Annotated in this window: 44 protein-coding genes (2 of these 44 cut by a window edge); 20 read left to right on the top strand and 24 right to left on the bottom strand. The window is 44.7% G+C overall.

Annotated elements, in window-relative coordinates; translation table 11 throughout:
* From ACQY73_RS34630 to ACQY73_RS34580, 11 genes are all read right to left on the bottom strand, one after another.
* Nucleotides 1–356, bottom strand: partial view of a hypothetical protein gene (locus ACQY73_RS34630; RefSeq protein WP_428659615.1) — the beginning only. The gene continues 1,321 nt to the left of window position 1, outside the view; the window shows 356 of its 1,677 coding nt (coding positions 1–356); the start codon lies at nt 354–356; its stop codon lies beyond the left edge, outside the window.
* Nucleotides 357–371: 15 nt separating this feature from the next.
* A complete protein-coding gene (locus tag ACQY73_RS34625; RefSeq protein WP_428659612.1) occupies nt 372–1,364 on the bottom strand; it encodes an Imm49 family immunity protein in 993 nt (330 codons plus the stop codon).
* 2 nt (nt 1,365–1,366) lie between these two features.
* Entirely contained in the window at nt 1,367–2,356 is a 990-nt protein-coding gene (locus tag ACQY73_RS34620) for a hypothetical protein (RefSeq protein ID WP_428659609.1), read from the bottom strand.
* 60 nt (nt 2,357–2,416) lie between these two features.
* Nucleotides 2,417–3,403, bottom strand: coding sequence for an Imm49 family immunity protein (locus tag ACQY73_RS34615; protein ID WP_428659607.1), 987 nt, complete (start codon nt 3,401–3,403; stop codon nt 2,417–2,419).
* Between the two features lie 15 nt (nt 3,404–3,418).
* The gene (locus ACQY73_RS34610) at nt 3,419–10,666 is read right to left on the bottom strand and encodes a fibronectin type III domain-containing protein (protein ID WP_428659604.1); all 7,248 of its coding nucleotides are present in this window, start codon (nt 10,664–10,666) and stop codon (nt 3,419–3,421) included.
* Between the two features lie 361 nt (nt 10,667–11,027).
* Complete coding sequence (locus ACQY73_RS34605) at nt 11,028–12,242, bottom strand: C1 family peptidase (protein ID WP_428659601.1); 1,215 nt, start codon at nt 12,240–12,242, stop codon at nt 11,028–11,030.
* Nucleotides 12,243–12,245: 3 nt separating this feature from the next.
* Entirely contained in the window at nt 12,246–13,013 is a 768-nt protein-coding gene (locus tag ACQY73_RS34600; RefSeq protein WP_428659598.1) for a class I SAM-dependent methyltransferase, read from the bottom strand.
* A 111-nt stretch (nt 13,014–13,124) separates the two neighbouring features.
* Complete coding sequence (locus ACQY73_RS34595; RefSeq protein WP_428659595.1) at nt 13,125–15,731, bottom strand: hypothetical protein; 2,607 nt, start codon at nt 15,729–15,731, stop codon at nt 13,125–13,127.
* A 15-nt stretch (nt 15,732–15,746) separates the two neighbouring features.
* Entirely contained in the window at nt 15,747–16,946 is a 1,200-nt protein-coding gene (locus tag ACQY73_RS34590; RefSeq protein WP_428659592.1) for a hypothetical protein, read from the bottom strand.
* Nucleotides 16,947–16,952: 6 nt separating this feature from the next.
* Entirely contained in the window at nt 16,953–17,510 is a 558-nt protein-coding gene (locus ACQY73_RS34585) for an RNA polymerase sigma factor (protein WP_428659590.1), read from the bottom strand.
* Between the two features lie 48 nt (nt 17,511–17,558).
* Nucleotides 17,559–18,725 carry a hypothetical protein gene (locus ACQY73_RS34580; RefSeq protein WP_428659587.1) on the bottom strand — a complete coding sequence of 389 codons (1,167 nt, stop codon included), beginning with the start codon at nt 18,723–18,725 and terminating at the stop codon, nt 17,559–17,561.
* A 277-nt stretch (nt 18,726–19,002) separates the two neighbouring features.
* Between ACQY73_RS34580 and ACQY73_RS34575 the strand changes: the two genes are divergently transcribed.
* The gene (locus ACQY73_RS34575; protein WP_428659585.1) at nt 19,003–21,885 is read left to right on the top strand and encodes a T9SS type A sorting domain-containing protein; all 2,883 of its coding nucleotides are present in this window, start codon (nt 19,003–19,005) and stop codon (nt 21,883–21,885) included.
* Nucleotides 21,886–21,984: 99 nt separating this feature from the next.
* On the opposite strand, the gene ACQY73_RS34570 is transcribed toward ACQY73_RS34575, so the two are convergent.
* The 4 genes from ACQY73_RS34570 to ACQY73_RS34555 all read right to left on the bottom strand — a co-directional run bounded on the left by ACQY73_RS34570 (nt 21,985) and on the right by ACQY73_RS34555 (nt 27,136).
* A complete protein-coding gene (locus tag ACQY73_RS34570) occupies nt 21,985–22,770 on the bottom strand; it encodes an SDR family NAD(P)-dependent oxidoreductase (protein ID WP_428659582.1) in 786 nt (261 codons plus the stop codon).
* Nucleotides 22,771–22,800: 30 nt separating this feature from the next.
* Nucleotides 22,801–23,859 (bottom strand): sugar phosphate isomerase/epimerase family protein, encoded by a 1,059-nt coding sequence (locus ACQY73_RS34565; RefSeq protein ID WP_428659579.1) that lies wholly within the window; start codon nt 23,857–23,859, stop codon nt 22,801–22,803.
* Between the two features lie 76 nt (nt 23,860–23,935).
* Complete coding sequence (locus ACQY73_RS34560) at nt 23,936–26,533, bottom strand: DUF7133 domain-containing protein (RefSeq protein ID WP_428659576.1); 2,598 nt, start codon at nt 26,531–26,533, stop codon at nt 23,936–23,938.
* Nucleotides 26,534–26,755: 222 nt separating this feature from the next.
* Nucleotides 26,756–27,136, bottom strand: coding sequence for an RNA recognition motif domain-containing protein (locus ACQY73_RS34555; RefSeq protein ID WP_428659573.1), 381 nt, complete (start codon nt 27,134–27,136; stop codon nt 26,756–26,758).
* 401 nt (nt 27,137–27,537) lie between these two features.
* On the opposite strand from ACQY73_RS34555, the gene ACQY73_RS34550 reads away from it, so the two are divergent.
* Nucleotides 27,538–30,477, top strand: a complete 2,940-nt coding sequence (locus tag ACQY73_RS34550) for an insulinase family protein (protein WP_428659570.1) — start codon at nt 27,538–27,540, stop codon at nt 30,475–30,477.
* 657 nt (nt 30,478–31,134) lie between these two features.
* On the opposite strand, the gene ACQY73_RS34545 is transcribed toward ACQY73_RS34550, so the two are convergent.
* Nucleotides 31,135–31,887 carry a DeoR/GlpR family DNA-binding transcription regulator gene (locus ACQY73_RS34545; RefSeq protein ID WP_428659567.1) on the bottom strand — a complete coding sequence of 251 codons (753 nt, stop codon included), beginning with the start codon at nt 31,885–31,887 and terminating at the stop codon, nt 31,135–31,137.
* Between the two features lie 63 nt (nt 31,888–31,950).
* Between ACQY73_RS34545 and nudK the strand changes: the two genes are divergently transcribed.
* Both nudK and ACQY73_RS34535 read left to right on the top strand, forming a co-directional pair.
* On the top strand, nt 31,951–32,532 hold the full coding sequence (gene nudK, locus ACQY73_RS34540) for a GDP-mannose pyrophosphatase NudK (protein WP_428659564.1): 582 nt from the start codon (nt 31,951–31,953) through the stop codon (nt 32,530–32,532).
* Nucleotides 32,532–32,900 (top strand): DUF4406 domain-containing protein, encoded by a 369-nt coding sequence (locus tag ACQY73_RS34535; RefSeq protein ID WP_428659561.1) that lies wholly within the window; start codon nt 32,532–32,534, stop codon nt 32,898–32,900. The genes nudK and ACQY73_RS34535 overlap by 1 nt, the downstream gene beginning before the upstream one ends.
* Here the strand turns inward: ACQY73_RS34535 and ACQY73_RS34530 are convergent.
* On the bottom strand, nt 32,897–33,748 hold the full coding sequence (locus ACQY73_RS34530) for an N-acetylglucosamine kinase (RefSeq protein WP_428659558.1): 852 nt from the start codon (nt 33,746–33,748) through the stop codon (nt 32,897–32,899). The genes ACQY73_RS34535 and ACQY73_RS34530 overlap by 4 nt on opposite strands.
* 118 nt (nt 33,749–33,866) lie before the next feature.
* On the bottom strand, nt 33,867–34,037 hold the full coding sequence (locus tag ACQY73_RS34525) for a hypothetical protein (RefSeq protein WP_428659555.1): 171 nt from the start codon (nt 34,035–34,037) through the stop codon (nt 33,867–33,869).
* A 53-nt stretch (nt 34,038–34,090) separates the two neighbouring features.
* Between ACQY73_RS34525 and lipB the strand changes: the two genes are divergently transcribed.
* The 6 genes from lipB to ACQY73_RS34495 all read left to right on the top strand — a co-directional run bounded on the left by lipB (nt 34,091) and on the right by ACQY73_RS34495 (nt 41,668).
* Complete coding sequence (gene lipB / locus ACQY73_RS34520) at nt 34,091–34,825, top strand: lipoyl(octanoyl) transferase LipB (RefSeq protein WP_428659552.1); 735 nt, start codon at nt 34,091–34,093, stop codon at nt 34,823–34,825.
* A gap of 234 nt (nt 34,826–35,059) precedes the next feature.
* The gene (locus ACQY73_RS34515; protein WP_428659549.1) at nt 35,060–36,964 is read left to right on the top strand and encodes a RecQ family ATP-dependent DNA helicase; all 1,905 of its coding nucleotides are present in this window, start codon (nt 35,060–35,062) and stop codon (nt 36,962–36,964) included.
* Between the two features lie 55 nt (nt 36,965–37,019).
* Nucleotides 37,020–37,268 carry a DUF433 domain-containing protein gene (locus tag ACQY73_RS34510; RefSeq protein WP_428659546.1) on the top strand — a complete coding sequence of 83 codons (249 nt, stop codon included), beginning with the start codon at nt 37,020–37,022 and terminating at the stop codon, nt 37,266–37,268.
* 161 nt (nt 37,269–37,429) lie between these two features.
* Complete coding sequence (locus tag ACQY73_RS34505; RefSeq protein ID WP_428659543.1) at nt 37,430–38,407, top strand: DUF2027 domain-containing protein; 978 nt, start codon at nt 37,430–37,432, stop codon at nt 38,405–38,407.
* Between the two features lie 179 nt (nt 38,408–38,586).
* Complete coding sequence (gene dnaK / locus ACQY73_RS34500; RefSeq protein ID WP_428659541.1) at nt 38,587–40,500, top strand: molecular chaperone DnaK; 1,914 nt, start codon at nt 38,587–38,589, stop codon at nt 40,498–40,500.
* A 658-nt stretch (nt 40,501–41,158) separates the two neighbouring features.
* On the top strand, nt 41,159–41,668 hold the full coding sequence (locus tag ACQY73_RS34495; RefSeq protein WP_428659538.1) for a hypothetical protein: 510 nt from the start codon (nt 41,159–41,161) through the stop codon (nt 41,666–41,668).
* An 81-nt stretch (nt 41,669–41,749) separates the two neighbouring features.
* On the opposite strand, the gene ACQY73_RS34490 is transcribed toward ACQY73_RS34495, so the two are convergent.
* From ACQY73_RS34490 to ACQY73_RS34480, 3 genes are all read right to left on the bottom strand, one after another.
* A complete protein-coding gene (locus tag ACQY73_RS34490; RefSeq protein WP_428668507.1) occupies nt 41,750–42,394 on the bottom strand; it encodes an IS630 family transposase in 645 nt (214 codons plus the stop codon).
* Nucleotides 42,358–42,819 (bottom strand): helix-turn-helix domain-containing protein, encoded by a 462-nt coding sequence (locus ACQY73_RS34485; protein WP_428654236.1) that lies wholly within the window; start codon nt 42,817–42,819, stop codon nt 42,358–42,360. The genes ACQY73_RS34490 and ACQY73_RS34485 overlap by 37 nt, the downstream gene beginning before the upstream one ends.
* 241 nt (nt 42,820–43,060) lie before the next feature.
* A complete protein-coding gene (locus ACQY73_RS34480; protein ID WP_428659535.1) occupies nt 43,061–43,276 on the bottom strand; it encodes a hypothetical protein in 216 nt (71 codons plus the stop codon).
* 145 nt (nt 43,277–43,421) lie between these two features.
* Between ACQY73_RS34480 and ACQY73_RS34475 the strand changes: the two genes are divergently transcribed.
* Nucleotides 43,422–44,120, top strand: coding sequence for a hypothetical protein (locus tag ACQY73_RS34475; protein WP_428659532.1), 699 nt, complete (start codon nt 43,422–43,424; stop codon nt 44,118–44,120).
* A gap of 230 nt (nt 44,121–44,350) precedes the next feature.
* On the opposite strand, the gene ACQY73_RS34470 is transcribed toward ACQY73_RS34475, so the two are convergent.
* Nucleotides 44,351–46,366, bottom strand: a complete 2,016-nt coding sequence (locus tag ACQY73_RS34470) for an aceric acid hydrolase (protein WP_428659529.1) — start codon at nt 46,364–46,366, stop codon at nt 44,351–44,353.
* Between the two features lie 222 nt (nt 46,367–46,588).
* Here ACQY73_RS34470 and ACQY73_RS34465 point away from each other — a divergent pair, with 222 nt between their 5' ends.
* From ACQY73_RS34465 to ACQY73_RS34430, 8 genes are all read left to right on the top strand, one after another.
* Nucleotides 46,589–46,870, top strand: coding sequence for an antibiotic biosynthesis monooxygenase (locus ACQY73_RS34465; protein ID WP_428659526.1), 282 nt, complete (start codon nt 46,589–46,591; stop codon nt 46,868–46,870).
* Nucleotides 46,871–47,244: 374 nt separating this feature from the next.
* Entirely contained in the window at nt 47,245–48,378 is a 1,134-nt protein-coding gene (locus tag ACQY73_RS34460; protein WP_428659523.1) for an acyltransferase family protein, read from the top strand.
* 104 nt (nt 48,379–48,482) lie between these two features.
* Nucleotides 48,483–49,490, top strand: a complete 1,008-nt coding sequence (locus ACQY73_RS34455; protein ID WP_428668589.1) for a uroporphyrinogen decarboxylase family protein — start codon at nt 48,483–48,485, stop codon at nt 49,488–49,490.
* Entirely contained in the window at nt 49,441–51,969 is a 2,529-nt protein-coding gene (locus ACQY73_RS34450; protein WP_428659520.1) for a non-ribosomal peptide synthetase, read from the top strand. The genes ACQY73_RS34455 and ACQY73_RS34450 overlap by 50 nt, the downstream gene beginning before the upstream one ends.
* Nucleotides 51,970–51,989: 20 nt before the next feature.
* Entirely contained in the window at nt 51,990–52,577 is a 588-nt protein-coding gene (locus ACQY73_RS34445) for a Crp/Fnr family transcriptional regulator (RefSeq protein ID WP_428659517.1), read from the top strand.
* A 66-nt stretch (nt 52,578–52,643) separates the two neighbouring features.
* Nucleotides 52,644–53,219 carry a DinB family protein gene (locus ACQY73_RS34440; RefSeq protein ID WP_428659514.1) on the top strand — a complete coding sequence of 192 codons (576 nt, stop codon included), beginning with the start codon at nt 52,644–52,646 and terminating at the stop codon, nt 53,217–53,219.
* 110 nt (nt 53,220–53,329) lie between these two features.
* The gene (locus ACQY73_RS34435) at nt 53,330–53,638 is read left to right on the top strand and encodes a type II toxin-antitoxin system HigB family toxin (protein ID WP_428659511.1); all 309 of its coding nucleotides are present in this window, start codon (nt 53,330–53,332) and stop codon (nt 53,636–53,638) included.
* Between the two features lie 2 nt (nt 53,639–53,640).
* A complete protein-coding gene (locus ACQY73_RS34430) occupies nt 53,641–53,997 on the top strand; it encodes a helix-turn-helix domain-containing protein (protein WP_428659508.1) in 357 nt (118 codons plus the stop codon).
* Nucleotides 53,998–54,099: 102 nt separating this feature from the next.
* Here the strand turns inward: ACQY73_RS34430 and ACQY73_RS34425 are convergent, their stop codons facing one another.
* Nucleotides 54,100–56,202, bottom strand: coding sequence for a Tex family protein (locus tag ACQY73_RS34425; protein WP_428659505.1), 2,103 nt, complete (start codon nt 56,200–56,202; stop codon nt 54,100–54,102).
* Nucleotides 56,203–56,544: 342 nt separating this feature from the next.
* On the opposite strand from ACQY73_RS34425, the gene ACQY73_RS34420 reads away from it, so the two are divergent.
* Complete coding sequence (locus ACQY73_RS34420; RefSeq protein ID WP_428659502.1) at nt 56,545–57,528, top strand: phosphotransferase; 984 nt, start codon at nt 56,545–56,547, stop codon at nt 57,526–57,528.
* Between the two features lie 7 nt (nt 57,529–57,535).
* Here the strand turns inward: ACQY73_RS34420 and dnaG are convergent, their stop codons facing one another.
* Nucleotides 57,536–57,671: the 3' end of a DNA primase gene (gene dnaG, locus ACQY73_RS34415; protein WP_428659499.1), read on the bottom strand. It continues 1,931 nt past the right edge of the window; only the last 136 of its 2,067 coding nucleotides appear in the window; its start codon lies off the right edge, out of view; it ends in the stop codon at nt 57,536–57,538.

Below are 57,671 nucleotides of genomic sequence, written 5' to 3'. Positions count from 1 at the left end.
ACCTTCACGGCACCCGGGGGATTGATAATACCGATGATGGCCCCCTTGCCCGTGTCCTTAAATTCATATTGTCCCTCTACCACCTGATACCCGCACTGCCCGTTGACTTCCGCGTAATTCAGGTAGTATACATTTTGCAGGCCCGCTAACACCAATTTGGGGACAGGATAATAAATCGGTGCGGCCGAAGTGCTCCCCATTAAGCGATAACCACTGAAGATATGCTGATCCTCTGTTATGTCTGCGTAGTAAAGCCGCCCGTCCGGGAATTTAAAACCCTGCATTGTGCCGTTGGGGTACAGGCTGCGGTCTTTAAAAAAGACCAGTTCCGCCCCTGCGGGGAAAAGCGGAAGCAATTAAAAAAGCCCCGACTAAGCGGGGCTGTCTCCTTTCACTAAGAGTTCAAAATCTTCAAATCTACCCTCTATCATCCATTTGGGTATGTAATCGGATTCGATAGTTTCTAATTTCATGCCTCGCTCGTAGGCAAAGGCACAGGCAGCGGCGATTTCTAAGGCTAAGTAGCCCTGTGGGTAGGTACTATGATCAAATTCTCTGCCTGGCTCATCGGGGTATGTATATACGGGCTTCGTAAAATACTCCTTCCATTTGACCAACGCTTCATAAACGGCTTTTTCATAACCTGCTTGGTCTTTGTGTAAGATATAATGGTAAATCTCCAAAACCGGTAATAAACAAGATGCTGTTGTTGGTTTTCTCATGTCAAAAACAGTTTTCCAAATAGGTAAAGAGTTGTAGCCCTCTACTTTGATGTATTTTTTGTACTCTTCCCAATCTAAAAAACTATTGATATGGTAGTGGGTGACAGCGGCAGTATCTTTATCAGCTTCACCTTTGATGAGGGTTTGGTAAAAATACATCATGGTTTCGCCAATGATATCTTCTTGGTTTTGTTGCTCGGTAAGTGTTACAGGTATATTGGCATAGAAATCTAAGAAGGGTTGATTCCGTAAAATACGAGCCGCTGCAATACCCGCAATGACATGGCCTGTACCTATCTCACTATTTTTAAACTCGCCAATGGTTTCTATTTGCCTATCTGCAATCGCAAACTGTACAGGTTTACCGACATTAAAGCGAATCAAAAAATTGGCATAGTTTAATTGGGAGTAATAACAAAGTAGGTTAAAAGTATCATTGTCATTAGAATAATGATTTGAATAGCCTAAAGAAACTATAGTCTCATGTAAAAAGCCTCCCAAATTGAAATTGGAGTTAAAATTACTTCTAATATATTGAATTTCTTCAATACCCTTTTTTACTCTTCTTCGCCTTCGATCTAAAAGCTCAGTAGTTTTAGATGTTTCCCAAGTTGCGGGTTGGTGAATATTCTTAATATTCATGTTTAAAAAATTGTTGATAATCTCGCTTCTTTCAAATTGCCAGTAACATCGTCAAATGGTTGACGTAAAATAAATGATTTGGCTTTATTTTCGTTGATTGCTCGTGTTAATTTATCCAACAAATCAATCTGATTTGTGGTTAGAACATCTTCGTCTAGCCTCAAATCCTCAATAATGCTCTGAATATACTCTTTTGTACCTTGTTCGTTATTGGTATTATTAGAGCCTCTTCTTCTGCCGCCAATCTCACTGGTGCCACCTTTACACTCTACAATTGCCCACTCAGTGATGTTACCATTGGCATCTTTTTTGGCAAAGATACGGTCAAATTTACCGGATTGCCCTGCCCCCGGCAAGGCATCGGCCAATAATTCATCCACCCGCTGAAAGCCCCCTTTTATAAAATGTGCATCGGCCCCTGTTTCCGCTATTTGCTCGCTAAAACGACCTATTTCGGTAATCTTAGCTTGGCGAGCCGTTTTGTAGTTTTCGCCCGTGGTTTTCAAATCAGCAATCGATTGTCTGGCCTGCTTTCGCAGTTCTACAAAATTGGTAATGCTGCTGTTGATAATCGAGCCGATATTTGTAAAAGGCAAAGGCTTGGGCAAAGTTGTGTTATAAAAAACACCTTTTTCAAGCATTTTCTTCGCTTTGTCTATTTCTCCATTTTTCAATGCCAATTCTAAATCGGTTACAAACGTCTCTTTACTGTCTGACTTGGCAATACCTGCTTTTACATCGGCCATAGTGATACTGCCATCCGAAGGCAAGTTGGCTTTGATGTTAGTTAATGCTGTTAGATTATCGGCATTGCGGCGCAAAATTTTATTTTCGTCAAGTGCTTTAGACGCATCCAAATCAAACTCTCCCTCGTCAAAACGTTTCAAAATGCTTTCATCCACCGTCTCGAAGTCATATCTAAAACGGTCTTTATCGGCTTGGGTCCAGCCCAGATTATCCATTTTATCTCTCAGCCTGTTCCATAAAGCCAAGAAATCAGGGGGGGGGGCAGTTTGGAAGGACACAAAAAAGCCCCGACTATACGGGGCTGCCTAAGCGGGGCTGTCTCCTTTGACCAATAACTCAAAATCTTCAAACCTGCCTTCGATCATCCAATCGCAGAGATAATCACTTTGTAGGTTTTTGAGTTTTAGACCTCTGTCATAAGCAAAGGCACAAGCAGCAATGACGGGAATACACCAATATCCTTCCGGTTCGAAACTTCGATCAAATTCTTCGCCTTGTTCTACGTATTTCTTGGTGTAATACTGCTGCCAGAGTTGAAGTGCCTCATAAACAGCTTCTTCAAATTCCGGCTGCTTGTTGTCTAAAATAAAGAAATAAACTCTAAGTAGGGGTAAATATAAAAACTCGACTTTTTCCTGACGATGCCCAAACAAATACCGCCACATACTGTCGTTGAGAAAAGGGGTATACCGCACATATTTTTTGTATTCTTCCCATTGAGAATGCCCCTGTATCTGCTGAAAAGTAGTCGCAGCGGCCGATACATCTGCCGAATTTTGGGCCAACATCTTAAAGAAAATCAGCATGATCTCGGCGATGATGTCGTCGTGTTGGGCTTTTTCGGTAAACTCAAAAGGAATAGTAGGGTAGAACGTTAACGCCTCTTTATCACGTAAGATGAGGGCAAGCTCAATACCTCTGACCACATTCATAGCTCCTGTTTCGTTGTCATTGGGCGAGAATTTACCGATGGTTTCAATGGTTTTATCAGCTATTTGTAACTTGACAGGCTGACCATCGGCAAGACTGTATTGAAAAAAGGCTTTGCTCAGCTGATTGCAGTAGTATAGATAGTTGTAGGTGTAATTGTTAAATGAATAAACAGTTTCGCCTAAAGTCCTTTTTATGATATTGGTAGTATAGCTTATACTATGTTTATCAAATTGTAAGGCTAATTTACTTATCCATTCCAAATAGTGTTTTTCCACGCCTTCTTTGTAATAAGATAAAGCATTTTGAATATTAGGGTCTGTTTCCCAATCAGAACGCCTATGTCTATTAATTACTTTCATTGATTTTTATGAAGATTAAAGGTTAAATTCTGTTATTTCAGTATTTCCCAGTGTTCCATCATCTGTAAAGGGTTGTTTTAAGCGATACGAACGTACACTACTTGTATTTAGGGCAGATTGCAAGTCTCTTAGATTTGCCCTCTGTGTATCGTTTAACTTTGTTATATTCGCGTTCAAATTAGCAATCACACTCTCAATATAGGGTTTGGTACATTGCTGATGTCCTTGGCGAGATCCCAATTCTGCGGCACCTCCTTTACATTCCACTACGTGCCATGTTACTGCACCTGTTTGTGGGTCGGTGGTCTTGTAAACACGGTCAAATTGCCCCTGTTTCGCCGTTGTATTAGGCAAAGATAAATCGATCTCGTTAGCTTTTCCAAAGTGAATATCGGCCATCAATTCGGCAGATTTCTCGCTGGCATCCCGCATGGCTTTCATCTGTGCTTTATAATCTGCGTCATAAGTCGGCGATTTTACATCCAAATTCTGAGAGGCTTGCCGAGCCGTTTGCCGAGTCGTTACTTGATCTAATACCGCACTATTCGGGCTGCCCTTGAAGGGTACATCTGCTTTTTTAACCGCCACGGTCAATAATCCTCGTTTTTTTAACAAATCTCGCAGTTCATCCACATTGATGGCATCAAACTTGGCTAATTCGGCCAATATATCCTGTTTGTTAGAACTATTAATGATTAGCCCTTTGATGTCATCCATCGATAAGTCGCTTGGCAAAATAGACTTTAAACGGGTCAATGTTTGCAGATTTCCTAAGATACGCCGTAGGTTTTTATTTTCGTCCAGTGCCTTAGAAGCATTAAGGTCTAAATCACCTCCCTCGTCAAAACGTTTCAAAATGCTTTCATCCACCGTCTCGAAGTCATACCTAAAACGGTCTTTATCGGCTTGTGTCCAACTCAGATTATCCATTTTATCTCTCAGCCTATTCCATAAAGCCAAAAAATCAGGGGCTTTTTTGACTATGGCCGCAAACTTGAGCGCCGCGCCACCTGCTGCCAGTTTGACAATGGACACTCCCAAACGACCCGTACCATACAGTTTGTACTCGTTTTTTGGGTTAGTCAAATAATCATACTGTACTGTACTTTTGACCGCTTCTTTGGCAAAGTCTTTGGCTTTTTGCCAACTCATTTGCTGCGCAAACGTGCTGAGTTGGTCATAGGCCCCCTGCGGATCGGAGGCTACTTTCAAGCCCAGACCTACCAATTCGGGGAGGTCTCTTGCCTCCTCAATCGCTTGGTCCACTGCCCCTGAAATCACCCGCGTTTTATCCTGCACAAAGAAATTCTTATCCTCGGCGGGCAGATCTTCCTGTGCTTTCCAAACTGCCTCAGGCACCTTGGCCTTATCCACAAGACTGTTGTAGGTCGTGGCCAGATTTTTCAGGATGTCCATCAGTTTCATCTCTGAATAGGAAATCACTCCCGCATCCCCATACGATTGGTCTTGTTGGGTCACAATCAGCGTACTTTCGGTGATTTTTCCGTTGGTGGCACGGGCTTTCTTTAGGGCATTGTCCAACGCCCCTTGAGCCTCTTTCCCGCAGGTGGCACATTTAGAGAACGTTTTCCATCTTCCTGTGACGGTGATGTCCCCGTTTTGCTCAGTCAGGTAAAATGTACTGCCCTGAATGACCACCGTTTTGTGTTTGATGCCCTGTGCGTCGGTCGTCCACGAACCCACATAATCCGGCACTTCACAGGCGCGGTAGTAAGTTACCTTCACGACACCGGCGGGATTGATCAATTCCATGATCTTGCCTTCCTCCACGGCTTTGAATTCATACTCACTCTCCACCACCTGGTAACCGCACTGCCCGTTGGCTTCCACATAATTCAACTTGTACACTTTTTGCGGCCCCGTTAACGACAACTTCGGGACAGGATAATACTTCGGCGGCCTCGAAGCGTCTCCCATCAGGCGATAGCCACTGAAGGTGTTCCGTCCCTCCACTATGTCTGCGTAGTACAGCCGTCCGTCCGGCAATTTAAACCCCTGCAAGGTGCCGTTGGGATACGGGCTGCGATCTTTAAAAAAGACCAACTCCGCCCCTGCGGGCAGTAGCAGCGGCCCGCCGGAGGAGGTAAGGTAATAATACCCGTTCGGGGCGGCGTTTTTTTGATCGGGATCATCCACGGTCGGCGCGGCCGGCAGCAAGGCCGCGACCGCTTCCCCGGCCAGTGCATCAGCATTGCCGAGGATCTCGTTGAGGGCATCCGTGTTTTCATCGCCGGTCAGGGCGTTGGTGAGCGCCTCAATGACCTCGCTGCATTTGCCCGCCGCCAGATCGGCCGCCATTTGCGGCGTCACGGGGGCCAAGTCAAATCCCTGTGATTGCAGGGTTTGGCGTACGGCCTCCAGTTTGGCATTATCGTCGACGGGCAACAGGCTGATCTTATTGCACAACAGGCTGGACAGCAGGCGTTGCGCGGCTTCCCGTTTGGAAGACACACAGGGTGCCTGCGCGGTAGTGGACTGTGTAGTTTCACCGACGCCCTCACGTCCGTTGGCTCCGCCCCCCCCTGCCTGTCCCGTCGTGGGTTGCAGGGTCAACTGAGTTTCGCAATAACTCCCGTTGGCGAACGTACACCGCCCGTAATACGTCACGGTTTGGGTGGGTTTGGGCACCCTGACGTGCCGAACGGGAGAATCCGAGCGGCGGTCGATCCGGCCGTTGAAACCCGGGGCGGTAAACCATTCCAGGGTAGAGGCCGGATCGGCATTGCAGACCTTATCCACCAGACCCAATTCCTGCGTCGGGTATTGGGTGGTGAGGGGAACGCTGTTGACGGTCAGAAACGAGATCACGCCCAGATCGACCGTGGTGTTCCGCATGAGGGCGTCCACCGATTCACGGGTGCCGGTGTTCAGATACCCCGTCGTGCGCACCGTCCCGTTGCGGTAGTTTCCGCAGTCCCGTTGGCTCTGTGCGGCTTTAGGATCAGTGGAGTACTGCACATAATAAGCATTGGAGGAGCTCTTGTTATTGCTGACGGTGATGTAAACATACCGGTCACAATTGCCGACACCGTTGATAAAATTGGTGATCTTCACCAAAAAGGAGCCTTCCCTGACATAATCGGCTTTTTTAATGATGACCGTGGCCTTGGTTTTATCGGAGGCATCGACCGTCAGGTCATAGCCGGCGGTCAGGGGATTATTCCCCTCTTGGATAAACACCTGTACATAATCACCTTTGCCGAACAGGTCAATGCGAATCGGGTCGCTCAAGTCCGGCAGAAATGTATCAAAGGTGTGATAATTAGCCGTACGAATGGCAAAATCACAGGGATTTTTCGGCAGCGCCGGGGCCTGTTTGGTCACACTGACGATAGTGCTTTTGGGCGCATCGGGGAACAGCGAACAGGTGGCCGTATAGGTAAATTGTTTATTGACGTCGGCATTGGTGTAATTAACGGTGAGTGCACCGGTCGTATTGGCCGTCATGACCGTCCCTTTGGCATCCTTCCACGTCACCGTTCCGGCATTGACCCCGTTGCTGCACCCGCCGGCGGTCATGGTGAGCGCCTTGGACGATTGATCGGCAGGAATCTGAACGGCGTAGTTCGGAGACAACTGAAAGAGCAGGCAGGGTAACAGTTCTATTCGTTGGTTCGAGGGTTGATAGGTAAACGAACTTTTACAGCCCTCGTCGGTATGGATGGAGAACACCCGGGTTGCCTGTGGCTTGGGAATCGTGCGCAGTTTATCGCTCACGGGCGCATCATCCCACTGAAAAGAGAGCGAGGTGGTTACTTTCAGCGTGATCGTGTTATAGGTTTCCGTCGTCAAGGTGAGATCAAACTCCCCCGGCTGGTTACAGACCGTACTCTTTGGCGGAGCTTCTATATACCCTGTCGTGGCCTTACACCCGGTAGCAAGACAGGTTGGGTTGACGGTGAAGCCCTTTGTAACGGAGGAATAAATAACGGTAGTGGGGTCACGATATTCGGTACGAATGCCCCCGTTTCCCCCGTCAATGGCCCCCCAATTGACGGTACCCTCACATCCAACCGCCTGTACAATGATGGTACGGTCTGATTTGTTCAACGCACTTCGGCCGGTGACGGCCAATTGAAAATGACAGCTTACTTTTACGCTTCCGACGTCAACGGTGCATTGTTGGCCGGTTTGGTCTACACAGGAAAGCGTGTACGTTTGAGTAGCATTCGGGGTGAGAAAAAGGGAACTTTCCCGGCCCACAATTTGCCCGGCAGGGTAGCCGTCTTTCCACTGAATATCCCCGCTGCATCCCGAACTCCGCAGCAGCACGGATTGCCCCGGCTCAATCTGCGGCGCGGAAACGCTTGCCGTTACTCCTTTGCACTGACGGTCTACCACGATCTGCACAGACTCCGAGCAGGTCTCCGAGCGGCCGTCGATGGTCAGGGTGCAAAAGGATTGGTAAGTGGTGGTTTGCAGAGGGGTGTGGGTAATGGTACTGCCGGTGTAGACGTTGGAGGGGTTATCGCCGATCTGCCAACGGACACTGCCGGTGGGGCAGGTTTCGACCTTCAGCGTCACGAGTGTACCTTCCACAACCCGTAAGGGCACCGAACTGATGGCAGCCCGGCAAACGGTTCCCAGCTGAAAATCGCCGTCGGCCGCCGTGCTGCTGCGTTGTTCACTGCCGAAGGCGACGATGGAATAGGGATATACCTGATTCCCGGGCAAGCCGGCAATGACGGCAGAATTGGTGGTGGGGTACAGCGTGCGCAACTCTCCGTCAGTATCTTTATAGGTCAGTTTAAAACTCTGATGCAGGCTGTTTTTCTTCCAGGTGATTTTGACACTGCCATCGGTCTGTACGGTGGAAATGACATTCTCCGGTGGCGGTAAGAGGTTGTCAGGGGTGGAAAAAGTGCCTGTGCCATAGGTATCCGCCACTTCACCCGTTTCACTGTAACCCACAATTTTGTAGGTGTATTTCCGTCCCGGTTTGAGGGTTGTAAGGGTCAATTGCGGGCTCGTGACCGTTTGGGTGAGTTCTCCCTCGCCTTCGGCGGCGTAGATAACGGTGTACTTGGCAAACGCCTTATCGCCTGTCCAACCGATTTTCGCCGATTGAGCCTCAATGCCGCTGATGCTAACGTTGGTAATGCGTCCAGTGGGCGTTTCGGCCGGCGGTTCTATCGGCGAAGCGGTCAGTTGTTTGAGGCGGTCAAAAAGGGCTTGATACTTGGCCTTCAGGTCGGCGATGACGGGCACATCCCGCCCCTTGTTGATGGTAGCCTGATGGGCGGTCAATTCGTCGGTCAGTGCCTTGAGGTCTTTCAACAGGGTGGTGACGGTTTCATCGTCCGTGCCCAAGGCATTGAGCTGCGTTTTCAACGCACCGCTTCCCTGCAAAATCGCGGCCGTATACTGCATTATCTGCTGTACCTGCTCAGGGGTTACGGATTGACCTGCCTGTTTTGCCTCGGTAATTTCTTTGGCCACCCCGTTATAGGATTGAAGTGCCTGCTGTAGGGTACCGGCAAAAGCGGCGGGATTGCTTTTTCGGAGCACGGCCTGAATCAGGGACTGCCGCTGCTCCATCAACTCCTCGGCCGAAACGTTGTTTTTGGACTGCACATAACCGCCTGCGTCAATGGCGTATACACAGCCGCCGTGGGTGCCTTCTTCGCCTTTTTTGGCTCGTACGCCTTTGAACTCCATGGGCATCATGGCATTGCCCAGAAACGGCAACCGTACCAATCCTTCGCCCGAAAACCCCGGCCCTTCCCCTATCTTGGTGACAATGAGGGCAAAGTCATAGATGCCCAACACATCGCCGACACTCAGCGAAGTCAGTTCTTCACCCGTAGGCAGGGGAATTATGGGATGTGTCGGCTGACAATCAACAAACGAACCCGCCCGCAGGGCACAATCGGGAATCTTTAACTTCGTTGTCAAGGGAACATTGGTGGAAACCCCTGATGAGGTACCGGAGGTCGGGGCAAATGCGTTTGGGGCGCCCGGTGGCGTCGACGCCTGCACGGGAAAGTTCACATACAGCTCCTGTAATATCGTCACGGGCACAGCCACCATGTCAAGGGTCTGCACGTTGATGAGTTCGGGTTGCAGCAATTCCCCGGGCCACTCGGGAGCGGTTTCGGGAGCCTGCGCTGAAATGTTCCATTCCTGCTCCTCGCTCGGCGCACTCGGCAGCAGTCCGTCGCAGTCGCTGCGCAGGCGAAATAAATACGTGGTTTTATTCTCCAGTCCCGCCACCATATACGTCGTGCCGTAGACCTTCACCGAGGTCCATTCCGTGGCCGTTTCGGCTTTGTACTCCACCACATAGGCCTGAGCCTGCGGCCGGGCTTCCCAAAGCAGGCGTACCCGGTCGGAAGACACGCTTTGCAGCGTAAACGACGAAGGCGGCAGACACGCCTGCCCATAACGAAACCATTGCACCTGACTGTAGCCTTGGTTGGCAAAATTCGTCAATTGATTATTGAGGTCAATAGCCTGTACCTGCACGGCGTAGCGTTGCCCCGCTTCGAGGGGCTGAAACCACCCCGTCATGTCCCCCGTCAAGGAGGTGCCGGGATCGGTTTTGTCCAGCACAGGCGTAACGCAGGTAAGCATCGTTTGCTCATTAGGTTCCTCATTATCCGGTACACGGCACACTTTCAGGCGGTAGACCACCTGCGATTGCGGGGTGGCAAAGTGGCGCGGCGTCCACTGAAACAGCACTTTCTGTAACGCGTTGGCGGGGACGGAGCTGCCGTTGGCCGGCAGATTCAACATAGGCGGCTGAGGCGAGGAGAGTACTAAAAATGTTTGGGCGGTGTTGGAGACGACCTGCCCCGTGGAAGCCTCGAAGGCCTGCACCGAGAAGGTGTAGAAGCCTTCGGGCAGGGAGGCATTGTAGGCTTCCTGCAGGTCGAGGCCTTCGGTTTGCAGGACGGAAGGCGCAAAGTAGTGAGCGGCCAGATCGGTGCCGTTGAGGCGGGCGGGTAGGCCGGGCGTGAGGGAAAAGAAAGCCGGTGGCAGGTAGCCTTCGCGGGTGGCGATGCGGATGCCGGGTCCTTCGAGTTGCCAGCGCAGGTAAACGGAAACGGAAGGTTTGGTGAGGTCTTTGAGTTGGAGCAGGATAAAAAGTCGTTTGTCGGAGGTGAACCACTCGGAGAGACGTTGAGAGGAGGGGCCGCCAAAATACACCGTGGTTTGGACGGGATAGTTGTCGGTCGTTTGGGCAAAGGAATTCAGGCAGAACAGCCCCGAGAGGGCCAAAAGAAACACGAGAGAACGCATACAGCGGAGGTTAAATACGCATCCTGTAAGACGTTGAAGGAGCGAGTCGGTCACGCCGCTGAAAAAAAACTCAGCTGGCAATGACCGCTGACTTTCGCCTTACTCTGCGTATTTTCCTCGATGAATGTAGAGCTACATTCCTGCTAAAGACGTTGGCGGCCGATAAAAGCCACCTGCTAATTGTTTTTCGGCTAGCGCCCTTTTAATTCTGTAAAAATATTCCAGTCAAATGTATTCAAATAATGGCTGTATGAAATTATTCGGAAGCCATATGTTGGGAAAAAGAACTTATGGATTAGGACTTCCGGTAAACTCATAAAGAGCCCAAATAACGTATCGTATTTTCAAAACATAACTCTTCTCATTCTTCCGCGCCGACAAGGGTATAATCATAACTGCCGTCGATGGCATACTCTTCGCAAAGTGCTTCCAAATCAGCGAGGAAATCTTCGTATACATCGGTGAGGAGTTCAAAACCGGTGATTTCCAAATAATCCACGCCATCTTCCTCGACGGTTTCGTAGTCGAAATAATACTCGTCTTCTTCGTTTACGTATTCTTGGCAAAGCGCTTCCAGTTGAACGGCAAAATCCTCAGGGTCTTCGACTTGAATGTAAAAGTCAGTCAAATAGGTGCGGTCTTCATCGTAGAAATTGGACTCTTCGCTGTCGTCTGAAATATCATCGCTGAAATCAAGATTTTCCACGGACTTAACGATCCACGAATCGTGGCCGTTATAGTCTTCATGCATGACATAATCGTATGGAATGTAGCAATAACCGCCATCGCCCCATTTTTCTCCCCACGAATTGCGTACGATAAACATACGATCCGGGTCAGAATAGCCCACACAAAGCATAGCGTGCCAACCGTGCGTTTTCCGAACATTATCGGAAGGTTTTGGCATCAATACGCGGCCTTTATTACGATTGGCGCTGTCGAACGATTCAAAAGTATTAAGTGCAAACGCAATCGGATGACCTTCCGCTAATGTTTGACGCCATAGTTTCAAATCAGTTTTGATGAATTCGGCTTCGACAATGCGAAAATTAGCGCCGTGGTTGTACGAATCTTCGTCCGGCTCTTCCGTGATCCTGTTCTTTTCATTGGGCCAATGGTTTTCGGAACAGGCACCGTATTCTTTAAGCCCCTCAATGGCATTATACATCATAGAACCGTTATCATGCTCCTGTTCTCCTGCGAAATAGCGCGCGTTGTAATAAATAAACAATCGGCTTACATCTGAGGACTCACCAAGCGTACGCTTGGCCAAATATTCGTAAGCACCCGCAAAAGAATTGGCCACGCAGCTATTGCCGACCTGCATTTCTACAGAAGTCATAAACTTACGCAGATCAACTTTTTGGGGAAGCTCAAGACTTTTCTTGGTTTTTTTGTGGGTTACGTCGTCCGGTATTTTGCCAATACGGTAACCACCAATACGTTGAGACATCGAATCAGGAAGGTTAAGGGTTAGGTTGTCAGGTTTTTCAAGTTGCGAATAAAATAAAAAGAGCTGACTCTTACGAATCAGCTCCGAAGTACGCAACAAAAATGCATATTGACTACGATCCAAAAATTATACCTGAAGCATTACAATACTGGTACCGCCTATGTGGCGAATCGTTTTAAATTCGGGTTTGTTTTTATAAAACTCATTTAATCCGTCCCGCACGCCGGTCCAATTGGTATAATCATGCCACAAAATAATCCCTCCTTTTTTTACCAGTTTCAGTGCACGGTCTGTATCACTCAGTACATATTCATACGCATGTGAACCATCGACAAACATCAGATCAATGAAGTTGTAATAAGGAGAAAAATCGAAAGTTGCGGAGTCTCCATACAATTGATTGATGTTCTTTTTTGCAGGGTGATCCAGAAAACGGCCACCCGACTGCTTTTTCCTGACATACGCTTCTTCTCCCTTATCAATTTTCATTTTGGTATTCGCCAATTCTTCGGCCGGCAGATCTAAGGTAAGAATGCGTGCATCAGGGGCATTAAGGGCCATATTGAGTGTTGTACGACCTTCAAAAGTTCCGATCTCAAAAATATGCTTGGGTTGGTATTTCTGTACAATTTGGCAAATAACTTTCAGCTCAAATTCGGTAATATGCCCAAATCCACACTCATTTACACCTTCATAAGCAGCTTTATCGTTATCATTTATCTCCAGTACATCGGTTTTTGGAATGATATAAGGATCTTCGGGAAAACGTTCGGGAGCATATAAATTGTAAATATAATTTAAACGTGCCCGTTCATCCGGATTAAAAATGCCGACGCTCAATGTATAAGCCAAACGACGAAATGTCCCAATGTAAAGTTTAATAAAATCAAGCATAACAGGCTAAAGATATGATGAGGTAATTTTCCCTTTTAAGAATTATCACAAGCAATTAATTCTCAGCCAATTTAGCAACTTAATCGTTACAAATTCTTTAGTGGGCCGGTTTTATCGTACGATAATTAATCGTTTTTTAATCTCCTTTTCCTCCATTCTTATCCGCAACCAAAACGCTCCGGCAGTTGCTTCGGTCTGATAATGATCGTTGTCTCTGCGCAACGGCAGTTGTCGGCCCATGAGATCTATTAATTCAACCTCTGCTTTTTGCCACTGCTGCGGCAACGTTAATTGAAAATGGCCGCCGGTAGGATTGGGATATACTTTTACCTCGTCCACTCCTATTTCCACTCCAAGCGGTTGTAATATCGAAATGCTCAACGCTGAAGAAGTGCGACTGCATCCTTCCTTACTTACACGTACCGAATAGCTGCCGCTTTCGCCCGCTTCGTAAATGATACCCTTTTCTCCCGCAATTTCCGCGCCTTCTTTATACCATTGATACGTCATTCCGGCACCTTCATTGGCTTTCAGTTTTGCCTTGAACGGTGCATAAACGGCACCATTGACTTCGGGTGTCACCGTAGCTTCGGGCAATGGGTGTGCAGTTACTGACACCGCCGGCGATAAGGCCGTAGCATTACAAACCGAGTCTCGTGCAAACAACTGATAACGACCTGTCTGCGTTGCCTGAAGTGACGCTTGAAACGTATTGCCCAAAGATTGTCCGTCGCGATACCATTGATATGACAAATCGGCTCGGGGAGCGCTCACCGTCAGCACCGCCGCCGCGCTGCCTTCACAAAAATCCGTCGAACCTGTAGTAGTGATCAACGGCTGCAAGGCCGCGCGAGGCTGAATCTTCACTTCTGCGGACGTAAATGAAGTACCGCACACCGAATCTTTTACAATGACCCGATACGTGCCCGCCGCCGTTGCGTCAAAAGTTGATTGACGGGTAGTGGCAAGGGTTTGTCCGTCGCGCTGCCACTGATACGACAGATAATTCAGCGAATCGGTATTGGAGGTCAATGCCAGTTTTTGGCCTTCACACAAAAGGGCAACAGGAGATTTCAGTGCAGCGTTGAGGTTTTCGTAACACGGGCGAGATATTTTTGAAAATAAAACCGAGTGGCTGAAATTGTTAAAATTCCCAATGTCATCGTTTTGGTTCAGGTTTATAAATAAGTGCGTAATAAGGTATTCTCCTTTTTTCTCTTTGGAAGGATACACGCCGCCTGCAATCTTTACCTGACGGTTAGGATTTGCAACGGGCAAATTGACCGGCAATTGCCATAGCAACTTTCCCGTTGGCGAATATTTTGAGACTTTAAACGTATTGGTAACATCCAAAGCTGCAAGCTTTAAAAAATTGGCGGCATTGGCATTCTTGGTTGAAATGGTTTCGGTCAACAAGGGTAAACCGTCAGTGTCCTGACTTAGAATGCCATAGGAAGAAGGCCGTTGAACGGACCAAGCCATTTCTCCCTGCGGGTTAATGGCATACAGTTTTTCAAGTGTTGTAAAATACCTCCATCCCTGAGTACTTATCAGATGATGAATGATCGCGCCGGAAAAAAAAGGTGAGCCATCAGGGGCCAACAGAAACAATTTAAAATCACCATAATACGTTGAATAACCCAAGATATTTCCGTTGGGATAAACCGTTACGTTTTCTAAATAAGGAAAGCCGAAAAATTGCCATACCAATTGTCCGGTGCTGTTAAACTTGTTAATTTCAGTATCATGATTTTTATGGTAAAGCAAAAATCCATTGTCAGTAGTGCTTTGAAAACTTACATTGCTCAGGTTATAAAAAGCCGGTAATTTAAGATTCAGCGTTTCCTTTTTTTGGCCTTCCATGTCAAACTTTGACATGATTCCGATAGAGTCTTTCACCGACAAGACAATCAAACGCAACTGTGCATCCTGCCCTACTACCCGAGTTCTGTTAGAGGTTGTATCTACCACTACATTCCATTTTTCCCGACCCGTGCTATCTACCAACACAAGCCGTTTTGTGGAAGATACAACGGTTGAGAAATCGGTTCGGGAACGGGTTTCCCGATTGGCAATGTAAGCTGTTTGATTACTGACGTAAATAGGCTCATCAGAAGTTGTGTATTTGTAAGCGGCATCCTGCCAATTATACAGAAAGGATTGCATGCCATACTTCCAATTCACCTGTCCCCGGTTGTTGATGCTTACGATACTATCGGGCATATTGAACCCATTTTCGTGCACTGAAACAATAAGATTACCGTTGGAGACAGGTTTCAGCAAGCCTATTTTAGCAAAGGCATTTATTCTTTTAAAGTTTGCCTTGATTTCGCTGTTGGGATCATAAATAGCTGTGGTATAATAAAATACCCCCGTTTGCGGATCATTATTGGCTCCATTCTGAATATAGTAACCGCTTTTAAAAGGATAGTAATCCAAATTGGTATTGAGCGCATAATTGCCGTCCATTTTAAAAGTGCTATCCACCAAAATTGTCCGATTTACAACCGTGGTACTGCATTTTGAGATACAAAGACGATACGGATAACTGAACACTATCGAGCCGTTCGGTCTTTGTTGGCTAAAAGGCTTGCCTATCGCCATTTCACCGTTTATGGTGCTGCCAATTGACTTTTCCCACAGGGTTCGGTAGCCTAACTGGGCATGAATGGGTACTGCGAACCCACTCATTATAAAAATGATCAATACTCTTTTCATAGCTGTTCTCTGATTTTAGGGCATCAATCCCAAACTTACTTTAACTCCGAAATTGTAGGGATTGACGCGTAACAGGCCATTGGTCGTGGTTCTGCTGATGAGACTGTACGAGGCCGTTGGTTCTACCGACAGCCATACCCGAGGCGTCAGCAGTTTCTGAATGCCTACCGAAAGGTGTCCCCACAGATACGGCTGACGTCCGGCAAGGTCTACGGCACCTTCGGTTCCAACGCTCACAAAGTACCGTTGCCTTCCATTGGAAACCAATTGGTATTGGCGGTCGGCGCGGAAGCCCACCAAATGCCACTCATTTACTTCCTCGGCCTGCGCTATTTGCTGATTGACCATTGGTTGGGCTGCATTGGAAGGAGTGGTCAGGGTATATTGATTGGTACTTACAGAGTATTGCAACCGTTGGCGCATTTGTGTGTAACTCATTCCAAAACGCCAAGCTGTGCGGTCGCGCATAAATGTCAATTCCGTGCCGATACGCACCCCGGTGCGATGACCGTTCAATGCCTGTTGTTCATGAATTTTATTGATCTGTTCGGTAGCTTCGGGCACCACATACATGCGTTGGTACGTAGCAAGCGGCATTACACTGACCGACCATAATTTAATGGAACCGGCGGCTCTTTTGGGTTGCGCCAATACAGGTACTTCAGGAGTGCCAACAATGCTTGGCAGCTCTTTCATTTCATTAGCGTTCAGCAATTCAGGTTGAAAAGCAGTTGTTTCTTCACCGGTTTTAAGCGTAATTGTTTCCGATATACTTTGAGAATTGATGGAAGGATTTTCTTCTGTTTGCGTCGACTTTTGTTCGGCAAATGCAGGTTTTACCGGCAGTACTTCTTTATGCAAAGCAGGAGACGGAATGGTTGTTTTCGATATTTCGGTTAACTTATTTACTTGTCTTGCCTTAGCATTCGAAGCCAATAACGTTGGCTCTGTGGTTTTTAACGCTTTTGTTTCTACCGAAGTTAAATGATTTGTTTTCGTTTCAATCGTTGCGAATTGACTATGCACCGGTGCATGACAAATACCGGTACAAAAAACGCCGATCAATGCTCCGGTGATGATTTTTGGCCACGTTGCACTACGAGGCGCATTTGATAATGCGCCCTGAATATTTTCCCAAGCCTTGGAGGAAGGTTCAGATTCAAAATCTGCAAACATCTTCCCCAAAAACTCCTTTATTTCGTCGTCCTCCTTCATATTTTTCTACAAGGTTATTGCCCAAAGGCCCATTGCTTTCAATTTTCGTTTCAGTATTTCGCGCGCTCTTGCCAACTGTGATTTGGAAGTCCCTTCGGCAATGCCGAGCATTTGCGCAATTTCAGGATGGGTATAGCCATCAATGTAATATAAGTTTGCCACGATCCGATACCCGTTCGGCATTTCGTTGATAATGGCAAGTACTTCTTCCTGTGTCAGTTTATCATAGACCGTAGGTGACGTACTCCAGTCTTCCAAAACAGCTTCATAATCAACCTGTTCACCTTCCCTACGATGCTGACGATAATAATCGATTGCGGTCCGGACCACTGCCGATTTTACCCAATATTCCACCGATTCAGGATTTTGTAAAGCGCCGATATTTTGGAATATTTTAATAAAAGCTTCCTGAAAAATATCTTCTGCCTCCGCGCCTGTCCGCGCATAGCGACGACAAATACCCATCAAACGCCCTTTATACAGATTGTAAAAGGCAGTTTGGGCGTGTCGTTCATTGCGCTGACAGGCTTTCGCTAATTCTATCTCTTTCTGAGAGGCGGCCAAAAGGGTAAATGTTTAAAGTATAGAAATGTGTAAATAACGAATCAAAAATCAAGCATTTTTCTTGTATTGATATAACCATTTTCCGGTTCCGTCAAAAAGCACAACGTACACGTCACCATTGGTCTTTACTTCAATAATGTATTTTTCGGGACTGTTTTTATTCACTTGCTGTAGCTTTCGGCCTTTATTCCATTGCCATCCGGACCATTGACTGTCAAGGTATTGCTTCGCCGCAGCAGGTACCTCGCCGCTGCTGATAGCTGAGGACTTCGTTACAAAAGAAACACTGCTTCGGTAATCCAGGGTAGCCCACAAGGTTTCCTGCGCGGCATTTTTCCCCCGCGTTTTCCATTGCGCGGTCTTGCCGAATTGCTGCTCCATCACGGTATATTCCCACGTCCAGCCGGGTGCTTGGGCCGTTAGCAGAGAATTGACCGAAGCCGGCGTATCATTTTGGGTTGAGATCTCATAGCTGATCTCTTTTTCCAACGGAGCGATCCATTCCAACACCTGCCCATCGGCGGCCAATAAAACTTCCGTGGTAATGATCGATTTGTTGGTCAACTGATAATTGGTCAGCACGATTTTGGCCGTTTTATCTTCGTACACATACACTGCTACGTTTGAGCCCGGGAATTGATTCTGTCCGAAAAACTGACGAATAGTTGCCGGAATGCGCGCATCGTCTTTTATTTGCTCGGTGGTAGTAAGATATACATCCGTTACGCGCAGTGTCGAAGTGGTGGGGCTATTTGTTTCCAACGCATTGGCGGAATTAAAACGAAGCTTACGAACCTGTCCGTCTTTCAACTTCACTTCTACAAAGTAACCAAGCGTTGTTTGGGCATCGCGCTGAATCACCGAAGCCGATTCAATAAATCCTTCCTGCGCTATGCGATTGGCTTCATCGCGAACTGTTGTCGGCAATTGTTGGGGTTTTCCGACCAACTTATTCTCAAAAAGGATTTCTCCCGTATCATCGATGAACAACAAACTGCGGTAAGATGAAGTTGAAAAATCAGCTTGCCATAGCTCCCCGTTAGCCAAACGGGTCAGATTCACATCCGACATATTTGAATTAAGCGCACGCACTGACTCGATAACGGCTTGGGGAATTTGTGGGTCTCCCGGAACAGTCGCGTCTTTATTGACGACCATATCGCACGCCCACAGGCTTCCTAAAATTCCAATAGAGAGGTACCGTTTCAATGACATTGTGATCGCTTTTAACAATTAACCCTTTTTGTTACGTTCAACACATAACTCGTTTATAAATACATAGACGAAAATAACCTTAATTATGGTTGTCAGGATGATCTAAAAGATTATTTATTTTTGAAAAAACCCCGGTTGCCGTTGTTTAGAACCGTTTTCCTTCATTATTCCCATACAACTCTTTTCATTTACCCACCGTCTCTATTAGTGCAGTTCCGGTTATCTGCCGACAGAATACAGTATAATTACCGTTAAACAATTGAATACCAATTACCACATGAAAAAAACAGCCATTTTAGTCTATTTAGCTTGGGGCATCGTTACAATGGTGTATGCGCAGAAAAAGAAAAGTTATGTATGGGATTCTCACTTTAAAAGTCCGGATTTTATTGGACAACAGGTATTTTTCAGCATGTATTATTCAACACCCGTTGTTTTGCCTGATGGAAAAGTCATCGTCACTACCAATGATCGGTTTGATTATGTCAACGGGAAACCGGCATCCGGAAATACGTTAAGGCTTAACAAGGACGGCAGTTATGATGATACCTTCACCACCTCCTTCCTCCGCATAGGTTTTAACGCTGTTTTCAAAGCCTTTCCGGACGGCAGCGTACTGGGCGTTTTAGGAAAAGGGTTTGACAATACGCTGAAAATAGCCCGTTTCAATCACCTAGCCCTCGACACTGTTTATACCACGGAATTCCCCTATTATGTCGACAATGCAGCCATACAATCCGACGGAAAAATCATTCTGTTCAACTGGATGAGTGGATTATTCCGATTACGAAGTGATGGCACACCTGATTCTACCTTTCTTTTCAAAAAAGAAACAGGCGATACGTACGAGGGTGATTCATACAACAGGTACTCAAGTATAGGCCCGGACGATAAAATCCGGATAGGATTTATCCAAAACAACACCATTAATATCAGATTCTACAGTAAAGAGGGACAACTTGAAAGTAAATTCATCCTTCGCCAACCGGATGGTTCGGCCTTTTCTACCGGCAATAGAGCGATCAGGCAAATATCTTTTTTCCCTGACAGAAAAATTTTTGTAAAGGACAGGGGGGCAAATGCGTATTATATTTTCAGCGCAGACGGAAATTTGGAAAAAAGCAGCCCTTTTCCGGCAGCTGTGGGAGAAGCAAATGAGTACTCAAAGAATATTTTGCTGGCCGACGGTAATTTTATTGAACTCAATACCAAAATCCCTTACAAAATCATTACCGCTACCAATGAAGCACAACCATTGGTAAAAGACAGTTCATTACAGCCTGTATATGGCAGGTATGATTTTACTCCCCTTGCAAATGGTCAATTCCTACTCTCAAACTATGCAACAGACCTTATCTGGATCGACGGTTCAGGGAATGTATTGCAAAGATCAACTGCCCGTCTTGCCCAATCTAACGTGAACGGAATCCGGGCACTTTTAAAAAACGACCAAATTCTGGTGGACGTTCAGAATGATTTTAATGCAGATTTGTATCGACTCCACAAGGACGGCAGTATTGATAGTACAGTTGTTTACGAATCAAAAAAAATCAAACTGCCGGCACAATACACCGACGGTCTTTTCGACACCCTTCGGCTCTACGGCGGTTCCAGCAACATTGCCTTTAGGTACGCGAAAAACAAAGATGTATATGCATTAAATGATGGCTCTGTTCTCCTAAATCGGGAAACCGAGCGCAATAGTATCTTTGAATATTTTTCCGGCACCTATCGAATAAAATCCGACGGCAGTATTGATAACCTGTTTCTGAGAGACAGTGCAACAACACTTCCTTTACCCAACAATCTCTTTTTGGTAAGACAATGGAAACACTACCCTACTGTATATGTTGCAAGATATATCATTAACAATGTAGGGCAGAAAGTAAACCCTCAAAATGCTTTTCAGCAGTTTGTATTGAAGGATAGTTTTGTTTCTTATTGGTTGTTAAAAGATGGCAAAATCATTGTTTTAGAGACAGTGGACAACAAACATGTATTTTCACGCCTTCTCGCCGATGGCACCCCGGATGCTTCTTTCAGTCCTACCGTCTTACCAAATTTGGATCAAAGCAGCGGTTTAAAAGCAGTTCAGAATGACAATAAAATATTGATAGCCATTAACTATAAAAAATTGACTCGACTCACTACTGACGGACTCCCTGATCTCACATTCCAATCGGCAATTGATCCCCCTTACGGCAATTCGTCAATTATCCATTTACAAACCGATCAAAAGATCTTAATTTTTGGGAGGTTTGGTAATGATGGTCAAACCAAATTCGTGAGATTAAATACAAATGGTACTTTGGACAGCACATTTACCATTCCAAAAGAGATCGATCCGGAGCTTATCAGCAGTATCTTCCCTGTTTCAGATCGGGAAATCCTACTGGTATACAAAGGGCGTATAGAGCGCCTGATTCTCAACTGCGCTGCGCTTGAACCAAAAGCAATTGCCTCAAAAACAGCAGCTTGCCTCAACGAAAGCATTAAATTAAGTACTGATGCAGTAGAAGAATTTCAGTATCAGTGGCAAAAAGACGGCAAGGATATCACATTGGATGGCGCAACACCTTCTTTAACCGCCACCGAATCGGGGATTTATAAAATAGTGGCAAAAGATACAGCGTGCGGGACATTAACTTCCAATGCGTTAACCGTCCAATTCGATCCACTGCCCAATGCTACGATTACTCCTCTAATGAACTACAGTCCTGTTTCCACCATGTTACAAGCAAATACGGGGCAGAATTTGAGCTATCAATGGCAAAAGGATGCTGTAGATATTAAAGACGCTGTTGATGTAAATTACGAAGCAAAAACTTCCGGGTATTATGCCGTAAAAGTGAGCAATGGCGGTTGCAGTAAAGTGTCAGAAGCAGTTTATGTCAATATCAGCCTTGTATTGGGAGTAGAGAAGGCAGGCAGGGAAAATACCGTTACTATTTCACCTAACCCCAATCATGGTCTATTTAAACTGGATTTACCCCAAGACCTGAGAAACGGAAAAATCGAATTGTTTGACAGCATGGGCAGGGCTTTACCCTTAAGTCAACATGCCGAAGAGTTTCAAACCACAAATTTGAGTCAGGGAATCTATTTACTCAGAGTAAGTAAGGGGCTGAAAACGGTGACAACCAAAGTTGTAATAAATTAACCATCCTACATCAAAACCTCAACCTTGCGTTGGAGAAGGTTGAGGCTTTGATGTAATCAACTTACAATCAACTTCTTAAAGAATTAATACAGACATATTTTATCGTGCCGTCCAACCGCCGTCCACGGTAAGCATAGACCCCACCATATAGGTGGCCGCATCGCTCGCGAGAAAAATGGCCGCGCCCTGAATCTCCCGAAGCAGCCCCCAGCGCCCCAAGGCAGTAGCTCCCACGACAAACTTTTTAGACTCTTCCGTATCCGCAATCGGCAGGTTCATTTCGGTTAGAAAAGGGCCGGGACAAATGGCATTGACATTGATATTAAAAGGAGCCATTTCCAAGCCAAGCGCTCTGGTCATTTGCACCACTGCGCCTTTGCTCGCTGTGTAGGGCGTGCGGTTGGCCAAGCCCACCAAGCCAAGCGTACTTGCCATGTTGATGATGCTGCCGCGCTTGTTTTGCTTCATGTAAGGAATCACCGCGCGCGAGCAGAGCCATGTTCCATTGACATTCACATCAAGTACCTTTTTAAAATCTTCGGGCGTTACTTCGTCAATGGCTCCGCGAATGTTGATGCCGGCACTGTTGATCAAAATATCGATACGGCCAAAGGCATCCATCGCGGCTTTCGCCATGGCTTCTGTTTGATGCAGGTCGGTGGTATCAGCACTAAATGAAATCGCTTCTGTGCCGAAGGTTTCAGTAATTTCCCGCGCTGCCTGCGCGCCGTCTTCAGCGTTTCGGTTGACGATCATTACTTTAGCACCGGCAGAAGCCAATCCGGCAGCCATAGCCAGTCCAAGTCCTTTCGAGCCTCCGGTTATGATGGCGACTTTTCCGGTAAGATCAAACAGTTTAATTCCCGGCAATGTTTCTTTATCCATGTGGGTTCAATTCTGTGGGATTGTGATGTATTATTTAAGGCCTAATTTTTCTTTACTGTATTTCAACGACTCTAAAATATTATCTTCTTCCATTTTCAGTCGCTCTTCCGGTTTCAATTGCGACACCCGTGGAAGGGCGGAAGGGTATTTATTTTTTCTCACCATTTGAAGTGTTTGCGCAAACTCTCTGCCCGATACATTTTCAAAAGTAGCCCAATAGTCTTGCTTTAAACACGGAATTTCCAGCGGATCACGGGTGATCATTTCCAGATTGAACGTAACGTTTGGGTTATGCTTTTGGCAAACACTTACGAGTTTGGGCAAGTCCAATATTCCTTTTCCCAACGGCACTTCTGACAACAGAAAACCATCCGGATATTCTTCCACGGCCATGTCTTTGATGTGCGTACTAAAAAGATACGGAGCCAATGATTGCACAACGTGCGCCGAGTCTTCCATCAGGGCGATATTATTTCCAAAGTCCAACGTTGCGCCGATCCATTCGCTGTTGATCTGTTTCAACGCCGCTACCAGATCATCCGCCTGCCAATCTTTGTGGTTTTCAACCGCTAATTTGACCTTGTATTTTCGAAGAACAGGTTCGGCCAATTGCAGGGAGACCAACGCACCTTTCCTAAAATCCTGAAAGGCGCCGGCCGAATGAAAAACTTCATAGCGCCGCCCGCCCGAACAAACCGTTCGGAGTATTTCTGCACCCGCTTCCCGAGCATTTTTTACTTCATTTTCAAAGACAGGAACATCTTCCGGTTTTTTGGGCACGCCGATTGAGCCTTCTACGTATAATCCTAATTTCTCCCGTCGATCACGTACTTTTTTGGCGAAGTCAGCACTCCAATCTTTCACCACCACCTGCATACCTCCTGCGCCTATTTCATGACAATGTTCCAGCAGATCAAGAGCGTTTTGAAACCCCGGGTATTTTGCGCTTTCTATCTTCGAATTCCAACGGCTCGCGTAAGAATGCACCACAATTCCCATGCGGGTGGAAGCAGCGAAAGAAGGCAGTTCAGGCAAAGAAAGCGCCGTGAATCCCAAGGCGGCATTTTGTAAAAATCGGCGTCTTTTCATTGAATATTGATTCGTCAAATGTTGAACTTTCCTTTTGCTTCAAACTTCTTATAATTCCCCGCTCACCTCTATATTTTCACTTTTGGCCACTTGCTGTCGGCTTTGTATCCACCATGTATTGATTCAATTCTTTAGCCGTCCAAGGTATTACTCTTCCTTGTGACGTATGCCGTGTTTTACCCACCAACCCTCGGCTAACGGGTCCGGCGTTGTTTCCCCATTCGTTGCGGATATACATCAGAATAGCCATAATGGCACCGTCATCCATCGTAGAATGCGATGGCATAATGGGCAGAATATCAGGCACATCGTACAATTTACCGGCTACATCCAACGGACCTTCCATGCCATGCAACACAATAAGTGCCAAGCGTTTTTCATCACCCAATACCCACGACGATTCGATCAATGGCGGCCCGAAACGACTGAGACCGGCACCATCGCTGCCGTGGCACCCCGCACAGGTCGTGAGATAATGTTGGCGGCCCAAGGCAAACTGTTGCTGTTGTTCATCATTTAATAAACTCTGTTGTGCGGCACTCGCCTGTGCTACATGGCCGGGCCATTCAAACAATGCCGACAGCGTTTGAAGGCGCGTTTTTTGTAACGGTTCCATATCCGTACGCGCAAACAACGGCGGAGCCTCTGAAAGTTGAATGGGTTTTAGTTTTCGATTTTTTCCCTGAATGGCCATCGCGGTAAGGAGCGTTTTTTGTTGCCAACCAAAAGAAGCTTTGTCAACATTTAACATCGTTAGAAGAGCTGACATCTCTTTGGTATCTCGTTTTCGGACGATAGCCGTCGTCAACATTTCCAGAAATATCTCTTTGTCAGGCTGTTGATTTTGCCATTTGGATGATTTCAACAAAGCTTCCAAAAAGATAAATTCGTGGTTATACAAACTGCTCATAACCGCATCGCGCATTAACGGAAAAGTGATATAACGTTCCGAAATATCGGCTAACAATTGCTGCGCCGCACCGGGCTCTAAAACGTAAGCTGACAAAGCTATTTGAAGTACCTGTTCGGGCGCAGCTTTCTCCCAATTTTGGAGTAGAACCCGGTGTAATTTCGTCCGAGCAGCTGCTTCTTTTTTTGCCAAAGGTTCCAATAAACGCAGGGCCGTCGAACTTATAAGCGGGCTTTGATCTGTTAATAATGTAAACAGAAGGTCCGGAGAAGTCGATTGCAGACCATCCAAAGTCCATAAAGCATGAAAACGTCCTAATGGATTTGGCCCGTTCTGCGCTAAATCGGTCAGTAACGCAACACTTTGTTTATCATTTCGCTCCACAAGTAACCTCTGCGCCATATCACGCTGCCAACCATCGGAATGAGATAACAGCGCTACCAACTCAGCGGAAGAAGCTTTCGAAAGTTTCTTTGGTTTAGTTGGGGTCCAATGGGTTGGTACAATCCGCCAAATACGGCCTCGGTTGACGGGTTGCATCAATTTTCGGGTAAGGGTTTGTTCCCGCAAATAGGGCGTTACGTAGGCTCCGTGCTGAATCAATCCACGGTACATGTCGGCCATGTAAAGCGCTCCGTCCGGCCCGACCGTCAACGCCACCGGGCGAAAACGCTCATCGGTAGACGCCAGAAATTCTTTGCCGGGATGAGGGTCGCGCGCCGAGATCATAAACCCCTTTTTTTCGACAACATTACGCTTGACGAGATTTCCCGAAGGCTCACATACAAAGACATTTCCATCGTATTCTTTTGGAAAAACACCCCCTCTCAGTACCGTCGGCGAACAGGCGGCGGTAAATTCCAACAACCGCCCGGAAGCATCCAACGTACCCGGAATATACCCTCTGTTTACCGCCGGGTTGGGGCGAATGGGATACACTCGGCGGTCAATCGTAAAGCCGTGATCGATACCCGTGGTAGGCGTATGGTTTTTGTTACGGGACAGGTAATTGGGTGGCACCAGATCGCCATGCAATTGCGACCAATTGTAGTTGTAATACAGTCGCCCTTCATCGTCGTGGGTCATACCCCATTGTCCCCGAAATTCGGTACTGTCACGTAACCATTTCCCATCCGTGAAGCGATACCGCAGCCGTGATTTGGCATTGTAATACAGGTTATCGGAGTTACGCATCAGGCCGTTATCAGTATGTTCGGGCAAACCGTTACGGGCATACGTGGAATCGATCAATATCTTGGATTCTGCTTTTAGATTTCCATCCAGATCCTGCGCAAACCACAAGGAATTATTGGCCGCTACCAAGGCTCCACCCTTTACCAAAGCGATTGCTCTGGGCATCACCAAATTATCTAAAAAAACGGTACTGTGATCCATTGTCCCGTCGCCGTTTTTATCTTCCAATACTGAAATTCGGCCCACGGGTTTTTCCTCACCGTCGCCATCAATGGTTGGCATAAATCCCCTCATTTCAACTACCCAAAGGCGTCCGTCTTCATCAAATGTAACCACAACCGGCGCTTGAATCATGGGCTCGGAAGCTACCAATTGAATTTTAAAACCCGATTCCAATTGAAAGGTGGCTTTTTCTTCGGCAGGCGTTTTAGCAGGAGCGGGAACATCTTTTCGGTCGGTTGCCAACAGCGCAATACAACTCATTATTCCTATCAGTCCAACGCCGATGAAACCAACAGGATACACGTTGAATATCTCATTTAACGCAGATTTTAGATGAAAACGAGCCATTAGAAAGGTAAATTTTAAGTAGCTGACCTTGCTATTGACTTAACAAGAATAAATTGGATAAATTTTACTGAATTAAATTTCAGAAGTGCGATGTACCGGTAAAATATGAGAAGAACGCGACCAAAAAAGAGCAGCAAGCAGTTATAATGTATGGACGCGAAAAGCATAAAAAAAGAGCCGACTCTTTCGAATCGGCTCCCTACAAAAATCATGTAGATATTATTACCAACGTTTCTTGAAATCGTTGTCACGGCCACCACCGCCGCCGCCATAGCCGCCACGGCTTCCGCCGCCGCCGCCACCGCGGTTACCGCCGCCACCAAAACCGCCGCCACCACCACCACCGGTGCGAGGACGATCTTCACGTGGACGTGCTTCGTTTACAACGAGCACTTTACCCATAAAATCAAAATCATTTAGCTGTGAAATGGCTTGCTTAGCCTCGTCGTCATTAGGCATTTCGACAAAAGCGAAACCCCGGCTCTTACCCGTAAACTTGTCCATGATAATGCGGGCAGAAGATACCTCGCCAAATTCCTCGAATAATTCGCGTAATTCGTCATCGTTCGCCTTGAACGGGACGTTTGCTACATAAATGTTCATTTGTTTGATCAGTAAAAACGTTTGGTATGCTACGGACGGCCTTCGATCTAAACTCCGTCCGACAAATGACAATTCGCAACAATGCGGTCGAGAGAAACAGAGAAACTACCAATAGCGGGACAAAGGTAAAAACTAATTTTCTCATTTTTTATATCCCTTCCAAGGATTTTACAGAAATTTCTCAGAAAAGCGCAACCCAAAAGTCATTTTCTCCGTACATACACTTTGTAAGACTAAGGGAGCTTAGGTTTACGAGGGCATGTATGCCTTTATTATTTGAGGAACGCACACGCGCAAGTCGGGGACAGCAACTGCCGTCCTCGACTTTTTTTGTTATTATTGCGGTAATTTATTGCTTTTCTGTACGTTTTACTCATCTATTCAACCCGTTAGTATTTGCCATGAAACAACCTTTTTTAGTCCTTTTGTTCCTCTTTGCGGCCGTACTTCAGGTCGTAGCCCAACCCAAAAAGTACGAGTGGAAAACCACCACGACCGACGGATACACCTACAAATCCGTCACAAATGACCCGATGCAAGCCCGTTTTTATACCCTTAAGAATGGTTTAACTGTCATTTTAAGTGTCAACAAAAAGGAGCCACGCATCTTCTCATTTATTGCCACCCGCGCAGGTTCGAATACGGACCCAAGAACCAATACGGGCTTGGCTCACTACCTGGAACACATGCTGTTTAAAGGCACCGACAAGTTTGGCTCGCTGGATTGGGCCAAAGAAAAGCCCCTACTTGATCAGGTTGACGCTCTTTACGAGAAATACAACAAGACCACAGACACCACCGAGCGCAAGAAAATATACCGCGAAATTGACCGCGTATCGGGCGAAGCCGCCAAATTTGCCATTGCCAATGAGTACGACAAAATGATGGCTTCTATGGGTTCTCAAAACACCAACGCGTTTACTTCGTATGAAGTAACGGCTTATATGGAAGACCTGCCGGCCAATGCGCTGGACCGTTATTTGGCGGTGCAGGCAGAACGACTTCGGCAGCCCGTTCTACGGATTTTTCACACGGAATTAGAGGCCGTTTACGAAGAAAAAAATCGCTCGCTTGATAATGACCCATGGAAAGTGGAAGAAACACTTTTTGCCGCGCTTTTTCCAAACCATAATTACGGACAACAAACCACCATCGGTACCATTGAACACCTCAAAAATCCGTCGTTGGTGGAAATCCGCAATTATTACAATAAGTATTATGTACCCAACAACATGGCAGTGCTTTTGGTGGGCGATTTTAATGCCGATGAGGTCATCAAAAAAGTAGATGCCGCCTTGGGGTATCTTCAACCCAAACCTGTTGAACAATATAATCCTGCACCCGAAGCACCACTTACTGCCGTTCAGGTAAGAGACGTATATGGACCTACGCCCGAAAATGTACGCCTTGGGTTCCGATTACCTACAAGCATTAATAATTTGAAAACCGGCGCAGTCATTACGATCTGCGACGAATTGATGTCCAACAGTGCTGCCGGTTTGATCGACCTTAATCTAAATAAACAACAGAAAATTTTGGGAGGAAGCTCCACCGTTGAGTTCCTGAAAGATTACTCTGTTTGGACATTATCAGGGCGCCCCAAACAGGGTCAGGGGTTGGAAGAAGTTAAAAACCTGCTGATCGGCGAAGTGCAAAAACTCAAAAAAGGGGAATTTGACGAAACAGTCATTACTTCCATTGTCAGTAACTATAAACGCAATGCGATTCAGCAACTTGAAAATAATTACAGTCGCATCAATCCGTTGTTGGAATCGTTTGTAGCCGCCAAAGGCGAAAATTGGAGCGATGTTGCTCAAAAATTGGACGCGTTGTCGACCGTCACCAAAGCCGATGTGGTTGCCTTTGCCAACGAATATTTCAAAGACAATTATGTAGTGGTTTATAAACACAAAGGACCGGATAAAAATATCGTTAAAGTCGACAAGCCTGAAATCACGCCCGTTGAAGTAAACCGTGAGGCTCAATCACCGTTTTTAAAGAAAGTAAATTCTTTACCGATGGATGAGATCAAACCGGTGTGGTTGGATTATCAGAAAGATTTTCAAAAAAGCAAAGCAGGCAGCGCGGAAGTACTTTATGTAAAAAACACCGAAAACGAATTATTCCGTTTGGGCTATCGCTTTCCGATGGGAACCTACCACAGCAAACTGCTTCCAATCGCCACGCAATACTTACAATTTTTGAGTACCGACAAATACAATGCGGAGCAGATCAGCAAAGAGTTTTATAACCTTGCCTGCACTTATACCATTAATACCGCTGCTGAATATACCACCGTGCGGTTGTCCGGATTACAGGAGAATTTTGAAAAAGGGGCGAAATTACTGGAGCACCTTCTCAAAAACTGCCAAGCCAACGATGAAGCGCTGGAGCAACTCAAAGGAAGATTGATGAAAGCCCGTGCCGATGCCAAGCTCAACAAAGGCGCGATCATGCAGGGATTGATGAGCTATGCGCAATACGGTTCCAAAAATCCCTACAACAATCAATTGAGCAACGAAGAGTTGAAAAATCTGACCTCAGCCCAACTGGTTAGTCTGCTGCACGATCTGTTCAATTATCAGCATCAGATCATTTATTACGGTCCGCAGGTGTTGACGGCTTTTACGGAAAAAATCAAAGCTATCCACCCTCTGGCTCAGCTCAAACCCGTTCCTGCCCGAATTGATTTCAAACAGGTAGAGCAACCTACAACCCAAGTACTTTTTGCAGATTACGATATGGTGCAGGCCGAAATCTCATGGGTTCGTAATACCGATCAGTTCAACCCGGCGCTTGCTCCTACTGTTGAATTGTTCAATAATTATTTCGGTGGCGGCATGGCGTCAATCGTATTCCAGACATTGCGCGAGTCTAAAGCCTTGGCGTATTCAACCTATGCTTATTACGGCGTTCCTCAGAAAAAAGGGATGAAATATACCCTGACAGGCTACATTGGCAGTCAAGCTGATAAATTGAACGAGGCAATTGCGGGAATGAATGAATTACTGAATCAATTACCGGAATCTGAGAAAATGCTCGAAACCGCCAAAATAAGCATCAAGAAAAACTACCAAACCGACCGTGTTTTGCAGGATGGTATCATTTACAATTACCTCAACGCTCAAGACCTTGGATTGGCTACCGACGAGCGCAAATTGATCTATGATCAACTGGACAAACTCTCTTTCAAGGACTTACAAAAATTTGCAAGTACTAACTTAGCCAACAAACCTTACACGTACTGCGTAGTGGCGTCGGAAAAGAAAATAAAACTGGACGATTTGAAAAAGTACGGCGAAGTGAAAAAGCTGTCACTTGAAGAGATTTTCGGGTATTAGATACAATTGCCGGATTCTCAAATCTGGCGGTACATTTGGCATTTTGGGGTGGATTTTCGAATCCGCCCTTTTTTTATGCATAGATGTGTTAGCGGTTGCTCACAACCGCCATTGTTCGCGGTCGGTCGCGGGTTTGAGAACCCGCTTGCACAGCCTGTGACGGTGGTTGCTCACAACCGCCGTTGTTCGCGGTCGGTCGCGGGTTTGAGAACCCGCTTGCACAGCCTGTGACGGTGGTTGCTCACAACCGCCGTTGTTCGCGGTCAGTCGCGGGTTTGAGAACCCGCTTGCACAGCCTGTGACGGTGGTTGCTCACAACCGCCGTTGTTCACCATTCAGTCGCGGGTTGAGAACCCGCTTGCACAGCCTGTGGTGGCGGTTACTCACAGCCGCCATTCTTCGCGGCCGGCCGCGGGTTTGAGAACCCGCTTGCACGGCCCGTGTCAGCGGTTGCTCACAACCGCCGTTTTTCGCGATTGGTCGCGGGTTTGAGAACCCGCTTGCACGGCCCGTGGCGGCGGTTGCTCACAACCGCCATTCTTCGCGGCCGGCCGCGGGTTTGAGAACCCGCTTGCACGGCCCGTGTCAGCGGTTACTCACAACCGCCATTCTTCGCGGCCAGCCGCGGGTTTGAGAACCCGCTTACACCTCGCACTTTCAATGATTCAAAACTCTCAATCCCGCTTTTCTATACTGTTCAACCACTTCCTCGGTTTGCTCATCCGTTACCAACACTTCAACCAGTTGTAAAGGTGCAAAGGTCAAATACTTATTTTTTCCAAGTTTAGTCGAATCACACATCAGATACGTGAGGTTGGCATTTGATGCCATTGCTAAGGTCATTTCCGCTTCTTTTTCGCTCACGGCGCTCAGGCCATTTTCGGGTGAAATGCCGTCTACGCCCAAAAAAGCTTTATCCGCCCGGTAACGTTGAATATGTTCTGTGGCGATAATTCCATGAATTGCCTGACGGCCATTGTCCAGTTCTCCACCAATCAAATTAATGGACACTTCTGTATTAATCAACTCATACACAACAGGCAACGAATTGGTAATAACCTTGATCTTTTTATTTTTAATAAAAGGGCAAAGCCGAAAAACAGTACTTCCACAATCCATAAAAATCACTTCTCCTTCGTTGATCTCGGCCGCTGCCAAGCGACATATATGATCTTTTTTGTCGGCATTGACACTTGATTTTTGCGCAAAACTTGCCGGTTGATTCACCAAGCTCAACTTCATGGCTCCTCCGTGCGTGCGATAGATGAGGCCGTCTGATGCCATCTGGCTCAAATCTCGGCGTATGGTAATTTCCGAAGTATCAATCAATTGCGCCAATTCTTTGACATCCGCCTCGCCTTTTTCTTCAACGATTTTTAAAATGATTTGCTTTCTGCTTTGATAACTCATCGTAATCCATTTATTTTGCTCAAAAATAATCAAATTCAATCAAAAACAATCAAATTAACAGCCATGAATAACCCAAATGTTAAAATCATTGAAGAAAAATTGCTTTCGGACAATTGGTACACACTGAAAAAAATCACTTTTGATTACCGAAATCCTGCCGGACAATGGGCGCAACAATCCCGTGAATCGTATGACCGTGGCAACGGCGCCGTCATTCTGCTCTATAACCGAGAAAGTCAAGCGGTGATTCTCACTCAACAATTTCGCATGCCGACCTACGTCAACGGAAATGATACAGGTATGCTGATCGAAGCCTGCGCGGGATTGCTCGACAAAGATAACGCCGAAGATTGCATTCGACGAGAAACCGAAGAAGAAACGGGTTACCGGATTACCCATGTCCAAAAAATCTTTGAGGCTTACATGTCGCCGGGCTCAGTAACTGAAATTTTGCACTTCTTTGTCGCCGAATACCATAAAGACATGAAAGTCACCGAAGGCGGCGGGGCGGAACATGAACAGGAAAACATTCAAGTACTGGAATTGCCTTACCAACAGGCACTTCACATGATAAAAACAGGAGAGATCAAAGACGGAAAAACGATCATGCTGCTCCAATACGCCAAACTCAACCAACTTCTGTAATGACAACTCCACAAATGATATTGATCGCGGGTCCTTACCGCTCCGGCACCAACGATAATCCTGAACTCATCGAAAAAAATGTTCAGTTAATGACTGAAGCTGCTTTGGAGGTGTATCAATTGGGCCATTTACCCGTGATGGGCGAATGGTTTGCGCTGCCGCTCATTGAAAAGGCCGGCTCCAAACAATTGGGTGATGAAATATTCAACGCTATATTTCATCCCGTAGCCGTTCAGCTCATTGATTTTTGCAGTGCTGTTCTGCGCGTCGGCGGCGCGTCTCAGGGAGCCGACGACATGATCAAAACAGGGCGCGAAAAAGGTAAAATCATTTACCAAACTTTATCAGAAATACCTCGCCTAACCTAAGGCTCCATGACAGGGCGATGGTACAGCGCCAATCCGGCAATGGGCGTTTCCATGATGTGCCCTACTACAACCCCTTTTTCAGCGGCGGCGCGACGCAGAATATCGCTGTAATAAAAGGCAACCGAGCCTGAAAAATGAGCTCTATATTTCTGATGATCAGGGAGTTTACAAACATATTTTGCTAAAAATTCGCCGAAAGCGTCATAGACCAATTTGTACGCAAAAGGATGGCTGCGGTTGTCAAAAAGAAATTTGGAGAAAGTAGCAAAATAGCGGTTTGGGAATGGTTTTTTGTACGCATTTTCCAACACGATCTCACGGTTCAATCCATAGCGTTTGGCAAATTTTGCGGCCAGATCATCCGGTATTTCTTTGTGCAAAAAGGCTGTAACAAGGGTTTTACCCAAGTAACCGCCGCTGCCTTCGTCGCCGAGCCAAAAACCCAGCGAAGGTATTTTGTCTGCAATGTCACGCCCGTCGTAAAGGCAGTTGTTGGAGCCCGTGCCCAAGATACACGCAATGCCCGCTTCGTGTCCACACAATCCGCGCGCTGCTCCCAGCATGTCACTGTCTACTTCAATGGTTTGGGCCGATGGAAAAACCGCCTGCAAACCGCGCCATACAATGGCGCAAGGCTCTTCGCCGGCGCAACCTGTTCCATAAAAATGAATCTCAGACACTTCACCGGTAATGGAAGGAAGTAAATTTTGAGTCAACTCAGCCGCAATTGATTCGGAAGTTTGGTAATAAGGACTCAATCCAATCGTTTTTGCCTGTTGAATTCCTCCCTGAGGATTTATAATACGCCAATCTGTCTTGGTAGCGCCGCTGTCTGCTATTAGAATCATAATTTTCTTGTCATTCCGTAGGAATCTATTTCAATCATCTTTATGGAATGGTTAATGTCTTTCTTCTTTAAGCCGGTTTAAAAATTCTTCGGCAGGTATTGCTTTCATTTTACCTTCTTCAACAAGTCTCAAACCCTTGCTTGATATTTTTCCACGTTTTTTTTTGCGAAGGCGTAAGTTGCGCTTCAAGCGTTGTTTCCTGCTTAACTTTCACAAATTTAAGATTACGAACCAACTGCATAAAAAATTCGTATTGTTGGTCAGACACTTGAATGGTTATTTGACGCATAGCCGTAAGTGTTTCGACAAAGTTAGGTAATTTCGCCTTTTCGTTATTGATTTATGAACACCGTATTGAACAAAAAAGTCCGTTTTGAGGAGCTTAGCCTGATCGATTATCAACAGGCTTGGGATTATCAGGAAAAATTATTGGCAGAAAATGTCGCCATTAAAGCCCAAAACCGCAACTTGCCTACCGATCAACAACTCAGCACGACCAATCATCTCCTTTTCTGCCAACACCCGCACGTCTATACGCTTGGCAAAAGCGGCCATGCAGATAATCTATTGGTAGACGAAATTCAACTTGCTGAAATACAGGCCACTTATTACAAGATCAATCGCGGCGGTGACATCACCTACCACGGCCCGGGCCAATTGGTAGGGTATCCAATCCTGGATTTGGAAAACTTCTTCACCGACATTCACCGCTATATGCGTACGTTGGAAGAAGCGATCATTCTGACCTGTGCCGATTACGGACTTTCAGCCGGGCGCATTGATGGCTTGACAGGTGTTTGGTTGGATTTTGAAACGCAGCAAAACCCGCGTAAGATCTGCGCAATGGGCGTAAAATGCAGTCGTTGGGTCACAATGCACGGTTTCGCTTTCAATGTCAATACTGATTTATCCTATTTTGGGCACATCGTCCCCTGCGGCATCTCTGATAAAGCTGTGACTTCGCTGCAACAGGAACTTGGTAGAGAAATTCCTATGCCCGAAGTGGAAGAAAAGGTAAGGGAGCATTTGATGAAATTGTTTGAAATGGAGCTAAACCTGCAAACAACTCCTTTCTGATATTTTCAATGGCAATACTTCCGGACCGTATAAAGATGCTGTGGTTGTTTTTCATCCACATTTTTTACGTTGTTTTTTAGCTGTTGCCTATTTTACTGCTTTGCGGTTAAAAAAGCTTCGGAGAAGCGTAACCTTTGTAGCTATAATATAATGATATCAGATAATCCAAAAAGCTTCGGAGAAGCGTAACTTTTCCCCCAACCATTACCTTTGCGCTTTATTTGTGCACTGTCCATGATTCACGAAATTCTTAAACATTATTGGGGATACGACCAATTTCGACCTTTACAAGAGGAAATTATTCAATCTGTTTTGGCAAAGCGAGATACATTGGCGCTGCTTCCCACGGGCGGCGGCAAGTCTTTGTGTTTTCAGATTCCTGCTTTGGCGCAGGAAGGCGTCTGCATTGTAGTTACGCCGTTGATCGCCCTCATGAAAGATCAAGTGGAACAGTTACGGCAACGAAAAATCATGGCCGCCGCCATCTATTCGGGCATGAATTGGCACGAGATCGATATTGTACTTGATAATTGCATCCACGGTACTACCAAATTTTTGTACGTTTCGCCGGAGCGCCTTCGCACGGATATTTTTCTGGCACGCGCCAAAATGATGAATATCAACCTCCTCGCCATCGACGAAGCACACTGCATATCGCAATGGGGCTATGATTTTCGACCTTCTTACCTGCAAATTGCCGAATTTCGAAAACTAATTCCCGATGTACCAATCATTGCCCTGACTGCTTCGGCTACCGAACCCGTTAAACTTGACATTTGCGAGAAACTTGAAATGGCGCAGCCTGCCGTTTTTCAGTCAACTTTTTCACGGCCTAACCTGTCTTATTCTGCTTTTTTTGAAGAAAACAAAGATGCTCGATTGGTGCGTATTTTACAAAATGTGCAGGGTTCGGCCATTATTTACGTACGCAACCGTCGCCGCACCAAAGAAGTGGCGGATTGGCTGAATCGGCAGGGACTTCGGGCGGAATTTTACCATGCCGGTATCCCAACCAAGCTACGCGGTGAAAAACAGGAAGCTTGGATTCGCAACCGTGTGCGGGTTATGGTGGCTACCAATGCCTTTGGAATGGGCATTGATAAACCGGACGTACGCGCCGTGATTCACATCGACCTTCCCGACAACCTTGAAGCCTATTACCAAGAAGCCGGACGCGCCGGACGTGATGGCCAAAAAGCCTACGCTGTGGCGTTGTATTCATCCAAAGATCTGAACGAACTCGTGCGCAATGTCGAACAAAAATACCCTCCCATTGAGCTTGTTCGGCGCGTATATCAGGCATTGGCCAATTTTTATCGCGTGCCGGTCGGTGGCGGCGAATTGGAGTATTTTGACTTTGATCTACAGGATTTTACGGGAACATTCGGCCTTCCCGTTTCCGAAACCCACTACGCCATAAAACTGCTTGAAGAAGAAGGGTTTGTACAATTGAGCGAAGCGTACAACAGCAGTTCTAAAATCAATATTATCCTTGACAACCACGCTTTGTATAACTTTCAACTCAAATATCCCCAGTACGACAGTTTCATTAAGTTATTGCTTCGAATATACGGTGGGGAAATTTTTACGCAGTTTGTTCACATCTCCGAAACCGCCATCGGACAGAAGCATTACATCATGGAGCCCGACGTGGTAAAAATGTTGCAAAGCTTAAATGATTTGGGAGTGTTAGTGTATGAAAAACAAAAAGATAAGCCTCAATTAAGTTTTTTGACGCCTCGTCATGATGCTGACACTATGCCCATCAATACCTTGGCGATTCGGGAAAAACATCAGGCAGACTTAGAGCGCATCGAAGCCGTTGCCAATTATGTGCAGCATTCTACCCGCTGCCGCACTCAATTGCTCCAACAGTATTTTGGAGAACATACCGATGAGCGTTGCGGTATTTGTGATAATTGTTTGGCAAAGAAGAAAAAAACGCCCGTTAATCCTGAAAATGGCAAACTGAAAACCGAGATTTTACGGCTGTTAAACTTAAGTCCACTTACACCGCAACAGTTGGTGGCGTCGTTTGGTATCAAAAACGAACAGGCCGCCATTGACACCATTCGGGAACTATTAGAGGATGAAGTGGTTATTTACGAAGGGGAAGGGACATTGCGATTACGTAATTAGCATATTACTATAATCTCTTAAAATTTAGATAAATTTGCAAAAAGCCCGCAACAGAATGAACCGGCAAGATTATATACATGCAGACTCACAGATATTAGATGGCAAACCGGTCATTAAAGGCACCGGATTGTCCATCGAATTTATTCTTGAGCACTTAAGTGACGGTTGGTCAGAACAAATGCTTATTGAAAATTACCCTCGTCTAACGCATGAATCTTTACTGGCGGTGTATGCTTTTATGCTTCAAATGGCCAAAGATGGTTTATTATACCTCCCAACTTATCCTTTGAAGCAGACTTCTTGACGTGGTTGACAGATGAAAATTTCCCAATGTTCAGACTCCTCATTTTTTACCGGAAACTCCTGCTAAAATCTTATTAGAATTAGAAAAAACAGGTTTTATACATTTGAATTTCATTTTACTGTCGTCGACGATGACGGAATAAGACAACGTACCATACCAAAATGAACATAGGTGATAAAGTCAGATTAGTCCATTCCAAAGAGGAAGGCATCGTTACGCGTTTTCTACAAAACGATGTTGTGGAGATTGAAATTGAAGAAGGATTCCGTTTGCCCGTCCTTAAACGTGAGCTGGCGGTAGTGTCTAAATCAGAAGACCAGTTTTTTCGCGGACAAAAAGGCAGTCCGACTGTCGAAAAGTCAGCCGAATCAAGGCCTGTCGGAATCAAGGCTGAAAAAGGTATTTTTATGGCTTTTGTGTCCCTGAATGACCGTGAAATAGCACTGCATTTGGTCAATAACACCGACTGGGATCTCCCCTATTCGCTCACCATGCCCACCGAGCGCCATCAACGCGGCCTTTCGGGAGGCGTGATGAAAGCCAAAAGCAGTGTCAAAGTGCAGGATTTGCTCATCAAAGATTTTGACGATTGGGGTACATTCGTGTTCCACTGCCTGTATTACACCGTAGGTTTTGCCCCGGAGCGCGCGCCGTTTAGCAAACGGGTGAAATTTCGGGCCAATACATTCTTCAAAAACAAACGAAAAGCGCCTTTGCTCGACAAAGATGCCTATCTGTACCAACTCGACGGCGACGAGAAGGAAAAGACCGAAGAACCGTTGAATGCACAGACATTGAAAGAAAAGATGTTTGAGAAAAACGAGCCGGACACTCCGACTCCTACGAAGGTAGAGCGCCCCGCAGCGGTCATTGACCTACACATTGAGAAGCTCACGCGTGATTTTATGGCGTTGAGTAACACGCAAATGATCGAAATTCAAATCAAAGCCTTTGAGCAACAACTTGAAAAAGCCATTGCCAGTGGCATGGACGAGATCACATTCATCCACGGTGTAGGCAACGGCGTTTTACGTACCGAACTTCACCGACGCATGAGCAAACACAAAAACGTGAAGTTTTTTGAAGATGCTCAAAAGGAAAAATTCGGTTACGGTGCCACAAAAGTGAAGATCAAATAAGCCGATAACGGTTAGTTGGCCTGCAATAAGGCGATTGAGTTGTAGAAGCTATCTGCCAAATTGTCATTTTTAATCCCCAATTTTCCGCCGGCACGCTCATTGTGTAAGTATACCCGTACAGATTGAATAAGATAAAAGTTACTCAATCGCTTATTTACTAATTCACAAATTTAAAAGACATGGGAAAAATAATTGGAATTGACTTAGGTACTACCAACTCTTGCGTGGCTGTTATGGAAGGTAACGAACCCGTCGTAATCGCAAACAGCGAGGGCGCGCGTACTACCCCTTCTGTGGTTGCCTTTATGGACAATGGTAACGGCGAACGTAAAGTAGGTGCTCCTGCGAAACGTCAAGCCATTACCAATCCTACAAATACAATCTCGTCTATCAAACGTTTCATGGGGAAACGTTTCAACGAAGTAGGCAGTGAAATGAAAACGGTAGCTTATACCGTTGAACAGGGAGCAAACAATACACCACGCGTTCGCATTGGCGAACAACTTTATACTCCGCAGCAAATCTCAGCGCACATTCTGACCAAAATGAAGCAAACCGCTGAAGATTATCTCGGACAAACCGTAACCGAAGCCGTTATTACCGTACCTGCCTACTTCAACGACGCTGAACGTCAGGCGACCAAAGAAGCGGGTATCATTGCGGGTCTGGATGTAAAACGTATTATCAACGAACCTACCGCTGCTGCTTTGGCTTATGGCCTTGACAAACAGGGGAAAGACAGCAAAATTGCCGTTTTTGACTTAGGTGGCGGTACATTTGACGTATCTATCCTTGAATTGGGTGATGGCGTATTTGAAGTAAAATCAACCGATGGTGATACTCACTTAGGGGGTGACGACTTTGACCAAGTGATCATTGACTGGTTGGCTGATGAATTCAAAAAAGATGAAGGCATCGACCTCCGTCAGGACGCTATGGCACTTCAACGTTTGAAAGAAGCTGCCGAGAAAGCCAAAATCGAATTGTCGAGCTCGACGCAGTCGGAGATCAACTTACCTTATATCTTCCCCGTCAACGGTATTCCCAAGCACTTGGTGCGCTCGTTGACCAAAGCGAAGTTTGAGCAATTGGCCGATAAACTGTTCCAACGCATGATGGAACCCTGCAAACGCGCATTGAGCAATTCAGGATTGAAGATTTCGGAAATTGAAGAAGTAATTTTGGTAGGTGGTTCGACCCGTATTCCTCGGGTGCAGGAAGAAGTCGAGAAATTCTTCGGCAGAAAACCATCCAAAAGCGTTAACCCCGACGAAGCCGTAGCGATTGGTGCTGCGATCCAGGGAGGTGTGTTAACGGGTGAAGTGAAAGACGTTTTGTTGCTCGACGTAATTCCGTTGTCATTAGGTATCGAAACCTTGGGCGGTGTGTTCACCAAACTGATCGACGCCAACACCACGATTCCTTCGAAGAAATCAGAAACGTTCTCAACCGCTTCTGACAATCAACCTTCGGTAGAGTTGCATGTGTTGCAGGGAGAACGCCCGATGGCTACCCAAAACCGTACCCTTGGACGTTTCCACTTAGACGGTATTCCACCGGCACCGCGCGGTATTCCACAGGTTGAAGTAACCTTCGACGTAGATGCCAACGGTATCCTGAACGTAACCGCCAAAGATAAAGGCACCGGCAAAGAGCAAAAAATCCGCATCGAAGCATCAAGCGGTTTGTCAGACGCTGACATTCAACGTATGCGTGAAGAAGCGAAAGCCAACGAAGCCGCCGACAAAGCCGCTCGTGAAGAGATCGAGAAAGTAAACTCAGCCGACTCAATGATTTTCAGCACTGAAAAACAATTGAAAGAATACGGCGACAAACTTTCGGCAGGCAGCAAATCAAGCATCGAAGGTGCTTTGGAAGAACTTCGCACCGCCCACAGCACACGCAACGTAGCGGCCATTGACGCGGCCATGACCAAGATCACCGAAGCATGGAACGCCGCTTCACAGGAAATCTACGCAGCCGGACCGGATGCCGCAGGTGCCCAAGGCGGAGCGCAAGACCCTAACGCAGGTCAGCAGCCAAACTCAGGCAAAGAAGAAGGTGAGTTTGTAAACTTTGAAGAAGTGAAGTAAGGAATCTCCGTTTTTAGATTCATATATACAGCAGCCCCGCCGCAAGGTGGGGCTGCTTTTTTTGTTCCATAATTTCAATATCATATCCCTTAATACTGTATTTTTATAGGAATTCCTCTGCTGCCAAGGCGATAAAGCTTCTTATCCACCCCAAAGAAGTAGTTGGAAAACCTATCTATATTCCATTTTCTCTCTACCATACGCCCGTTTGATAAAATAACCAGATTTCTCTTGCAAAGAAAAAATGATTTCTTCATACTTGTATACCTAAATATGAATCGCCTTATTGCAATTCCACCATACGACAAACAACTGACTATCAGATCAAACTACATTTTAAAATTGGTGAAAAATGAGCGACAAAATTTTCGTACGAATTTAGCTTTTGAGTTCGATGAAATTGTTGATTTAAAATATCCATACCTCGGTGATAAAACCAAAAGTCCCTCCCCGACTTTTTATCAAATAGCCAATGAGTTCGAGGCTTTTACTAAAAGTCGCAACATAACATATTAGGCAGGTCACCGCTGACAAATTGCTTGCAGTGAGGAAGCTTTTCAGCTCAACCTAAAAAGGGTGTAAAGGTCGAAAGTGTCTCGTGTTCAAAAAAATAATTCGTTCATATCAGCCCTTTCGGGCGTTTTAAATTTTTATAATTATGAAATGTTTGCTCGAAAATATTAAGACAGCACTTGAAATATTAGCCCTAGTATTAGGTGCATTTTTCTTTTTGTGGAAATTAAGCACTGGATGGCTAATAATAAACCTTAAACTATCAATTGCAACTACTCGTAAGAAAAAACAAGAAGATAGTGGTCTTGACTATTTAGGAGTCGAAATAGTTTTAGAGAAAGGTGATATTGACACACTATACCTAAATGATATTTCAATGAAGGTTGTGTATGATGACAAAATTATTTTTTTGGATTTTCCTGAACTAAGAAAATGTAAAGTCATTACAGGTATCCAAAAAATTGATTGGAATTCTGACAATTTAAAAGAAGAATTAATAACGCTTTCTCCAAATGAAAAAATACAGTTAGGTAAGTTTATCGAAGTTCCATCAAATACTCCAATATTTATTGAAGTAGCAGTTTTAGGTTATCGCAGATTCTGGAAAAATTTCCACTGGAAATCTTCAACAATTTCAATTGGTGAAGGCAAATGAAATAGACTTATTTCTTAATTAGTATTTTAGCATTTATGTCGTAAATAATTGATGATTAATGACAAATACGCACTTAAGTAATCACGCAAAATTAAGCTTGATATTAATTGGGGTATTTTTTATAATAAGCTCTGTAAAGTTGATGGTATATGTCGAGCCATACTCCTTAAAAATACAAAGAATGACTTTTTTTAACTTTGACCAGCTTTTATAATGTGTTTTATTGAGCCATCTGTATTTGCAGAAGCGCCACAAAATTTCAATTGGATTCAAGTGTGGGCTGTAAGTAGGTAAATAAAAAATAGACAAACCTAAATTTTCCCAGTTATCCAACTCATCTTTAACTACTTTCGCATGATGAATAGGGCCATTATCAAGTACAATGACGTAAGGTTTAGTGTGTGATTTTTGAGCAAAATCATCCAGGGAATTCTTAATAAAGGCACCATCCAGATTGGCTTCACTGTGATAAACCGTTAGCTGACCGGACAAACTCATCAGGCCAAATACATTTAAGCGATTTTTCTGTCTGCGGGCAAATCGACGTTGAGTTATTCCTTTTTTTTGCCAGGCGTAAGGTACATAGGGTTGCATCGTAAAGCCGGACTCATCGGCAAAGTAAAGCTCTATATAATCTAATAACCAAAGTGTTAGCAATAATTTCCAGCGTTCATGTTTGTCTGCATATACTATTTTATTTTGGCCTTGATGCGTACAGCGACGGATGCGTCGCCATGAGTAATGATTTTTTTTAAAAAGCGTTTGACCGTATCTGAACTCATAGAGGTATTCAATTCTTTTACTAATTCGGCCTGAATCGCTTTCACATTTTGCGAATGGGTCTCAACTGCCTTGTCTAATTGCTGAATATGACTGGCGTTAGTGACGCTCAAAATCGGGTTACGACCTTGACCTATTTTGCGATTTAGACCAACAATGCCTGCTGTTTCCCAAGCATTTATCCAATTTCCGACGGTATTATGATTGACATCCAGATGGGTAGCAATTTGTTTAATCGTTACACCTGCCTGATTCAATAAAAGAGCACGACATTTTTCTCTAAACTCCACTTTCGGATGATATTTTGCCCCTTCCCGCAAGGTAATTTGTTCAGATTCTATCAGGTCAATATGCTTTTCTTTTCGGCTCATGTCGCCAATATAATAAATCTAAACTAATTTTGCTTGATTACTTATGGTTGAAAATCGCCCATTGTCCTCCGAAGGATGGCTGCGAACATAATGTTTGCAATACGATGAGTGCGCTAAAAGCTATAAGTCCACCAATTCTATGTCATTATCAGTTATAGATAAATCCCTCTTCAAATTTGAGCGTTTGCAAACTACAGGTCGGCACTAACCCGCGTTATATCGCCCCCGCTGTTCGGGATGTTCAGAAAGCCCCCCGAAGCGATGATAAATAGAGTGTTTGTAACACGGTAAGTGCCAATCTATCCCGTTGGGCGGGTTCTTCTGAAAGGAAACGACGAACTTCGAATAAACAGCGTGTTTCCAACAGGGTAAGCGCCCACCCATCCGCTTTATCGCCTTCTCTGGCCCCTTTATTCAGACTTTCAAAAACAATTGCTTCTGCGTAGTTTTGCTGCATAGAAGAATCTAACGCCCCAGCAGGGTAACCGCCTGAGTTGACGGGTCTGACAGGTTGAAATGTATGACAAGTCAAATCAGTAAATCCAATTTAGTTTAAGCCCAGAAGCTTTCTCAATTTATCAGTAGAATACTATTTTATAAAAATGGACAAAAAAATAAAACATTCTTTTAAAGTTATACTTGAAAAATATATTTCGGAGATTCTTGTCATTTTCATTGGTATTTCAATCTCTTTTTTCTTTGATGAATGGAGAGAAAACAGAAGTGATGAAGAAACAGTAAAAAAACATTTAACCGTCTTAAGAACGAATTTAATGCAAGACACTCTAAAATTATCATTTATGATAAATAATGGCAATAAATTCGTGAAGAGTATCAATAAATTGGCTTATTTTAAACATGATTCAGAAATAACAGACAGTATTGATTTTCACATTGACAATGCTGCCAGTTATTTAGCTTTCAAGTCAAATCAAATGGCTTACGAAGAAATCAGACAAACTGCACATACACATTTAATAAAAAATGATTCTTTAAAAACATTATTTTTATCCTATTATACATCAATAATTCCGTATTGTATAGAATGGTGTAAAGTAGATGAAACCCATACAATGACCCAGTTAATCCCGGAAATGAGTATCTATTTCCCCGTTGTACCTGACTCATTAAACCTTGTTTCTTCACAGGAAAAAGCTAACTATTTAAGAACAAAAAAATTGAGAAATCTGCTTTTAGCAAACGCTGCTTACAAAAAAGTGACAATAAATGCATTTGTCTTCACTAAAAAAGCGACTGTAAATCTTCTGAAAAAAGTTGATGATGAGTTGAACACCCCCTAAGTCTCTACTTAAATTTGAAAAGCCCTCGTTGTTTCTCACCTTCCAAATTTTTCTTAACGTAATTATTAATATGCCTTGGAGTCAAACAGGTCGGCCCTCCGATCACCTATTTAAAGCGGTAACCAATGGTATAAATGTACCACAGTAAGTGCTCCAAAAGCTTCTACGCCACAACTTCCAAGTTTCAATAATTGAATCCGCCCGGAACAGAACGAGTGTCTCCGCTCCCACTAACGCACCACCGGCAACCAAACCGTCATTTCGGACGCTCCCCGATTGGCCCAGGCATAATAGGGAACCAATCGCAAAGGCACCGTTTTTTTGCTTTTGGATACAGGGCGATACAGTTGATTTTGCCATTTTTTTTCATTTATCACCACGGCATTCCCTTCCAAACCCATGAACGAACTATTGCCAATGGTAACCGGAACGGTCTTAAAATCAGTATTTGCCGGCAAAGCAATATCAAATACCCGCGTGTTGGCGGGCATATCATTGGATTCGGCGCAATACACAATAGGACCTCTTTTTACCGCTACCTGATTACGGTTTTCTTCTACCAATGGGTTGGATTCCAGTAATTCAACGGGCATTTCGAAGGCCCAAAGTATAACATCTCCTTTTTTCCACGAGCGCTGAAGCGCTACATATCCCTTTTCAACGGTAAAATCAGTCGCTTTGCCGTTAATAAATAATTTTGCTTCAGAACACCAACCCGGAAAACGCAATTTGATTTGGAAAGGATCGGCAGGGGCTTGCTCTACAGTAATTTTTACATTGCCATCCCAAGGGTAATTGCTTTCCTGCTGTAAATGTAACGACTTTCCATTTTTAAGTAAAGTTTGTAACCGACTGCTACCAAACAGGTTACACCAAACAGCGTTGTCGCTCAGGCTGTAGGCGTAATCACTTACTTCGGTAACGGTACGTACGGTGTTGGGCGGGCAGCAATTGGAAATGCGAATGTACGGAAGGCGGCCACCCATCCAACGGAGTTGGTACGGAAAGTCGTTGGAAGCACTCAAAGGATTGGTATAAAAAAAGGCATCACCCGAAAGGCTCACACCCGACAATACACTGTTGTACAAAGCCAATTCCACCACGTCGATGTATTTGGCATCGCCGGTAAGCGTAAACATCCGCCGGTTGAAAAGCACATTGCCAATGTTGGCACAGGTTTCGTTGTGCGCGCTGCCGTTGGGCAATTGATAATCTCGGCCAAACGCCTGATGCGTTTTCTGCACATCGTTGGGCTTGTAGGAAGTCCCATAGGGCGAAACACCGTCAAAAAGGGCACCACAAGCACCCGTAACGTACATTTTTCGTTGGGTGAGGTTATCCCAGATCAAATTCAGCGAGCGCATCAACGAATCTTCGCCCGTTTCGGCATATACATCCGCCACTCCTGCGTACAGGTATGTCCCGCGCACGGCATGTCCCATTACCACCGTTTGCTGTCGAAATGGAATTCGGTCCTGATTATCATCCGTGCCTTCTGTCGTGCCTTTAATGTTGATAAGATAAGTGACCAGGTCAAGGTATTTTTTTTCACGGGTGGTACGGTACAATTCCGTCAGCCCCATGTAATGTGCCGGGCAAAGCGCATTGCGGGCCTGTTCGGGGGTGGCAACTTTGTAAAAACCGATCAGAAAATCGGCCGATTTTTTGGCAATATCAAGCAATGAATTTTTGCCTGTAGCCCGATGATGAACGCAGGCAGCCGTCATTAAATGCCCGAAATTGTAGGCTTCAAAACTGAGCTTGTCTTCGAACAATTTGGTTTTACCCGTTTTCTTTTGCTCGATGATGGCTTTGGTATAAATATAGCCGTCTTCCCGCTGCGCCTTGGCCATAATGGCAATGGCTTTGTCCATAACGGCATCCCATTCAGGGTCTTTAGTGGCCGCGAAAAGGCTCGCCACGGCTTCAAAGGTTTTGTAAAAATCACCGTCATGAAACGATGGGCCTTTGAAATTGCCCTCTTCTACTCCGGCGGCAATTTCAAAGTTACGGAACGAATGACTGATAGTGGGATCAGTATACACCTTCCATAGGTGCGGAACCATTTTTTCTTTGCATACCCTAAAGCGATCAGCCCAAAAACCGCCCGTCCACTGAACGTCCGAAATACCGGGCGAATAGAGTTTGGCAAAAGGGCTGTCAGCAGTATTGACCAATCCATTGTTCTGGGCTGAAAGGTGGGCCAAACAGGTAGCCAATAAGAATACAAAAAGGTGCTTTTTCATGGATATAAATCCGGATGGGACATTCATATACAAAAGCCTTCTTTCCTGTAAATCTCCCTTCGGGTTCTTCGTTGCAGAAAGTCAAAAGACGCGACTCACACCCTTACCGGTGGAGGCATTAAACGAATAATATCGAAATTAAAGAAGCTTTGATCGTAATTGGTCAGGGCTTTTTGTTTATTTGCACGCAATCCTTTGAAGCGTAAAAAACGAAATCGAATTATGAAACATGTATTGATCATTCATGAAGTAGAAGACTATAATGCATGGAAAAATATCTTTGACAAAGCCGCTGCTATGCGCAAAGAAGCCGGTGAAATTTCTTATCAGGTGTTGAAATACGAAAACGAGCCTACTAAAATTGTACATTTCTCAGTATGGACTTCCTTTGAAAACGCCAAAAACTTCTTTGAATCTGAGAAATTGGTTCAAATCCGCAAAGAAGCGGGGGTAAAATCGCCCAACTTTATTTACTTGGAACAACTTGAAGCAGGAATCTTGTAAGCTGTTTAAGGCTCCGCAATAACTACAGTCGTTAAGTAATAACCTCATTGCGCTATTGTTAAGTTAAAGCGTAATCAACCTGCCTAAATTCTTTCCGTTCAGTCATCTTCTCTCTGCAACATTTCACCGATTTCCGGCGTATAAACAAACGAAAACCGGAGTGTTTACCGTTACTTTTTATGAAACCGTTTGATAACTATTTTTTGTTTTTTTTGGGTTTTCATCCCGAAAAGTTTTCCTTTGGCAGAAGTTTAGCGGTAGTTGTCACACGCCCCAAGTACCATTGAGCTTACACACCATTTTTAATAAGTGACTATTAATCATATACTTAACAGTCAATTCCCTTTACACCATTGGGCGAACACCATTTTTAAATGCCTAAACGTCACTATTTTGAGCACCTCGATCTTGTAAGAGTATTTTTCGTATTTATTGTCCTCCTCCATCATTGGATCGCAGAAAATCCTTTTGCCTTATTGCCCTTTGGCAGTACTATTGCTTTTGTCTTGTCAAGTTTTTTGCTGACGGGTCCTTTGTTGAAAAACAAGGAAAATGAATCCACGTATTGGCACACTACCGGTCGTTTTCTGGCACGGCGACTGTTGCGTACTTTGCCGGTCTACTTACTGGTTCTATGTGTTTATCTCATCGTAAATCGTTATAATTTTCGGCAGTATTTGGGCTATTTTCTCACTTTTACACAGAATTATGTCATAGCTTATAATCAAGACTCAATCAACAATCCGGTTGAATATATTCAAACCTGGTCGTTAGCCATTCAGGAGCAATTTTATCTTTTATTACCTCTTTTGCTTTATAGTATACCTGTACGTTATTCCAAGTATTTTTTTATACTGCTGGCCATTGGCGGGCTCGCCGTTCGCCTTCTGTACTTCTATCTGGAATTGCCTTTTACGTATAACCATTTTACCACGGAGTGCTGTATTGACTGTTTTGGCATTGGTGCTTTAATTTCTTATTACCATTACAAAGAGCCTGATAAACTCAAAAGCATTCTGAAAAACAAAAAACTTTTACTCGCTCTTATCGTGCTTTATTTGAGCAGCACTTTGGGTTACTTTAATACCTCAGAAAACGCTTTAGACCACAATTACTTTTCACTTTACAACAATTTGTATCGAATCACCGAAAGAACATTTGTGTCTCTGTTTTCGGTTTGGTTCATTGCCTGGGGCATTTACTTTCCTTCCAAAAAATTAACGCAGATCAGTACAAATCCTATCATCGTTTATTTGAGCAAGATCAGTTACGGCATTTATATTTATCATTTATTGATCGCCTCGGCTATTCTGAAATTTATTCATGTGTTTACGTTTGATGTCAGCCGGTTTGAATGGTGGTTAGTTTGTTTAAATTTTATAGCGACCATTGCCGTATCTGCGGTATCGTACGAGTTGATCGAAAAACCCATTTTAAGGTTAAAAGATAAATACTTTGGCGACCCGGCGAAGGCTATCAAACTAAAAGAACATAATCTTTTGCATTAAGGCAGCGTTCTTTTGCGTAAGTTCCTTTTTCAAAAGTGAGTATAGTCGGTTTCTGCGTAGCTTTATGCTTACAATGTAAAACCTTTACTTACTTTTTGAATTTAGTGACTGTTACTCAGCATTCAACGTATGATCTGCTTACTTCTTTTTGGAAACATCATCCCGTCGCTGACCAACAAGGTGAGTCATTAGCGAGTAAGACCATTGCCTTTCAGGAAAAATTTAACTGTGACTTTGTCAAATTAATGCCTGCCGGAAGCTGGCAGGCGGCCTGTTATGGTGCCATTGACACCTGGGAAGGAGATTTGTTAGGACGAAGAACCATCAAAGCCACTATTATTCAACAACCGAGTGACTGGCTGAATCTTCCCGATTTTAACGAAACCGTACCGGCAATGATGCAACAGATGATCGTCGCCGGCACCCTTGTCTATGAACATATTCCTTCTGAAGTACCTATTCTATGCACCCTGTTTTGTCCCATAACGCAGGCCATTCAATTGGCCGGTTTGGCGGTTTTTACAGACCATATAAAAAAACACCCCGAGATCGTAACAGCGGGTTTAAAGCAAATCACCAAAAATACACTTCTGGCCATTGAAGCCTTCAAAAAAGCAGGCGTAAGTGGCGTATTTTATGCAACGCAACATATGCATGTCGGTGCTTTACCGAAAGAAATTTATGACCGATTTGGTGCAATTTTTGATACTGAATGTTTAAAAGCCTGTGCTGATTTTCGGTTTAATATTTTCCATATTCATAGCGAAAATATCTACTTTTCTTTTGATCAACTCCCTAAGAATTGCATCATCCATTATGAGGATTCAAGTAAAAACCCTACGGCCGATGATTTTTACGCGTTTTCCGGTTTGCCATTATCACTTGGTATTCCGATAAGCATCATGCTTGCTCAGCATTCGGAGAAACAGATCGAACGATTTTTAAGAAAGCATATCCTCAAAAACCCGCGCAGTAAATTTATTTTGGCAGGCTGTGTACTGCCGTTGGATTTTCCCGATGAAAGGCTCAAAAAATGGTTGAATTGCTTAAAAACAATCAAAAATGACGTTAGATTTCCAAGGCCCAACCACAACCGCATTTCAATATTTTGAATATGAACGGCTGCAAAGGCCGGTCTTCAGCCTGTTTACTGACATTGCCCGCAAGTACGCAGACAACATTGCCATTAAAGACGATATACGCCAATTGACGTACAGAGAAGTGCATTTATGGGCGGTTAGGGTTGCGGTAGAGTTAAAATCTTCCATTACGAAAGGAGAACCCATTGGCATTGCACTGCGCAATGATGCCTTTTTTCCCGCAGCCATGCTCGCTTCACTGGCTCTTGGTTGCCCATATGTGCCGCTGGACATCAGCCTGCCTTTAGCTCGCAATGAATTGATCATCGCTCATTCGGGTTTAAAAAAAATAATAACGATGTCGGATATCCCGCCGTTTTCAAAAGAATTGGAGTATATTTTTATTGATTCATTAGCGCCAATTGTTAAACAGTTGTTTGAACCGGAAGCAACTTGTGATGATATTGCTTACATCAATTACACCTCAGGCTCAACCGGTATTCCGAAAGGTGTATTTCAAAATCAACGAAATCTGTTGCACGATGTGATGCAATACACCAATTCCATTCATCTTTCTGCACGAGACCGTTTGACACTGTTTTATTCTCCAAGCGTAAGCGGAGCCATCAGAGATATTTTCGGTTCGTTGCTCAACGGTGCCACCTTGTATATCAAAAACCTCAAAGACACGGGCTTATACGACTTGGCAGCATTTATTGTCCGCGAAAAAATCACCATCTATCATTCAATTCCCAATATTTTCCGAACCTTTCTGCAGTTAAGTAACAACGCTGTTGACTTTTCGTCGGTTAGATTGATCTATCTGGCGGGGGATCGAATTTTCAATACCGATGTAGATTTATACCGACAGTTCTTTTCGAAAGGCTGCTTATTGTACGTTGGGATTGGGGCTACCGAAATCGCTACTATTTATCGGCAATGGTTTATCCGACAGGACACGATCATTTCGCAGGAACGCATACCGCTTGGGTATTCTGTACCTGACCGGGTGATGGCATTGGTTAACCAACACGACGAATCGGTCCCTCAGGGTGAGATCGGTGAAATAATTGTAAGCAGCCCTTATATTTCGTTAGGGTATTGGAATAACCCTCAGCAAACCCGGCAAGCCTTTCTCAGCGACGGTGACATTCGTACTTTCCGTACGGGAGATCTGGGCCGAATAAACGCCGATGGACTCTTAGAATTTATGGGGCGAAAAGACAATCAGGTAAAAATCAACGGGCATCGAGTCGAGCTCAGTGAAGTGGAAGGAACCTTAATGAATCACCCTTTCATCCTTCGTTGTGCCATTTTTTCGGACAGAATCAATGCTTCCGACTCCTTGATTGCCTTTTTTATGGCTGACATTCAAGTGGAAGAACCGGCGCTGAAAGAGTGGCTTTCCGAGTACCTGCCTGCTTATATGATTCCTCAACGGTGCATCCAAACAAATGAGATACCGTTGTTACATAACTTTAAAAATGATTATATATTACTGAAAAAACGGTTTCATGAATATATTCTCAAAGAGCAGATTCAGCAGGAAACGGTGCACCAAAATGCCGACGAAAAAGAGTCAAAATTGTCGAATATGCTCCGAAAAACCTGGATTGAATTCCTGGACGGTAAGTCATTCGATGAAAATATCAGTTGGAAAAATGCCGGAGGTAACTCTTTAAATGCGGTCAATTTTTTAGTGCAACTGGAGGCTGCTTTAGGGACAACGCTTCCTGTCGACTGGCTTCACGGTGGCATGAAGCCTCAGGAAATCTATGCTTATCTAAGGGAGCTTACATTAGAAGACAAAACCGTTCCGGATAAGGTCATCTATTTTTTTCCACCATTGTTGGGATTCACCGAAAATGCCGGAGCGTTCCTGAGAGGCCTGTCAGCACACTGTACCATACGGATTATAAATTATCCTGATTTGGATAACATGCCGTTTGAAGAGCGAAATTGGGAGTTCATTCGTTCATTTATTGCCCGACAAATCTCTGATGATTCTTATCCAAACGTTGGTTTTTTAAGTAATTGCAGCGGAGCTATGGTGATGAACAATTTTCTGGGACATTCTCCTTTAAGTTCCTATTGGTTCGTTGGCGTAATCGACGGACAACTGTATTACAAAAAGAACGAGTTAACGTTTAATTTTAAGCAAAGAGCGATTGATTTTCTAAAAAAAGGAAACTTTATTTCAAGGGCAAATATGTTTCTGATCACCAATCTACCTGTTTATCAAAAATCGATGGATGTACTTTATAAACGTAAATGGGTGAGGATGGGCAAAAAGGAAATTATGCGTTATTTAACAATAAATCACACACCAAGCTACATTGACAGTGATGTGTGGTATTTCGAGTGTGAAATTTCCCCCTATCATAAAAGCAGTGAACGATGGAAGGCTCATTGCAAAAACATCCATAAAGTCACCCTCGAAGGCGACCATCAATTTATGCTGGCGCCATATAACGCTAAAATAGTGCAGGATCATATCATGGCAATTTGTTGAACCAATCAAAACAAATCACTATGCAAACGGCTTTTGAATCCTTAAAACAACTTATCTATTCGATTCAGCCGCTTTCAGATGAGGACTGGGAGGCGTTTGCTATGCTCTGGAAGCCTTTTGCTGCCAAACGAAAACAGGTAATCACCGGCGCCGGCGAGAAAGAAAAATATTTGTATTTCGTCATGGAAGGAGTTCAACGCATATATTATTTTGATGAACAACAGCGCGAAGCCACGTTGGTTTTTACCTATGCGCCTTCATTTGGCGGAATACTTGATGCGTTGATGTTGCAGCACCCGTCGCGGTATTCCTACGAAACACTTACGACTTCCACCTTCTTACGAATATCTCATCACGACCTCCAAGCGCTGATGCAATCACGGCCGGCCATTGAATCACTTATCAGGCAAGGCATCACAGGTGCTCTTTCAGGTATTCTTGAGCGATTGGTGGAATTGCAATGTTTCAATACAGAAGAGCGTTTTCGGCGGCTTTTACAGCGTAGTCCTCATATTTTACAATTGGTACCACATAAGTATTTGGCCAACTATTTGGGAATGGACGCTACCAATTTCAGCAAGCTTATCAATAAAGTGCGAATGGAGTAAATCTTGGTAAATACCAATAATTATTTTTTCGGAACACTCCACCTTTGTGTTCATCAAACAACAACCATGAAAACACAACACAAAGGTCAACTGTTAGACACGCTCGAAAATCGCGTTGAAGGGCATTTACAGCAGGCAATTCGCCAATTTCAAAACATGCCGGAATCTGACTTGCTTCAACCCGCTGTCAACGGCGGCTGGAGTATTGCTCAATGTTTGGAACATCTCAACAGTTATGGGCATTATTATCTGCCGAAAATTCAGGAAGGACTCGCGAAAAAAGCTCATCTAGCCCCCAAAGAAACATTTAAAAGTTCTTGGCTCGGCAATTATTTCATCCAAATGATGGAACCTGAAACGGGGAAAAAGAAATACAAAGCCTTCAAAGGACACATTCCGGATTCAAAATTGGATGCATACGCCGTTGTCGCAGAATTTATTCAGCAACAGGAAACGTTGCTGAATTATCTGCAACAGGCTCGTTCGACAGATATGAACGCCGTTCGCATTCCCATTTCAATCGCCCGTTTTATCACGTTGAAGCTTGGCGATGTGTTTCAATTTATCATCGCGCACAATGAACGACATATTCAGCAAGCCATGCGCAACGTTGAAAATTACAAAAAATCATTTCAGATATAAATCTCGTCCCCAAGTAATTAAGTGAGGTAAACTGCGAAACTATGGATAACACAAGGTTGAAATAACGACAATCTTTGTTCACTATTAGAGAACTTTTGTATATTTAACGCATGTTTAACATCATTGCCCGCAAAACTTTGCTTACGTATTGTCTGTTGTACCCAAATGCTTCCAATGCCTTAAAAGAGTGGTATAACGAAATGATTGTTTGTGAATTCAGCAGTTTTCAAGAATTGAAAGCTGTTTATAAAAATGCAAGTTTAGTAGGTGATGACAGAGTGGTATTCAATATCATGGGGAATCATTACCGATTAGTGGTACGGATTGTTTTTGATTTTAAAGCCATACAAATAAAATGGTTTGGCACCCATTCTGAATATGACCGTATTGATGTAAAAACCGTAAAATACAAACCTTAAATATGGACTTGAAACCAATAAAAAATGAAGAGCATTATGAGCAGCTATTGGAATGGGTAGATGAGCAATTTGACCGAAAACTTCTCATTGACAGCCCGGAAGGCGATACGCTTCAAATTGCTTTATTACTGATAAAAGCGTATGAAGATGCCCATTATCAAATACCCACTCCGGACCCTATAGATGCAATCAAACTTAAAATGGAGGAAAAAGGACTAAAAAGCCGCGATTTGGCAGAATGGATAGGAAGTAAAAGTTATGTATCCGCTTTGTTGAACCGAAAAAAACCATTGACTCTAAAATTGGCTAAATTATTCCATGAACGTCTGGGGATTCCTGCACAAGTGTTATTAAATTGAATTTTCTGTCCTCACTTGCATTAATTATAAGATCAATAGGGAATTGCAAAAAATTCTTTAAAGCCGGCGAGAAGCGCTCTTAAAACTCCTCGCCGACGTTAACTAAAACTTCATTGTCAATGCGATACGCTTGCGCGCCAAGTCCACTTCTACCACTTTGACTGTGACGTGCTGCTGCAATTTGACTACTTCGTTGGGGTCTTTGATAAAACGATTGGCCATTTGAGAAACGTGAACCAAGCCATCCTGTTTTACACCTACATCCACGAAAGCGCCAAAGGCCGTGATGTTGGTGACAATGCCCGGTAATACCATTCCTTCGTGCAGATCTTCAGGTTTGCGTACGCGACTATCGAATTCAAACGCTGCAATAGCTGCGCGCGGGTCGCGGGAAGGTTTTTCCAATTCTTTGAGAATATCCTGTAATGTTAATAAACCAACGGTTTCACCCACGTATTTCTGCGGATTGATCTGACGACGGAGTTCTGCCTTCTTTATCAGTTCGGCCACATTGGTTCCCAAATCTTTGGCCATTTTTTCTACCACGGGATAACTTTCGGGGTGAACGGCACTGTTGTCCAATGGATTGGCAGCGTTCTCAATGCGTAAAAACCCCGCACATTGTTCAAACGCTTTTCCACCCAAACGCGGCACTTTCATCAATTGTTGACGTGATTTAAAATCGCCGTTTTTGGTGCGGTATTCTACAATATTCTTGGCCAATGAAGCTCCTAAACCCGACACATATTGCAGCAAGTGCTTACTCGCCGTATTGAGATTAACGCCTACCGAGTTTACACAACTTTCCACGACCGTATCCAACGCCGTTTTAAGCTTTCCCTGATCCACGTCGTGCTGGTATTGCCCCACGCCGATGGATTTTGGGTCAATTTTCACCAGTTCAGCCAATGGGTCCATCAATCGACGACCAATGGAAACGGCTCCACGCACCGTCACGTCTTTGGTCGGGAACTCTTCACGAGCTACATCAGAAGCCGAATAGATGGATGCGCCCTGTTCGGAGACCATGAAAACGGTTACATCAGGCACTATTCTTTTAATAAAATCTTCCGTTTCTCGGCCTGCCGTTCCGTTTCCGATGGCGATAGCATCAATGTTAAACTTTTGGATGTAATTCTTAATAGTTGCTTCTGCATCCGGTGCTTTGTCGAACGGATAGATAACACTGTCGGCTACCAGATTGCCCTGCGAATCCAAACAAACTACTTTACAACCGGTACGGAACCCCGGGTCAATAGCCAAAACCCGTTTTTGACCCAAGGGCGAAGCCAACAGCAATTGCCGCAGGTTTTCGGTAAAAACCTGAATGGCATACCGATCCGCTTTTTCTTTGGAGTTGTTTGAAAACTCGGTTTCAATGCTCGGCTTCAACAACCGTTTATAAGCATCCGAAACTGTAAGTTCCTGCTGATCTTTACAGCCAGGCAGTCCCTTTACAAACAACCGATCCAGTAAATCAATGGCCATTTCTTCTTCGGGCGAGATATCTACACTTAAAAAACCCTCTTCTTCTCCCCTTCTAAGGGCCAGTAAACGGTGCGAAGGAATCTTGTTGAGCGGCTCGCTGAAATCAAAGTAATCGCGGTATTTTGCGCCTTCTTCCTGTTTATTTTTCTTGACTTTAGAAGAAATTTGGGCCGTACGCTCAAAAGCATAACGTATCTTATTGCGCGCATCCACGTTTTCTGACATCCATTCGGCCATAATATCCCGCGCACCTTGCAGGGCATCGTCAACGGTAGCCACTTGGTCATTTAAATACTGCTCGGCTTTGCGCTCAGGGTTGGCTTCTTTTCCTGAAAAGACAACCTGCGCTAATGGCTCCAATCCTTTTTCAATGGCCATTGTAGCGCGGGTTTTGCGCTTTTGTTTATAAGGCAAATAAATATCTTCCAGCGTTTGAAGCACGTAGGTTTCTTCAATACGCTTTTTTAGTTCAGGTGTGAGTTTACCTTGCTCTTCAATGCTTTTCAAAATGGCCTCACGGCGTTTCACAACTTCCTGAAATTTTTGGTATTGTTCTTTAATGGCGTTGATTTGGACCTCGTCAAGCTGTCCGGTCATTTCTTTCCGATAACGCGCAATGAACGGAACTGTGGCTCCTTCATCAAACAACGTGATCGTGTTGTGAGCCTGACGTTCGCTGACGCCTACAATAGGGGCAATAAATTGAGATGCAGTCATTTACTGGATTGGGATTTCGATAGGGTGATATACAATCAAGAATATCGCCTGAATGATAACAAATAACATATTTTTGGGGCTGCAAATAAGCGAAGGCCAAATGAATGGTGCAAGCATTTCGTCAGTTTAAAAACTAAATTGTTCACCTCTCGTCGTCGGAAGCGCCGCTTGGTGCTTGTACTGTCGCGCTTACAGATTCCTTTTTGTTTAAGCTTCGTTTTGCTGTCACCGATAATTTATGTACTTATTCTCCGTTAATGGTGTTATCTGAGCAGAAAGAGTCCTGAAGAGTGAATAATAGAAGAGATAAAAGATAATTTTCAACGGATAATTTTATAGCGTATGCACTTAGACATCACTCAGCCACACCTCCTCGAAGACTATCTGAAACGTAAGAATTGGCTCAACGAACATGAGCAGGTGCTCATTGTGGAAACGCCCGGCGAAGGCAGCATGAATTATACGTTGCGTGTACGCACTCACGACCGCACACTCATTGTAAAACAGGCACGCGCTTATGTGGAGAAATACCCGCACATCGCCGCGCCCGCCAATCGCGCCATTCTTGAAGGAAAGTTTTACGAAAAAATCCAGCCGTTTGCCAGCATCAATGTGCTGATGCCTCAATTGATCGGCATGGATATGGAAACAAATATCCTGATATTGGAAGACTTGGGCACCGCAAACGATTATACTTTTTTATACCGGCCCGGTCAAAAATTGACCATGACCGAAGCTGAAGCGTTGTCGCATTATCTTTCCATGCTTCATCGGCTCACTTGGCAGGAAACCATCGACGATACCTTTGCCAACCGCGAAATGAGGGCCTTAAACCATAACCACATCTTTCTCTACCCGCTGATGGAAGACAATGGACTGGATCTGGACTCCATCAACAATGGTTTGCAGATGATTTCGATGGCATATAAAGTCGATAATCAATTGAAACAAAAGGTTCGGGAAGTGGGTATGATGTATTTATCGGACGGGCGCTGCTTGGTTCACGGCGATTTTTATCCGGGCAGTTGGCTGAAAACTGCAAACGGCGTTCGGGTCATTGATCCTGAATTTTGTTTTTACGGTTGCCCTGAATTTGATCTTGGAGTATTGACTGCGCATCTGATGATGTCCAAACAAAGCATCGATACCATTGGAAAGGTATATCAATCCTACGGCGATATCAAAAATCCGCAGTTGGCAGATCAATTTACGGGCATTGAGATCATGAGACGCTTGATTGGACTGGAGCAATTACCGTTGTCTCTGAGCCTGTTAGACAAAGAAGAATTGCTCGAAACAGCCTACGAATTGATCATGAATCCATAAAACCACCTTAATACCCCGGCACGATCGTCCCCAGTTCTTTGGCGGCGATGTCGTTGATATTTTTATAGAATTTATATTGGCGCTGGATTTCCATAATTTGGGCGAATTCTTCGTCGGTATTGCCCGTTATTTGTCCGAGCTGA

Source organism: Runella sp. (assembly GCF_965279615.1).
Taxonomy (GTDB): domain Bacteria; phylum Bacteroidota; class Bacteroidia; order Cytophagales; family Spirosomataceae; genus Runella.
Note: the sequence above shows the minus strand (reverse complement) of the source record. Positions and strands in the feature narration are given on the sequence as shown.

What these genes read in the sequence shown, in the direction of transcription:
- ACQY73_RS34625 (WP_428659612.1), bottom strand. Translation starts at nt 1,364, where the DNA reads ATGAATATTAAGAATATTCACCAACCCGCAACTTGGGAAACATCTAAA.
- ACQY73_RS34615 (WP_428659607.1), bottom strand. Translation starts at nt 3,403, where the DNA reads ATGAAAGTAATTAATAGACATAGGCGTTCTGATTGGGAAACAGACCCT.
- ACQY73_RS34610 (WP_428659604.1), bottom strand. Translation starts at nt 10,666, where the DNA reads ATGCGTTCTCTCGTGTTTCTTTTGGCCCTCTCGGGGCTGTTCTGCCTG.
- ACQY73_RS34600 (WP_428659598.1), bottom strand. Translation starts at nt 13,013, where the DNA reads ATGCTTGATTTTATTAAACTTTACATTGGGACATTTCGTCGTTTGGCT.
- ACQY73_RS34595 (WP_428659595.1), bottom strand. Translation starts at nt 15,731, where the DNA reads ATGAAAAGAGTATTGATCATTTTTATAATGAGTGGGTTCGCAGTACCC.
- ACQY73_RS34590 (WP_428659592.1), bottom strand. Translation starts at nt 16,946, where the DNA reads ATGAAGGAGGACGACGAAATAAAGGAGTTTTTGGGGAAGATGTTTGCA.
- ACQY73_RS34580 (WP_428659587.1), bottom strand. Translation starts at nt 18,725, where the DNA reads ATGTCATTGAAACGGTACCTCTCTATTGGAATTTTAGGAAGCCTGTGG.
- ACQY73_RS34575 (WP_428659585.1), top strand. Translation starts at nt 19,003, where the DNA reads ATGAAAAAAACAGCCATTTTAGTCTATTTAGCTTGGGGCATCGTTACA.
- ACQY73_RS34570 (WP_428659582.1), bottom strand. Translation starts at nt 22,770, where the DNA reads ATGGATAAAGAAACATTGCCGGGAATTAAACTGTTTGATCTTACCGGA.
- ACQY73_RS34565 (WP_428659579.1), bottom strand. Translation starts at nt 23,859, where the DNA reads ATGAAAAGACGCCGATTTTTACAAAATGCCGCCTTGGGATTCACGGCG.
- ACQY73_RS34560 (WP_428659576.1), bottom strand. Translation starts at nt 26,533, where the DNA reads ATGGCTCGTTTTCATCTAAAATCTGCGTTAAATGAGATATTCAACGTG.
- ACQY73_RS34555 (WP_428659573.1), bottom strand. Translation starts at nt 27,136, where the DNA reads ATGAACATTTATGTAGCAAACGTCCCGTTCAAGGCGAACGATGACGAA.
- ACQY73_RS34550 (WP_428659570.1), top strand. Translation starts at nt 27,538, where the DNA reads ATGAAACAACCTTTTTTAGTCCTTTTGTTCCTCTTTGCGGCCGTACTT.
- ACQY73_RS34545 (WP_428659567.1), bottom strand. Translation starts at nt 31,887, where the DNA reads ATGAGTTATCAAAGCAGAAAGCAAATCATTTTAAAAATCGTTGAAGAA.
- nudK (WP_428659564.1), top strand. Translation starts at nt 31,951, where the DNA reads ATGAATAACCCAAATGTTAAAATCATTGAAGAAAAATTGCTTTCGGAC.
- ACQY73_RS34535 (WP_428659561.1), top strand. Translation starts at nt 32,532, where the DNA reads ATGACAACTCCACAAATGATATTGATCGCGGGTCCTTACCGCTCCGGC.
- ACQY73_RS34530 (WP_428659558.1), bottom strand. Translation starts at nt 33,748, where the DNA reads ATGATTCTAATAGCAGACAGCGGCGCTACCAAGACAGATTGGCGTATT.
- ACQY73_RS34525 (WP_428659555.1), bottom strand. Translation starts at nt 34,037, where the DNA reads ATGCGTCAAATAACCATTCAAGTGTCTGACCAACAATACGAATTTTTT.
- lipB (WP_428659552.1), top strand. Translation starts at nt 34,091, where the DNA reads ATGAACACCGTATTGAACAAAAAAGTCCGTTTTGAGGAGCTTAGCCTG.
- ACQY73_RS34515 (WP_428659549.1), top strand. Translation starts at nt 35,060, where the DNA reads ATGATTCACGAAATTCTTAAACATTATTGGGGATACGACCAATTTCGA.
- ACQY73_RS34510 (WP_428659546.1), top strand. Translation starts at nt 37,020, where the DNA reads ATGAACCGGCAAGATTATATACATGCAGACTCACAGATATTAGATGGC.
- ACQY73_RS34505 (WP_428659543.1), top strand. Translation starts at nt 37,430, where the DNA reads ATGAACATAGGTGATAAAGTCAGATTAGTCCATTCCAAAGAGGAAGGC.
- dnaK (WP_428659541.1), top strand. Translation starts at nt 38,587, where the DNA reads ATGGGAAAAATAATTGGAATTGACTTAGGTACTACCAACTCTTGCGTG.
- ACQY73_RS34495 (WP_428659538.1), top strand. Translation starts at nt 41,159, where the DNA reads ATGAAATGTTTGCTCGAAAATATTAAGACAGCACTTGAAATATTAGCC.
- ACQY73_RS34485 (WP_428654236.1), bottom strand. Translation starts at nt 42,819, where the DNA reads ATGAGCCGAAAAGAAAAGCATATTGACCTGATAGAATCTGAACAAATT.
- ACQY73_RS34480 (WP_428659535.1), bottom strand. Translation starts at nt 43,276, where the DNA reads ATGCAGCAAAACTACGCAGAAGCAATTGTTTTTGAAAGTCTGAATAAA.
- ACQY73_RS34475 (WP_428659532.1), top strand. Translation starts at nt 43,422, where the DNA reads ATGGACAAAAAAATAAAACATTCTTTTAAAGTTATACTTGAAAAATAT.
- ACQY73_RS34470 (WP_428659529.1), bottom strand. Translation starts at nt 46,366, where the DNA reads ATGAAAAAGCACCTTTTTGTATTCTTATTGGCTACCTGTTTGGCCCAC.
- ACQY73_RS34465 (WP_428659526.1), top strand. Translation starts at nt 46,589, where the DNA reads ATGAAACATGTATTGATCATTCATGAAGTAGAAGACTATAATGCATGG.
- ACQY73_RS34460 (WP_428659523.1), top strand. Translation starts at nt 47,245, where the DNA reads ATGCCTAAACGTCACTATTTTGAGCACCTCGATCTTGTAAGAGTATTT.
- ACQY73_RS34450 (WP_428659520.1), top strand. Translation starts at nt 49,441, where the DNA reads ATGACGTTAGATTTCCAAGGCCCAACCACAACCGCATTTCAATATTTT.
- ACQY73_RS34445 (WP_428659517.1), top strand. Translation starts at nt 51,990, where the DNA reads ATGCAAACGGCTTTTGAATCCTTAAAACAACTTATCTATTCGATTCAG.
- ACQY73_RS34440 (WP_428659514.1), top strand. Translation starts at nt 52,644, where the DNA reads ATGAAAACACAACACAAAGGTCAACTGTTAGACACGCTCGAAAATCGC.
- ACQY73_RS34435 (WP_428659511.1), top strand. Translation starts at nt 53,330, where the DNA reads ATGTTTAACATCATTGCCCGCAAAACTTTGCTTACGTATTGTCTGTTG.
- ACQY73_RS34430 (WP_428659508.1), top strand. Translation starts at nt 53,641, where the DNA reads ATGGACTTGAAACCAATAAAAAATGAAGAGCATTATGAGCAGCTATTG.
- ACQY73_RS34425 (WP_428659505.1), bottom strand. Translation starts at nt 56,202, where the DNA reads ATGACTGCATCTCAATTTATTGCCCCTATTGTAGGCGTCAGCGAACGT.
- ACQY73_RS34420 (WP_428659502.1), top strand. Translation starts at nt 56,545, where the DNA reads ATGCACTTAGACATCACTCAGCCACACCTCCTCGAAGACTATCTGAAA.